45 protein-coding genes (2 of these 45 only partly in view) are annotated in these 57,671 nt (G+C 69.7%); 24 read left to right on the plus strand and 21 right to left on the minus strand.

What is annotated here, in order from left to right; genetic code table 11:
• Positions 1-955: the 5' portion of a quinone-dependent dihydroorotate dehydrogenase gene (locus B7K23_RS11405; RefSeq protein WP_084126696.1), read on the minus strand. The gene continues 65 nt to the left of window position 1, outside the view; only the first 955 of its 1,020 coding nucleotides appear in the window; it begins with the start codon at positions 953-955; its stop codon lies beyond the left edge, outside the window.
• 32 nt (positions 956-987) lie between these two features.
• Here B7K23_RS11405 and B7K23_RS11410 point away from each other — a divergent pair, with 32 nt between their 5' ends.
• Entirely contained in the window at positions 988-2,445 is a 1,458-nt protein-coding gene (locus tag B7K23_RS11410) for a leucyl aminopeptidase (protein ID WP_084126697.1), read from the plus strand.
• A 61-nt stretch (positions 2,446-2,506) separates the two neighbouring features.
• Here the strand turns inward: B7K23_RS11410 and B7K23_RS11415 are convergent, their stop codons facing one another.
• Positions 2,507-5,029, minus strand: a complete 2,523-nt coding sequence (locus B7K23_RS11415; RefSeq protein ID WP_084126698.1) for a bifunctional diguanylate cyclase/phosphodiesterase — start codon at positions 5,027-5,029, stop codon at positions 2,507-2,509.
• A gap of 99 nt (positions 5,030-5,128) precedes the next feature.
• Complete coding sequence (locus B7K23_RS11420) at positions 5,129-5,467, minus strand: oxidoreductase (RefSeq protein ID WP_084126699.1); 339 nt, start codon at positions 5,465-5,467, stop codon at positions 5,129-5,131.
• 93 nt (positions 5,468-5,560) lie between these two features.
• On the opposite strand from B7K23_RS11420, the gene lpdA reads away from it, so the two are divergent.
• From lpdA to B7K23_RS11435, 3 genes are read left to right on the plus strand one after another with little or no spacing between them, the layout of a single operon-like run.
• Positions 5,561-6,946: a dihydrolipoyl dehydrogenase gene (gene lpdA / locus B7K23_RS11425; protein ID WP_084126700.1), complete on the plus strand. Its 1,386-nt coding sequence runs from the start codon at positions 5,561-5,563 to the stop codon at positions 6,944-6,946.
• 24 nt (positions 6,947-6,970) lie between these two features.
• Positions 6,971-8,686: a 2-oxoglutarate dehydrogenase, E2 component, dihydrolipoamide succinyltransferase gene (gene sucB, locus B7K23_RS11430; RefSeq protein ID WP_084126701.1), complete on the plus strand. Its 1,716-nt coding sequence runs from the start codon at positions 6,971-6,973 to the stop codon at positions 8,684-8,686.
• A 6-nt stretch (positions 8,687-8,692) separates the two neighbouring features.
• Complete coding sequence (locus B7K23_RS11435; protein WP_084126702.1) at positions 8,693-9,589, plus strand: TIGR01777 family oxidoreductase; 897 nt, start codon at positions 8,693-8,695, stop codon at positions 9,587-9,589.
• Here the strand turns inward: B7K23_RS11435 and B7K23_RS11440 are convergent.
• Together B7K23_RS11440 and B7K23_RS11445 are read right to left on the minus strand one after the other, a co-directional pair.
• Positions 9,572-10,936, minus strand: a complete 1,365-nt coding sequence (locus B7K23_RS11440) for a hypothetical protein (protein WP_084126703.1) — start codon at positions 10,934-10,936, stop codon at positions 9,572-9,574. The genes B7K23_RS11435 and B7K23_RS11440 overlap by 18 nt on opposite strands.
• A gap of 64 nt (positions 10,937-11,000) precedes the next feature.
• A complete protein-coding gene (locus tag B7K23_RS11445) occupies positions 11,001-13,226 on the minus strand; it encodes an MMPL family transporter (protein ID WP_234996509.1) in 2,226 nt (741 codons plus the stop codon).
• A 127-nt stretch (positions 13,227-13,353) separates the two neighbouring features.
• Here B7K23_RS11445 and lipB point away from each other — a divergent pair, with 127 nt between their 5' ends.
• Genes lipB through B7K23_RS11460 form a run of 3 tightly spaced genes read left to right on the plus strand, consistent with a single transcriptional unit; the run spans position 13,354 to position 15,823 of the window.
• The gene (lipB, locus tag B7K23_RS11450) at positions 13,354-14,037 is read left to right on the plus strand and encodes a lipoyl(octanoyl) transferase LipB (RefSeq protein WP_084126705.1); all 684 of its coding nucleotides are present in this window, start codon (positions 13,354-13,356) and stop codon (positions 14,035-14,037) included.
• Positions 14,038-14,046: 9 nt separating this feature from the next.
• Entirely contained in the window at positions 14,047-15,051 is a 1,005-nt protein-coding gene (gene lipA, locus B7K23_RS11455) for a lipoyl synthase (protein ID WP_084126706.1), read from the plus strand.
• Positions 15,052-15,100: 49 nt separating this feature from the next.
• A complete protein-coding gene (locus tag B7K23_RS11460) occupies positions 15,101-15,823 on the plus strand; it encodes a DUF4191 family protein (protein WP_084126707.1) in 723 nt (240 codons plus the stop codon).
• Positions 15,824-16,235: 412 nt separating this feature from the next.
• On the opposite strand, the gene B7K23_RS11465 is transcribed toward B7K23_RS11460, so the two are convergent.
• On the minus strand, positions 16,236-16,634 hold the full coding sequence (locus tag B7K23_RS11465; RefSeq protein ID WP_234996510.1) for an RDD family protein: 399 nt from the start codon (positions 16,632-16,634) through the stop codon (positions 16,236-16,238).
• Between the two features lie 192 nt (positions 16,635-16,826).
• Here B7K23_RS11465 and glnA point away from each other — a divergent pair, with 192 nt between their 5' ends.
• A complete protein-coding gene (gene glnA / locus B7K23_RS11470) occupies positions 16,827-18,260 on the plus strand; it encodes a type I glutamate--ammonia ligase (protein ID WP_084126709.1) in 1,434 nt (477 codons plus the stop codon).
• Between the two features lie 158 nt (positions 18,261-18,418).
• Positions 18,419-18,760 (plus strand): hypothetical protein, encoded by a 342-nt coding sequence (locus B7K23_RS11475; RefSeq protein ID WP_143338254.1) that lies wholly within the window; start codon positions 18,419-18,421, stop codon positions 18,758-18,760.
• 66 nt (positions 18,761-18,826) lie between these two features.
• Here the strand turns inward: B7K23_RS11475 and B7K23_RS11480 are convergent, their stop codons facing one another.
• From B7K23_RS11480 to B7K23_RS11515, 8 genes are all read right to left on the minus strand, one after another.
• On the minus strand, positions 18,827-20,116 hold the full coding sequence (locus B7K23_RS11480) for an MFS transporter (protein ID WP_084126711.1): 1,290 nt from the start codon (positions 20,114-20,116) through the stop codon (positions 18,827-18,829).
• Positions 20,117-20,338: 222 nt separating this feature from the next.
• Positions 20,339-25,387, minus strand: a complete 5,049-nt coding sequence (locus B7K23_RS11485; RefSeq protein WP_159451396.1) for a PQQ-dependent sugar dehydrogenase — start codon at positions 25,385-25,387, stop codon at positions 20,339-20,341.
• A 193-nt stretch (positions 25,388-25,580) separates the two neighbouring features.
• A complete protein-coding gene (locus B7K23_RS11490; protein ID WP_084126713.1) occupies positions 25,581-26,900 on the minus strand; it encodes an oligosaccharide MFS transporter in 1,320 nt (439 codons plus the stop codon).
• On the minus strand, positions 26,897-27,913 hold the full coding sequence (locus tag B7K23_RS11495) for a family 43 glycosylhydrolase (protein WP_084126714.1): 1,017 nt from the start codon (positions 27,911-27,913) through the stop codon (positions 26,897-26,899). Before B7K23_RS11495 ends, B7K23_RS11490 begins: the two co-directional genes overlap by 4 nt.
• Positions 27,914-28,366: 453 nt before the next feature.
• Positions 28,367-29,560: a Bcr/CflA family efflux MFS transporter gene (locus tag B7K23_RS11500; protein WP_143338255.1), complete on the minus strand. Its 1,194-nt coding sequence runs from the start codon at positions 29,558-29,560 to the stop codon at positions 28,367-28,369.
• The gene (locus B7K23_RS11505; protein WP_084126716.1) at positions 29,557-29,994 is read right to left on the minus strand and encodes a VOC family protein; all 438 of its coding nucleotides are present in this window, start codon (positions 29,992-29,994) and stop codon (positions 29,557-29,559) included. Before B7K23_RS11505 ends, B7K23_RS11500 begins: the two co-directional genes overlap by 4 nt.
• Positions 29,972-31,369, minus strand: coding sequence for an FAD-binding oxidoreductase (locus tag B7K23_RS11510; protein ID WP_200809826.1), 1,398 nt, complete (start codon positions 31,367-31,369; stop codon positions 29,972-29,974). Before B7K23_RS11510 ends, B7K23_RS11505 begins: the two co-directional genes overlap by 23 nt.
• A 5-nt stretch (positions 31,370-31,374) precedes the next feature.
• Positions 31,375-32,145, minus strand: coding sequence for an SDR family NAD(P)-dependent oxidoreductase (locus B7K23_RS11515; RefSeq protein WP_084126718.1), 771 nt, complete (start codon positions 32,143-32,145; stop codon positions 31,375-31,377).
• A 341-nt stretch (positions 32,146-32,486) separates the two neighbouring features.
• On the opposite strand from B7K23_RS11515, the gene B7K23_RS11520 reads away from it, so the two are divergent.
• From B7K23_RS11520 to B7K23_RS11540, 5 genes are all read left to right on the plus strand, one after another.
• Positions 32,487-33,245 carry an SDR family NAD(P)-dependent oxidoreductase gene (locus B7K23_RS11520; RefSeq protein WP_084126719.1) on the plus strand — a complete coding sequence of 253 codons (759 nt, stop codon included), beginning with the start codon at positions 32,487-32,489 and terminating at the stop codon, positions 33,243-33,245.
• Positions 33,246-33,279: 34 nt separating this feature from the next.
• Positions 33,280-34,164 carry a flavodoxin family protein gene (locus B7K23_RS11525; RefSeq protein WP_159451397.1) on the plus strand — a complete coding sequence of 295 codons (885 nt, stop codon included), beginning with the start codon at positions 33,280-33,282 and terminating at the stop codon, positions 34,162-34,164.
• A 161-nt stretch (positions 34,165-34,325) separates the two neighbouring features.
• Positions 34,326-35,366: a sugar ABC transporter substrate-binding protein gene (locus tag B7K23_RS11530; RefSeq protein WP_143338256.1), complete on the plus strand. Its 1,041-nt coding sequence runs from the start codon at positions 34,326-34,328 to the stop codon at positions 35,364-35,366.
• Positions 35,367-35,382: 16 nt separating this feature from the next.
• The gene (locus B7K23_RS11535) at positions 35,383-36,510 is read left to right on the plus strand and encodes an ABC transporter permease (RefSeq protein WP_143338257.1); all 1,128 of its coding nucleotides are present in this window, start codon (positions 35,383-35,385) and stop codon (positions 36,508-36,510) included.
• 5 nt (positions 36,511-36,515) lie between these two features.
• On the plus strand, positions 36,516-37,301 hold the full coding sequence (locus B7K23_RS11540; protein ID WP_143338258.1) for an ATP-binding cassette domain-containing protein: 786 nt from the start codon (positions 36,516-36,518) through the stop codon (positions 37,299-37,301).
• Between the two features lie 10 nt (positions 37,302-37,311).
• On the opposite strand, the gene ribA is transcribed toward B7K23_RS11540, so the two are convergent.
• Positions 37,312-37,950 carry a GTP cyclohydrolase II gene (ribA, locus tag B7K23_RS11545; RefSeq protein WP_084126723.1) on the minus strand — a complete coding sequence of 213 codons (639 nt, stop codon included), beginning with the start codon at positions 37,948-37,950 and terminating at the stop codon, positions 37,312-37,314.
• Positions 37,951-38,106: 156 nt separating this feature from the next.
• Here ribA and B7K23_RS11550 point away from each other — a divergent pair, with 156 nt between their 5' ends.
• Genes B7K23_RS11550 through B7K23_RS11560 form a run of 3 tightly spaced genes read left to right on the plus strand, consistent with a single transcriptional unit; the run spans position 38,107 to position 41,762 of the window.
• Positions 38,107-39,768, plus strand: a complete 1,662-nt coding sequence (locus B7K23_RS11550) for an alpha-amylase family glycosyl hydrolase (RefSeq protein ID WP_084126724.1) — start codon at positions 38,107-38,109, stop codon at positions 39,766-39,768.
• 33 nt (positions 39,769-39,801) lie between these two features.
• Complete coding sequence (locus B7K23_RS11555; protein WP_084126725.1) at positions 39,802-40,854, plus strand: LacI family DNA-binding transcriptional regulator; 1,053 nt, start codon at positions 39,802-39,804, stop codon at positions 40,852-40,854.
• 26 nt (positions 40,855-40,880) lie between these two features.
• A complete protein-coding gene (locus tag B7K23_RS11560; protein WP_159451398.1) occupies positions 40,881-41,762 on the plus strand; it encodes a carbohydrate kinase family protein in 882 nt (293 codons plus the stop codon).
• A 61-nt stretch (positions 41,763-41,823) separates the two neighbouring features.
• On the opposite strand, the gene B7K23_RS11565 is transcribed toward B7K23_RS11560, so the two are convergent.
• The 3 genes from B7K23_RS11565 to B7K23_RS11575 are packed head-to-tail and all read right to left on the minus strand — an operon-like array spanning position 41,824 to position 47,040.
• Positions 41,824-42,696: a hypothetical protein gene (locus B7K23_RS11565; protein WP_084126727.1), complete on the minus strand. Its 873-nt coding sequence runs from the start codon at positions 42,694-42,696 to the stop codon at positions 41,824-41,826.
• The gene (locus tag B7K23_RS11570; RefSeq protein ID WP_084126728.1) at positions 42,693-45,686 is read right to left on the minus strand and encodes a bifunctional [glutamine synthetase] adenylyltransferase/[glutamine synthetase]-adenylyl-L-tyrosine phosphorylase; all 2,994 of its coding nucleotides are present in this window, start codon (positions 45,684-45,686) and stop codon (positions 42,693-42,695) included. Before B7K23_RS11570 ends, B7K23_RS11565 begins: the two co-directional genes overlap by 4 nt.
• Positions 45,687-45,705: 19 nt before the next feature.
• On the minus strand, positions 45,706-47,040 hold the full coding sequence (locus tag B7K23_RS11575; RefSeq protein ID WP_084126729.1) for a glutamine synthetase family protein: 1,335 nt from the start codon (positions 47,038-47,040) through the stop codon (positions 45,706-45,708).
• A gap of 108 nt (positions 47,041-47,148) precedes the next feature.
• Between B7K23_RS11575 and B7K23_RS11580 the strand changes: the two genes are divergently transcribed.
• The 3 genes from B7K23_RS11580 to B7K23_RS11590 all read left to right on the plus strand — a co-directional run bounded on the left by B7K23_RS11580 (position 47,149) and on the right by B7K23_RS11590 (position 50,811).
• Positions 47,149-48,789, plus strand: coding sequence for an NAD+ synthase (locus B7K23_RS11580; RefSeq protein WP_084126730.1), 1,641 nt, complete (start codon positions 47,149-47,151; stop codon positions 48,787-48,789).
• A 284-nt stretch (positions 48,790-49,073) separates the two neighbouring features.
• A complete protein-coding gene (gene panB, locus B7K23_RS11585) occupies positions 49,074-49,877 on the plus strand; it encodes a 3-methyl-2-oxobutanoate hydroxymethyltransferase (RefSeq protein ID WP_084126731.1) in 804 nt (267 codons plus the stop codon).
• Between the two features lie 79 nt (positions 49,878-49,956).
• Positions 49,957-50,811: an NAD(P)-dependent oxidoreductase gene (locus tag B7K23_RS11590; protein ID WP_084126732.1), complete on the plus strand. Its 855-nt coding sequence runs from the start codon at positions 49,957-49,959 to the stop codon at positions 50,809-50,811.
• A gap of 13 nt (positions 50,812-50,824) precedes the next feature.
• On the opposite strand, the gene B7K23_RS11595 is transcribed toward B7K23_RS11590, so the two are convergent.
• Both B7K23_RS11595 and B7K23_RS11600 read right to left on the minus strand, forming a co-directional pair.
• Positions 50,825-51,781: a DUF1254 domain-containing protein gene (locus tag B7K23_RS11595; protein WP_084126733.1), complete on the minus strand. Its 957-nt coding sequence runs from the start codon at positions 51,779-51,781 to the stop codon at positions 50,825-50,827.
• Between the two features lie 101 nt (positions 51,782-51,882).
• A complete protein-coding gene (locus B7K23_RS11600; protein WP_084126964.1) occupies positions 51,883-52,086 on the minus strand; it encodes a hypothetical protein in 204 nt (67 codons plus the stop codon).
• Between the two features lie 31 nt (positions 52,087-52,117).
• Between B7K23_RS11600 and map the strand changes: the two genes are divergently transcribed.
• The 4 genes from map (at position 52,118) to B7K23_RS11620 (ending at position 57,402) form a co-directional block, all read left to right on the plus strand.
• Positions 52,118-52,999 carry a type I methionyl aminopeptidase gene (gene map, locus B7K23_RS11605; RefSeq protein ID WP_084126734.1) on the plus strand — a complete coding sequence of 294 codons (882 nt, stop codon included), beginning with the start codon at positions 52,118-52,120 and terminating at the stop codon, positions 52,997-52,999.
• The gene (ppgK, locus tag B7K23_RS11610) at positions 52,996-53,835 is read left to right on the plus strand and encodes a polyphosphate--glucose phosphotransferase (protein WP_084126735.1); all 840 of its coding nucleotides are present in this window, start codon (positions 52,996-52,998) and stop codon (positions 53,833-53,835) included. Before map ends, ppgK begins: the two co-directional genes overlap by 4 nt.
• Before the next feature lie 57 nt (positions 53,836-53,892).
• The gene (locus B7K23_RS11615) at positions 53,893-55,707 is read left to right on the plus strand and encodes a long-chain fatty acid--CoA ligase (protein WP_084126736.1); all 1,815 of its coding nucleotides are present in this window, start codon (positions 53,893-53,895) and stop codon (positions 55,705-55,707) included.
• Between the two features lie 276 nt (positions 55,708-55,983).
• Positions 55,984-57,402, plus strand: a complete 1,419-nt coding sequence (locus B7K23_RS11620) for an MFS transporter (protein WP_084126737.1) — start codon at positions 55,984-55,986, stop codon at positions 57,400-57,402.
• A gap of 218 nt (positions 57,403-57,620) precedes the next feature.
• On the opposite strand, the gene B7K23_RS15985 is transcribed toward B7K23_RS11620, so the two are convergent.
• Positions 57,621-57,671: the 3' end of a PadR family transcriptional regulator gene (locus tag B7K23_RS15985; protein ID WP_234996511.1), read on the minus strand. It continues 372 nt past the right edge of the window; the window shows 51 of its 423 coding nt (coding positions 373-423); its start codon lies off the right edge, out of view; its stop codon occupies positions 57,621-57,623.

Genomic DNA, 57,671 nt, shown 5'->3' on the forward strand with positions numbered 1-57,671 from the left:
CCGTGTAGCCCTGGAGCAGGGTCGCACCCGCGTCGAGCATCGCCTGCGCATCCTCGACCGAGGTGATGCCGCCGACGCCGATCAGGCACATCCGCTCGCCGACGCGGGCCCGCAGGCGGGCGATCACCTCGAGCGCACGCGGGAGCACGGGCGGGCCCGACAGGCCTCCCGGCCCACGGTCGTGACCGATCGTCGTGTTCGTCGCGACGATGCCGTCGAGCCCCAGCTCGAGCGCGAGGTCTGCGACGGCGTCCACGTCCTCGTCCGCGAGATCCGGAGCGATCTTCACCAGGAGCGGCACGTGCCGGTCGCCCACCGCATCGTCCGCGGCGATGCGCACGTGCTCGAGGATCGGGCGCAGCGCCTCGGTCGACTGAAGATCGCGCAGGCCTGGGGTGTTGGGCGACGACACGTTGACGACGAGGTAGTCCGCGTAGGGCGCGAGCAGGCGCGCGGAGTAGCCGTAGTCGGTCGGCGCCTCCTCGGCCGGCGTCACCTTGGTCTTGCCGATGTTGACGCCCAGGATCACGTCCCGGCCTGACTTGTGCGCGCGCAGCCTCGCAAGACGACGCGCCACCGCGTCGGCGCCCTCGTTGTTGAAGCCCATGCGGTTGCGCAGGCCGCGCACGTCCTTCTCCCGCCACGAGCGGGGCTTCTCGTTGCCCGGCTGCGCGCGCGCCGTGACGGTGCCGATCTCGATGTGCGAGAAGCCCGCTGCGGCGAGGCCCGGGACCGCCTCGGCGTTCTTGTCCATCCCCGCGGCGAGCCCGAGCGGCGCGGGGAACGTGAGGCCGAGGGCGTGCACCGCAGCACCCTCGGAAGGTGCGGGGAAGACGCGTCGTCCGCCCAACAGACGGAGCAGCCGACCCCCGTAGCGGAAGCCCTTCACGGCGAAGCGATGGGCGAACTCCGGATCCATCCGGTAGATGATCTGCGTGAGGACGAGGTCGTACATGGCTCCACGGTAGTCCGGGCTAGGCTCGAGGCATGACATCACTGAACGCCACAAGCGACATCGTCACGTCCGTCCAGGCAGATGCCCTCATCCTGGGCGTCGACGCGAACGGCACGATCCTGTCCCACCCGCAGCTCCCCGCCGAAGCGGTTACGCCCCTCCAGGCCGCCGCCGACCTGCTCGGCGTCAAGGGCAAGTGCTGCGCCACGACCGTGCTGCCCGGCACAGGCACCGCCGCCCGTCGCATCGTCCTGGTGGGCGTCGGCGAGGCCACCGCGCGCGAGCTGCGCGAGGCCGCCGGCACTGCGGCGCGCTGCTGCGGCGACGACCCTGACAGCGTGGTCGTCGCGATTCCCGCCGCGGACGACGCGGGCTACACCGCGCTCGCCGAGGGCGCCGTGCTCGGCGCCTACACGTTCCGCGACTACAAGACCTCCGCGGAGCCCGCCGAGGGCGAGGAGCCGTGGCCCGGCACCGCGTGGCACGTCGCCGGCGCCTCGGACGCCGCGATCGAGCGCGCCTCGATCCTCGTGGCCGCGATCGCGGGGGTGCGCGACCTGGTCAACACACCGCCGCGCGACATGTTCCCCGGCGCCGTCGCCGGGATCGCCCAGGACATCGGGTCGCAGCTCGGCGTCCAGGTCGAGGTGTGGGAGCCGGAGCGCCTCGCGCAGGAGGGCTTCGGAGGCATCCTCGGCGTCGGCATGGGCTCGGCCCGCCTGCCGCGCCTGGTCAAGGTCCAATGGAAGCCCGAGGACTCGAAGGGCCACGTCGCGCTGGTCGGCAAGGGCATCACCTTCGACACCGGAGGCATCTCGCTCAAGCCGCCGAAGGGCATGGAGACCATGAAGTCCGACATGTCGGGCTCGGCGGTCGTCCTGCACACCACCTTCGCCGCCGCGCGGGCCCAGGTTCCGGTGACGGTCACCGCGTGGCTGTGCCTCGCGGAGAACATGCCGTCGGGCACCGCGCAGCGCCCGTCCGACGTCATCAAGATCTACGGCGGCAAGACCGTCGAGGTCATGAACACCGACGCCGAGGGACGCCTCGTGATGGCCGACGGCCTCGCCAAGGCGATCGAGGAGAACCCCGACATCGTCCTCGACGTCGCGACCCTCACGGGCGCGCAGGGCGTCGCGCTCGGCTCGCGCACCTCCGGCGTCATGGGCGACGAGGCCGTGCGCACGTCGGTCGTCGAGGCCGCCGACCGCGCTGGCGAGGACTTCTGGCCGATGCCGCTGCCCGGCCACCTGCGCGCGGGCCTCGACTCGCAGGTCGCCGACCTCAAGAACATCGGCGACCCGATGGGCGGCATGCTCTCCGCCGGCCTGTTCCTCAAGGAGTTCGTGGGCGACACCCCGTGGGCCCACCTCGACATCGCTCGCCCCGCCTTCAACGAGGGCAGCCCCTGGGGCTGGACCGTCAAGGGCGCGACCGGCCACTCGGTCCGCACCCTGCTCGAGCTGATCGAGAACCACGCGCAGGCCTAGCCACACGCCCCAGCGTTCACGACGCCCGCATGCCCCCACGGGGCGTGCGGGCGTCGTTGCGTCAGGATCGCTGCTCTCCCGTGAGGAACTCCTGCGCGAACTGGTCCACGGGCGTCGGTCGGCCGAGCAGGTAGCCCTGCACATGGTCCGCGCCGAAGCGGCTCACGAGCTCCAGCTGCTCCTGGGTCTCGACTCCCTCGGCCACGACCTTCAGGTTGAGCACACGGGCCAGCGCGATGAGCGCCTTCACGACCTCGTCGTGCTCCGTGTCGAGGCCCAGGCCGCTCACGAAGCTACGGTCGATCTTCAGGGCGTCGAGCGGGAACCGCGCCAGATAGTGGAGCGCGGAGTAGCCCGTGCCGAAGTCATCGATCGCGACCCGCACTCCGCGCTCGCGCAGCCGTCGGAGCGCCCCTTGCACCGCGTCGGAGTCCTCCAGCAGGAGGCTCTCGGTGATCTCGAGGATGAGCCAGGATGGCGCGCAGCCGGTGGCGCTGAGCGTCTCCTCGACCGCGAGGTCCACGTCATCGAGCGCGAACTGGCTCGTGGAGACGTTCACGGAGACCGCCATCGCCTCCTGCTCCGACCGCCCCTGGTTCCAGCGCACAACGGCCTCCGCAGCCTGGGACAGCACCCAGCGGCCCATCCGTCCGATCGTGCCCGTCTCCTCGGCGATCGGGATGAACTCGCTCGGCGGGATGTCTCCCAGGCTCGGATGGGTCCAGCGCAGGAGCGCCTCGGCGAACCTCGGCTCCGCGTCCTCTGCGAGCGTGTGGATCGGCTGCATGTGAAGTCGCAGTTGCGTCAGCAACTCGGGGCTGTCGAGGGCCTGCTCGATCGCGGCTCGCCGTCCGAGGGTCTCCGCGAGCTCGGGTCGGAAGTACTCGACCCGCGATCGACCCGTGCGCTTCGCCTGATACATCGCCATGTCGGCGTGCTGGAGCAGCTCGTCGACGGTCTTGCCATCCTCGGGGAACAGCGCGACGCCGATGCTCGCGCGGATCCCGGTCCCATGGTCGGTCACCCTCTCCGAGAGAGCGCGCTGGATCTTCCCGGTGATGGATGCCAGGTCGTACTCGTCGCCGATGTCCTCGATGAGGATCGCGAACTCGTCGCCGCCGATGCGAGCGAAGAGGTCGTAGGGCCTGAGCTTGCGCGAGACGGAATCCGCCACCGCCTGGAGCACGCGGTCGCCCCCAGCGTGGCCCAGGGTGTCGTTGACCGCCTTGAAGCCGTCGAGGTCGAGCAGCATGACCGCGGCGGAATGCGCGGCGCGGCTCGCGGATGCGAGCATGCGAGGGGCGCGCTCGTGGAAGGCCTGGCTGTTCGCGAGCCCCGTGAGGGTGTCGGTGTGCGCAAGGCGGTCCAGGTCCTCGCGCCGCCGCACCGAGTCGGTGATGTCGCGACCGATGCCGAGCACCCCGACGAGCCGGCCCGCATCGTCGTGCTCGGGCACGAAGCGGATCTGATGCACCCGTCGCTCGCGCGTCCGCGGATCGAAGAACGGCGCCTCGATGATCTCCGGAGGGCCACCGTCGAGGATGCTCCTGATCGCCTGCCTGCCGATCACCTCGGCGCCGGTGGTCAGCGTGAAGGCCGGCTGCCCCAGCACCTCCTCGGCGGTCTTCCCCAGCAGGCCGAGCATCCGGGGGTTCGCGTAGGTGTACCGCTCGTTGACGTCCCAGCGCGCGATCTGGTCCTCGGCATTCTCCGCGAGAGTGCGGAACTCCCGCTCGCCCTCGCGCGCCCGCTGACGCGCCTCGATCAGCTCGGTGACATCGCGGCCGACGGCGAGCGCCCCGATGACGGTGCCGGTCTCGTCCCGCTCGGCGGTGAAGAGGATGCTGTGGACGGTCTGCTCGTGGCCGTGCCGGTTGAAGAGCAGCTCCGCGTGGCCGCGCTCGCCCGTCTCGATCGTGCGCATGAGCTCGCGCTCGTACTCCTCGATCCCGGTCATGAAGGAGGCCGCGGACTCGGTGGGCCGCTTGCCGATGATCTCGCGCGCGTCGAGGTCCGTCGACAGGGCGATCTCCTGGTTGCAGTAGATCGCGATGCCGTCCGCGTCGTAACGAACGATGTTGTCGGGGGTGTTCTCGGCGAGCGCCCTGAACTCGGCCTCGCGTCCTCGCAGCGCGCGCTCGGTCGTGCGGTAGCGGGTGATCTCCCTCGCGGTCAGGACGATGCGGCGGATCACCTGGTCGTCGTCCCGCTCGGCGTGCGCTCTCAGGACGAACCAGCGCTCGACGAGCGACGACACGCGCCAGTGGATCTCTCCCTCGGCCAGGTCGCGACCCTCGGCGTCCCGCGCCTGCTCGACGAGTGCGACGACCGCGCCGGTCGCTTCCCCGAACGGACGCAGCTCCGCCAGGCTCCTACCGCCGTGGTCGAGGAACCCGCACCCGGCGACGGACTCGAAAGCGCGGTTCGTGTAGAGGAGGCGCAGGTCGGGGGTCACGGACGCGACGAGGTCCGGCACCGCGTCGAGCCAGGCGAACGAGAAGTCCCCCAGCCCGTCGCGATCCCATCGCTGCTCGCGCGCATCCATGACGAACTCGCTCCGATCACCGGGTGTCGTGTCCGCCATGCTACTCCGCGAACCCTGTGTGTCCTGGTAATCGGCAGTCACACGAGAGTGTGAAGTGTTTCACTCTCAATCCCCGTGCCGCGTCGGGACGAGGGCCGCCTACAAGGGCTTGCGGTGGGTCTCGTTCCACTCGCGCATCCGCGACGGATAGCCCGAGAGGTTGACGTCGAATGCAGGCACGCCGAGCTGCGTGGCGACCTTTCTGCCCGCGACCTCGTCCGGCACCTTGCGCCGCGTCCACTCTCCGGATCCGGCCACCAGGACCATCGTCGTCTGCGTCACCCGCGTGGCGGGTTCGATGAAGGCTTCGCAGCCCTCGCGCGTGGACGCGAACTCCTTGAAGTGGGCGATGGTCTGCGCCTGGGCACTCCGCGACTGCGAACCCGACTCGGGAGCCGTCGCCTTGCGGGAGCCGAAGATCCTGGACAGGAAGGACATGAGCCCAGACTAGGACACGCTCCCCGCGGTTCGCACGAAGCGCGCCAGGTGGCAAGATGGGACGTACCGACTTCCTTACAAGGAGAACGAATAGTGTCCGAGTCCACCCCTCGCTCGTTTGATGTCCTCATCCTCGGAGGCGGTTCCGGCGGTTATGCCGCGGCGCTGCGTTCCGCCCAGCTCGGCCTCACGGTCGGCCTCGTGGAAGAGTCGAAGGTCGGAGGCACGTGCCTCCACAACGGCTGCATCCCGACCAAGGCGCTGCTGCACGCGGCCGAGGTCGCGGAGACCGCCGCGCACGGCCCGTCGATCGGCGTGAGCACCACCTTCGCCGGCGTGGACATGAACGGCGTGAACGCGTACAAGCAAGGCGTCATCGACCGCCTCTACAAGGGCTTGCAGGGCCTCATCAAGTCGCGCAAGGTCACGATGATCGAGGGCCACGGCACTCTCGTCGGACCCGACGCGATCGAGGTACGCGGCGAGCGCTACACCGGCAAGAACATCGTCCTCGCGACCGGCTCCTACGCCCGCTCGCTTCCGGGCCTCGAGATCGGGGGCCGCGTGATGACCTCCGACCAGGCTCTGAACCTCGACTACGTGCCCCGCTCGGCGATCGTGCTCGGCGGAGGCGTCATCGGCGTGGAGTTCGCGTCGGTGTGGAAGAGCTTCGGCTCCGAGGTCCACATCATCGAGGCGCTTCCGCACCTCGCTCCCAACGAGGACGAGTCGCTCAGCAAGGGCCTCGAGCGCGCCTTCCGCAAGCGCAAGATCGGCTTCACCCTCGGCAAGCGCTTCCAGTCCGTCACGCAGGACGACAACGGCGTGACCGTCACCCTTGAGGACGGCACCACGCAGCAGGCCGACATCCTGCTCGTCGCCGTGGGTCGTGGCCCCCGCACCGCCTCGCTCGGGTACGAGCAGCAGGGCCTGAACATGGACCGCGGCTTCGTCCTCACCGACGACCGCCTCCACACCGGCGTCGGCAGCATCTACGCGGTCGGTGACATCGTCCCCGGCCTGCAGCTCGCCCACCGCGGCTTCCAGCAGGGCATCTTCGTCGCCGAGCAGATCGCGGGCCTCAACCCTCAGCCGATCGTCGAGTCGAACATCCCCCGCGTCACATACTGCGAGCCCGAGGTCGCCTCGGTCGGCCTCACCGAGGCCAAGGCAGCCGAGCAGTACGGCGCCGACAAGATCGCGTCGGTCGAGTACAACCTCGGTGGCAACGGCAAGAGCCAGATCCTCGGCACGACCGGCTTCATCAAGCTCATCCGCGTCGTCGACGGTCCGGTCGTCGGCGTCCACATGCTCGGCGCCCGCGTCGGCGAGCAGATCGGCGAGGCCCAGCTCATCGTCAGCTGGGACGCGCACCCGGAGGACGTCGCACCGCTCGTGCACGCCCACCCGACCCAGAACGAGGCGCTCGGCGAGGCCCACCTCGCGCTCGCCGGCAAGCCGCTGCACGCCCACGACTGATCCGAGAGAAGGAACTTCACACTCATGAGCAACGACGTCACGCTCCCTGCGCTCGGCGAATCCGTCACCGAGGGCACCATCACCCGCTGGCTCAAGAACGTCGGCGACACGGTCGAGGTCGACGAGCCTCTGGTCGAGGTGTCGACCGACAAGGTCGACACCGAGATCCCGTCGCCCGTCGCCGGTACCGTCCTCGAGATCCTCGCCGCTGAGGACGACGAGGTCGAGGTCGGCGCGGTCCTGGCCCGCATCGGCGACGCCTCCGAGGCCTCCGCGCCCGCCCCCGCCGCTCCGGCTCCGGCCGCCGAGCCTGCGCCCGCCGCCGCTCCGGCTCCCGTGGCCCCGACTCCTGCGGCCGCACCGGCTCCCGAGGCTCCCGCGCCCGCCGCTCCGGCTCCCGCCGCCGGTGGCCGCGACGTCACGCTTCCCGCGCTCGGCGAGTCCGTCACCGAGGGCACCGTGACCCGCTGGCTCAAGGAGGTCGGCGAGACGGTCGAGGCCGACGAGCCCCTCCTCGAGGTCTCGACCGACAAGGTCGACACCGAGGTGCCCGCGCCGTTCGCAGGCACGCTGCTCGAGATCGTCGTGCCCGAGGACGAGTCCGCCGAGGTCGGCGCCGTCCTCGCCCGCATCGGCGACGCCTCGGCGGCCCCCGCTCCGGCGCCCGCGCCCGCCGCTCCGGCTCCCGTCGCCGCACCTGCTCCTGCTGCCGCCCCTGCTCCGGCACCGGCCCCTGCAGCGGCTCCCGCGCCTGCCGCCCCGGCTCCCGCCGCGGCGCCTGCCGCTCCGGATGCGCCGGTCGGCGGCTCGGGCTACGTCACGCCGATCGTCCGCAAGCTCGCGGCCGAGCGCGGTGTCGACCTGTCGTCCGTCGCTGGCACCGGTGTCGGCGGACGCATCCGCAAGGAGGACGTGATCGCCGCTGCTGAGGCCGCTCCCGCAGCCCCCGCTGCCGCGGCCCCCGCCGCTGCCCCGGCCGCCCCCGCCCCCGCAAGCTCGGCCAACGAGGTCGAGGTCTCGGAGCTGCGCGGCCAGACGGTCAAGATGACCCGCATCCGCAAGATCACGGCCGACAAGATGATGGAGTCGCTGCACGGCATGGCGCAGCTCACGTCCGTCGTCGAGGTGGACTGCACCAAGATCTTCGCGCTGCGCGCCAAGAGCAAGGCAGCCTTCTCCGAGAAGCACGGCGTGAACCTCACGTTCCTGCCGTTCTTCACGCGCGCCGTCGCGATCGCGCTTCAGGAGCACGCGTTCCTCAACGCGTCGGTCGTCGACGACACGATCGTGTACCACCCCACGGTCAACCTGTCGCTCGCGGTCGACACTCCCAAGGGCCTCATGCTCCCGACGCTCAAGGACGCCGACTCGAAGACGATCGTCGACCACGCCAAGGGCATCGTCGACCTCGCCACCAAGGCGCGCGACGGCGGCCTCAGCTCGGACGAGATCTCGGGCGGCACCTTCTCGGTGACCAACACCGGCTCGGGCGGCACGCTGTTCGACACGCCGATCGTGCCCGCGCCGCAGGTCGGCATCCTCGCGACCTGCGCGATCGTCAAGAAGCCGGTCGTCGTGAAGGGCCCGGACGGCGAGGACGTCATCTCGGTGCGTCCGATGGCCTACCTCCCGCTCAGCTACGACCACCGCATCGTCGACGGTGCCGACGCCGCCCGCTTCCTGCAGACGGTCAAGAAGATCGTCGAGGCGGGCGAGTTCGAGGCCGAGCTCGGGCTCTAGCAGCACATGCGCGTCGTCATCTCCGGGGCCTCGGGCCTCATCGGTACGGCGCTCACCTCTGCACTGCACGAGGGCGGCCACGACGTGGTCGCCCTCGTGCGGCGTCAGGCCAGGAACGATCACGAGTCCTCCTGGAGTCCGGCGGGCGGCGCGATCGACCTCGATGTCATCGCCTCCGCCGATGCGGTGGTCAACCTGGCGGGAGCCTCGATCGGCGACCGCCGGCTGACCGCCGCCTACAGACAGGTCGTCCTGCAGTCCCGCGTCGACTCGACGACCACGATTGCGAACGCGATCGCCCAGGCCAATCCGTCCGCGGTGCTGCTGCAGGGGTCCGCGATGGGCTACTACGGCTCGCGAGGCGAGGAGCGGCTCTCGGAGCGCTCGGAGGCCGGGGACAGCTTCCTCTCGGAGATCTGCGAGGCCTGGGAGGCCTCGGCAGCGCCCGCCGTCGACGCCGGGGCCCGCGTCGTCTACCTCCGCACGGGTCTCGTGCTCGCCCCGACCGGCGGGTTCGCACAGCGTCTCCTGCCACTCGTCAGCCGGGGGCTCATCTCCGCGCTCGGATCCGGCACCGCCTGGCACGCGTGGATCTCGCTGGACGATGCGGTGCGAGCCCTGGTCTTCCACCTCGAGTCCGGGCACCATGGGCCGTCCAACATCGTCGCGCCGATACCTGCGCGGGATCGCGATCTCATCGCCGCCCTCACCTCAGCGCTCGGCCACTCCCCTGGGCTGCCCGTCCCCGCGTGGGCGATGCGTCTCGCGGCGGGACCGGCGGCAGAGGACCTGCTGTCCTCGCAGCGAGCGGTACCCGGCGTGCTGTCCCGGCTCGACTTCGAGTGGCACCACCCCCAGGTCGCGGACGCCGCGGCATGGATCGCGTCATCCCTCGACGACTGAGCCGACGTCGGCCACCCGCCAGCTCCCCTTCACCTTCTCCATCCGCAGCTCGACGGTGTCGCGCTGCGCGTCCACCTCGCTGCGCTCGCCCTGCACCACCACGACGTGCGCGGACGCTACGTACGTGAGCGTCACTGTCGCCGACTCCTCGCCCTCCTCCTCGACCTCGACCGTCTCGACCCGCACCTCAAGGTCCTCGTAGGTCAGCACGCCCGCCTCCACGTCGGCCGCCTGGCTCTGCGCTCGCTCTCGCGCGGCGGACCCAGGGACGGTCGTCGCGACCAGCGCCGAGGGGTCGGCCCCGGCGAGCGCCTCGAAGCGCCTCTCGGTGAGCCACGCCGCCGCCTCGGCGGGGTCCTCGATGACGGCGGCCCCCGTGCCATCGGCGAAGGCACGCATCGCACCCGCGCTCTCGGCGTCGGCACTCTCGGACGGCTCGCCGGTGGCGGAACCGGCTCCGTCGGAGGCGGAGGCGACCGTTCCACCCTCCTCGACGACGCTCGTGGCCTCGTCCGCGCCCGCGGCGCCCGACTCCGCGGTCGACGCCCCGGCCCCCATCAGCAGCCAGATCGCCGCGCCGCAGGCGACGACCGCCGAACCGGCCAGCCCCACGAGGCCTGCCAGCCTGCGGGGCGTGGTCTCGAGGCTGCTTGCCCAGCGTGACCACGGACCACCGGCATCGCTCGAGACTCGCCTGGCCGCCGCATCGTCCCTCTTGCGGGTGGGCTCAGGAGCACCCGCTTCGACGCTGTCGCGCATCCGCGAGGCCACCGAGGGGCCTGGCAGCGCGATGGGCCGCTCCTGCGCTGCGCCGGGGAGGGCGCGTGCCACCATCGCCGCCGTAGGCCTGGCGGCCGGGTCCGCCGCGGACATCGGGTTCGTCCACGCGGCCATGACGTCCGCATCCCCGTCCCTGACCGCCCCTCGCAAGAGGCGCCCCAGAGCGGCGACGTCGTCCGACTGCGTCGCCGAGGCGACGCCTGAGCCCGCGTCGAGCAGGACCGCATGGCCGGACTCGATCACGATGTTGTCGGCCTCGACTGCGCCATGCGCCATCCCCGCCCGGTGCAGACGCGCGAGGGCCCGCGCGACGCGCGTGCCCACCCACACGCACCCTCCCGCCGACAGCGGGCCGGTGGCCCGCATGACGTCCGCAAGGGTCTGCCCGTCGGTGAGCGGCATGAGCGCGACCACGGCCTCGCCCTGCATGAGCACCTTGTCGGGCGCCCTCAGTTCGGGCACGGCGAGGGCGCGCACGACCTCGGCGCGCGCGCCGGCAGCGACGTAGACCGCCTCGCCGACCCCGACAATGCGCCTGAGCTGAGTGACCTCGCCCCCGATGTCCATGCGGCCAGGCTGACACCGCGAAGCGGGCCCGCGGAGGTTCTCCACAGGCCCGCTTCGCGAGGCGTCAGTCGGCGATCTTCTTGTGGAAGGGCCACCACGACAGCCGGCCGACGTCAGCGACCAGTCCCGGTACCAGGAGAGATCGAACAACGAACGTGTCGATCAGCACGCCGACCGAGACGATGAAAGCGATCTGCGCGAGGAAGATCAGCGGGATCACGCTCAGCGCCGCGAAGGTCGCCGCGAGCACGATGCCTGCCGAGGTGATCACGCCGCCCGTCACCGCGAGAGCGCGACGCATGCCCTCGCGGTTACCGTGCACGAGCGACTCCTCCCTCGCACGCGACATGAGGAAGATCGAGTAGTCGACTCCCAGCGCGACGAGGAACACGAAGCCGAGCAGCGGCACTGCGGGGTCGGTGCCCGGGAAGTCGAGCACGTGGTTGAAGACGACAGCCGCGAGTCCCATCGTCGCCGCGAAGCTCAGGACGTTCGCGAGGATGATCAGCACCGGAGCGACGACCGCGCGCAGGAGCAGCATCAGCACCACGAGGATCACGAGCAGGATCGTCGGCAGGATGACCCGCAGGTCACGCTCGGAGGTGAGCCGCGTGTCGAGCGTCTCCGCGGCCTGGCCGCCGACGAGCGCAGACTCGTCGATCGCGTGAACGTCGTCGCGGACGTCCTCCACGATCTCGGTCGCCTCGACGGACGACGCGGCCACCTGGGTCACCGCGACGATCTCCACACGGCCGTCGACCTCGAGCGGCTCCTCGTTCGGAACCACTCCGGCCGGCGCGCCCGCGGCGACCGAGGCGGTGAGCAGATAGGCCTCGTCGACGCCCTCGATCTCCGAGACCGCGGCGAGCACCGCGTCGGCCTCGTCGGCATCCGCGATCACCCGGATCGGCGAGGTCGCGCCCGCGTCGAAGTGGGCCTCGAGCACGTCGAAGCCCTCGATCGACTCGACCTCGCCCAGGAACACGTCGCGCTCCCCCAGTCCACCGGACTGGAAGGTCGGAAGCATCGCCGCGAACACTGCGAGCCCGACCGCGGCGGCAGCCCACACGACGCGCGGACGAGCATCGACCATGCGGGAGACCTTGCCCCACACGCCGGCCTTGGTCTCAAGCGCCGCGGTGACCTTCTCTCGCTCCTCGAGAGACAGGTCGGCATGCACCGGATCGGCAGCCGCATCGTCGCCGCGGTAGCGGGGCATGGCGGGCCAGAAGACGCCACGCGCGTGCTTGCCGCCGATGAGCAGCAGCGCGGGGAGCAGCGTGAGCGCGGCCAGGAAGGACGCGACGATGCCGATCGCGCCGGCGGGGCCGAGCGACGAGTTCGACTTGAGGTCGCTCAGCAGCAGCACGAGCAGCCCGAGGACGACGGTGCCCGCGGAGGCCGCGATGGGCTCGAGCGATCGGCGCCAGGCAGTCCCCAACGCCGCGTACGGCGACTGCGTGCGGAGCAGCTCCTCGCGGTAGCGGGCGACGAGCAGCAGCGAGTAGTCCGTCGTGGCTCCCACGACCAGGATGAACATGATGCCCTGGCTCTGGCCGTTGAGCGTGATCACGTCCGCGTCCGCGAGGGCGAAGACGGCGATGATCGCGCCGGTGAGGGCGAGCATCGAGGTCGCCAGCACCAGGAACGGCAGCACGGGGCTGCGGTAGACAATCAGCAGGATCACGAGGACCACGGCCAGTGCGACGAGCAGCAGGATGCCGTCGATGCCGGCGAAGGCCTCCGACAGGTCCGCGACGAGTCCCGCGGGGCCGGTCACATAGCCGTCGAGGCCCAGGTCGGCCTCCTCCCACGAGGCGCGAACGGCGTCGACGAAGACGGTCGCGAACGAGTCCTCGCCGACCTGCTCCGCGAAGACCTCCGCGTCGACGGCGAACGTGACAAGCGACGCCTCACCGTCGTCGGAGGCCGTGGCCTGCGGTCCCATCCCGCCCGGGCCGGTGAGGACCACGTCGCCGACGGTCCTGCCCTCGGGGTCTCCCTCGAGGGGCTCCTCGAGCAGGTCGTCGACGAAGCCCTGCACCGCGGCCAGGTCCTCGGCGGAGCCGCCCTCGACCACGAGGAGCGCGGGGACGGAATCGGACTGCACGAAGTCGGCATGGGCCTCAGCGGCCTCTGTGGACTCCGCGCTCGCGGGCAGGAACGCGGCCGAGTCGTTCTCCTGCACGTCCGACAGCTTTCCGAACGTCTGTCCTCCCATGCCGCCGATCGCCAGCCAGGCGACGATGGCGAGGAGGACCAGGACTGGTCGTATCCAGGTGTGCTTCACAGCGGGGCTCTTCCTTAAGTCTCGGGGGGCACATCGTTGATGTCCCAGGAACGTCGCGCCTGTCAACCTCATTCCCAGTAATTGACACGTCGTGTGAGTGTCGGAGAAACCGGGTTAGCCTTGTGCGGTGGAGATCCTCAATCTGCTGCCCGAGGGACCCCTCGACTATGAGGCGGTCTGGGCGAGGCAGCGCGACCTGCATGGTGGCGTCGTCGCGGGCACGACCCCCGACAGCATCGTCCTTGTGGAGCACGAGAGCGTCTACACGGCCGGCCGCCGCACCGCATCGTGGGACCGACCTCTCGACGGCACCCCGGTCGTCGAGGCGGACCGCGGCGGACGCATCACGTGGCACGGCCCCGGCCAGCTGGTCGGCTATCCGATCGTGCGCCTCGGCGAACCGGTCGACGTGGTCCGCTATGTGCGCGCGCTCGAGCAGGCCATCATCGACACGTGCGCGGCCTTCGGCCTCGAGACGATGCGCGTCGAGGGGCGCTCGGGGGTGTGGCTCCCCGCGACGGATGGTCGCCGGGAGCGCAAGATCTGCGCGATCGGCGTGCGCGTCGCCAAGGGCGTCACGATGCATGGCTTCGCGCTGAACTGCACGCCCGACCTGAGCCAGTTCGATCGCATCGTCCCGTGCGGCATCTCCGACGCGGACGTCACCTCGCTCAGCACCGAGCTGGGCCGCCAGGTCACGATCGACGAGGTCGTCCCGTACGTCCTCCCCGCGCTCGAGTCGGCGCTCGTCGACGTACGATTCCATCCGACCAGCGCCGCCGGCTCCCCCGCCGGCGCCACGCGTACCTAAGGAGACCCTGTGACCCCCGCACCCGAGGGCCGCAAGATGCTGCGCATCGAGGCCCGCAACGCCGAGACCCCGATCGAGCGCAAGCCGGAGTGGATCCGCACCAAGGCCACCATGGGCCCCGAGTACAACGAGCTCAAGTCGCTCGTGAAGGGCGGCGGCCTGCACACCGTGTGCGAGGAGGCGGGCTGTCCCAACATCTTCGAGTGCTGGGAGGACCGCGAGGCGACGTTCCTCATCGGCGGCGCCCAGTGCACGCGCCGCTGCGACTTCTGCCAGATCGACACGGGCAAGCCCTCTCCCCTGGACCGCGCCGAGCCGCTCAAGGTCGCGCAGTCGGTCAAGGAGATGGGTCTCAAGTATTCGACGGTCACCGGCGTCGCCCGAGACGACCTCGAGGACGGCGGCGCGTGGCTGTACGCCGAGACCGTGCGGCAGATCCACGCGCTCAACCCCAGCACGGGCGTCGAGCTGCTCATCCCCGACTTCAACGCGGACCCCGACCAGCTCGCCGAGGTCTTCTCCTCGCGCCCCGAGGTCCTCGCGCACAACGTCGAGACCGTGCCTCGCATCTTCAAGCGTATCCGGCCGGCGTTCAAGTACGAGCGGTCGCTCGAGGTGCTCACGCGTGCGCAGGCCGACGGCTTCGTCACGAAGTCCAACCTCATCCTCGGCATGGGCGAGACCATCGACGAGGTGCTCCAGGCGCTCCAGGACCTGCACGACGCCGGCTGCGACCTGCTGACCATCACGCAGTACCTGCGCCCGAGCCCGCGCCACCACCCCGTCGAGCGGTGGGTGCGCCCCGAGGAGTTCGTCGAGCTGTCCGAGGCGGCTGAGGAGATCGGCTTCCTCGGTGTCATGTCGGGGCCGCTCGTGCGCTCGTCGTATCGCGCGGGCCGGCTGTGGGGTCAGGCGATGACCAGCAAGGGCCGTCCGATCCCCGAGGCGCTGGCTCATCTGGGCGAGCCGGTCGAGGCCCGCCAGGAGGCGTCGTCCCTGCTCGCGAGGAGCTGAGGCGAGGCGGGCCGATTGCCTCCCCGCACCCACTAGACTGGGCGGCATTATGGCGAAGAATGAGCCCGAGAAGAAGCAGCGCTGGTATCAGCTGATCGCGCAGGCGTACAAGTTCACCAAGCCGCAGGACAGCATGCTCCTGCCCGGGATGATCCTCATCCCGGTGGTGATCATCGGCGTCGCAGTCGTGATCGGCCTCGTGATGGACAGCACGATCGTGCTCGTCTACGCGATCATCCTCGGCGTGCTGCTCGGCGTGCTCGGCTCGCTGTTCTTCCTCACGCGCCGATTCGAGAAGGCGGCCTTCTCCCGCATGGAGGGCCAGATCGGCGGCTCGCTCTACGTCGCGCAGTCGATCCGTCGCGGCTGGCAGTTCGAGGAGAACCCCATCGCCGTCGACCAGCGCGGCACGGGCATCGTCTTCTACGGCGTCGGCGTCGGCGGCATCATCCTGCTCGCCGAGGGCCCGGCCGCCCGCAAGCAGGTCGACAAGGTCAAGGCGCGCCTCGCGAAGGTCGCCTCCGGCGTCAAGGTCACCCCGATCTTCGCCGGCAACGGCGAGGGCCAGGTCCCGATCAAGGACCTCCCCAAGGCGATCCGTGGCGTCAAGAAGCAGACCTACGGCCGCGGCATCACCAAGGGCCTCAACAAGGACGAGCAGGCCGCCGTGCAGGCCCGCCTCAAGGCCATGGGCGGCGCGCAACTGCCGATGCCGAAGGGCGTCGACCCCATGCGTGCGCGCGCGGACCGCAAGGGCATGCGCGGCCGCTGAGCCGATCTCATCGTCACGAAGCCGACGCTCCCTCGGGGCGTCGGCTTCGTCGTTCCCCGGGGAAGATCGTCCTGGCGCCCTACCCGCGCGACCACCGCATCGTCCCTGCGCGGGTGACCACGGCGTCGTCCCTGCGCGGGCAACCCCGGCATCGTCCCTGCGCGTGCAACCCCGGCATCGTCCCTGCCGCGCATCGTCCGCACACGCCGGCGGTACAGAATCGTCCACTGGGGCGCGACACGCGCGCCGAAACGACACTGAGCGTCCACTGGGGCGCGGCGCCGACGCCGAGCGCCCCAGTGGACAGTGGTTGTCGCTTCTGAGGCGGCCTCGTCACCCAGTGGACAATTCCGGACGGCGCCCACGCGCCGCGGCAGGACGATGCGGCAGTCGCCGCGCGCGGCGCGGCGGCTCAGCGCGTCGGGATCAGCCGGGTGCCCGCGATCGCGTCGTGATATCCCCGCCCGGTCGGGTCGGTGAACAGCGCCGGCAGCACGAGCACTGTCAGCGCGGTGCGGATCGCCGCGGCCCGGAGCCCCACGATGGCCGCGCCGTCCTCCCTCACCACGCGCAGCCCGACAACGCGGTGCCCGATGGTCGTGCCGAGGGTCGCGACGAGCACGAGGTGCTGCGCTGCCCACACGGCGACCGTCCCCCACTGATTGCCCGCGAAGAACGTGCGCTCGAGCACCGTCAGGTCCGTGGCGTCGACGCCCGGCGCGCGCAGGAATGCCGACGTGACCAGGAGCGATAGCCCCCAGTCCACGGCCAATCCGAGCACGCGACGGCCCATCGGGGCCCGTGCGGGCACCTCAGCAGGCGATTCCGGGGATGGCATGCCACAAGGTTAGGCGATTCTCACGAGTCAGAAATCCCTGGTTGTCGCGAACGTTTCACACGCTTGTAACACGCCGGAAACAACAGGTGAATGCAGGGGCAACAGCGTGGCCCTAGGGTGTGAGTTGCTAGTCCTAGCAACCTGTCTCTCCTAAGGAGCAATCGGATGTTCAAGACCGCCGAAGAGGCGATTGCGTACGTCAAGGAGGAGGGCGTCGAGTTCGTCGACATCCGCTTCTGCGACCTGCCCGGCCAGATGCAGCACTTCAACATTCCTGCATCGCAGTTCACCGAGGACGTCTTCACCGATGGCGCCATGTTCGACGGTTCGTCGATCCGTGGTTTCCAGGCCATCAACGAGTCCGACATGAAGCTGCTGCCGGATGTCGCGACCGCGTTCATCGACCCGTTCCGCATCGCCAAGACCCTGGTGATCAACTTCTCGATCGTGGACCCGTTCACGAACGAGCCGTACTCGCGTGACCCGCGCAACGTCGCGACCAAGGCCATCGAGTACCTGAAGTCCACCGGCATCGGTGACACCGCGTACTTCGCCCCCGAGGCCGAGTTCTTCATCTTCGACTCGGTTCGTTTCGACACGAACCAGCACGAGGGCTACTACCACATCGACTCGTCCGAGGCCTGGTGGAACACCGGCGCCGAGACCGAGATGGACGGCGGCCCGAACCTCGGCTACAAGACCCGCATCAAGGGCGGCTACTTCCCCGTCTCCCCGGGTGACCAGATGGCGGACCTCCGCGACGAGATGGTCCAGGTCCTCGAGCAGGTCGGCCTGTCCGTCGAGCGCGCGCACCACGAGGTGGGCACCGCCGGCCAGCAGGAGATCAACTACCGCTTCAACACCATGCTGCACGCCGGTGACGACCTGATGAAGTTCAAGTACGTCATCAAGAACGTCGCGTGGCAGAACGGCAAGACCGTCACCTTCATGCCGAAGCCGCTCTTCGGCGACAACGGCTCGGGCATGCACGTGCACCAGTCGATCTGGAAGGACGGCGAGCCGCTGTTCTACGACGAGAACGGCTACGGCGGCCTGTCCGACATGGCCCGCTGGTACATCGGCGGCATCCTGAAGCACGCCTCGTCGCTGCTTGCCTTCACCAACCCGACCGTCAACTCGTACCACCGCCTCGTGCCGGGCTACGAGGCCCCGGTGAACCTGGTGTACTCGGCTCGTAACCGTTCGGCTGCCGTTCGTATCCCGATCACCGGTTCGAACCCGAAGGCCAAGCGCATCGAGTTCCGCGCCCCCGACTCGTCCGGTAACCCGTACCTCGCGTTCGCGGCGCTGCTCATGGCGGGCATCGACGGCATCAAGAACAAGATCGAGCCGCCGGCCCCGGTCGACAAGGACCTGTACGAGCTGCCCCCCGAGGAGCACGCTCTCATCCCGCAGGTGCCGGACTCGCTCCCCGCGGTCCTCGACACCCTCGAGGCCGACCACGCCTACCTCACCGAGGGCGGCGTGTTCACCGAGGACCTCATCGAGGAGTGGATCGACTACAAGCGCTCGGCCGAGATCGACCAGCTGCGCTTCCGTCCGCACCCGCACGAGTTCGAGCTCTACTACGACTGCTAAGTCCTAGTTCAGGCTCACGGAGGGCCCCGGCACCGCTAGGTGCCGGGGCCCTTCCGCTTCTCCAGGGACGATGCTGGCCGCTCCGCGAGGACGAGGTACCGCTCACCGCGGTGGCCGGCTTCGTTGCGCGCATCCGCCCGGCGTGCCACGCTCAGCGCATGACGAGGACGAGACTCTCGAGGACGTGGGCGGGCGTGCTGGTCGCCACCGCGGCGGCATGCGTCGGAGCCGTGTCATGGGCGCTGTACCTCTACATGACGTACTTCTGGACCGTGTACTGGAACCTCGGGGCGAACAGCCACCTCTACACCTACCTCCAGCCGGCGCTCTTCGCCGTCACGCTCTCGGCAGCCCTCGCCAGCGGCGCGGTGGCGGTTCGATCCCTGCGCATGCCCGGGACGGCGCGCGGCGCGTCCGCGTCGGTGGTCCTCGTCCTGCTCCTCGCACTCACCCTGTGGTCGGGCGCATCCATCCTGCTGGGCCGCGCATACGCGGACTAGCAGGGCCAACGCGCTCGCGCGGACCACGCGCTAGGGGTCCGATCTCGCGCGACGCTGGTGTCTACCTCATCGACGAGGGCCGCCCCGCCCGTCTCGAGCTCGGGATGGGGGCTTCGACCCTGGCGACGAGTCGAGGGCCGGCGTCGACGATGAAGATGGCCCTCCGTGCGGAGGGCGCGACGCCGGCGCGAGCGTGAAGATCGCGGCAGCGGCGACGCACACGAGCAGCAACGCCTGACGCACCCCCACGGCCTCGGCGATCACCCCGACCAGGAGCGGCGCCACCAGGCCTCCAGCAGTGCCGAAGACGTTGACGGCCGCGACCCTCGATGTCGCGTCGGTCCGCTCGTCTGCGGCCGCCGACAGCGCGACGGGGAACGCGAAGGCCGTACCGACGCCCCATACCAGCAGCGCAGGGATCACCACCGCGAACGAGGGCGACAGCGCGAATGCGGCGGCGCCCACCGCGATGAGGGTCGCGCACACGCGGAGCGTGGCGACTCGGCCCCAGCGCTGCAGCCGGGAGACCCCGAGCACCCGGGTGAGGCTCTGCGCGATGATCACGCTCGCGTAGAGCACGCTCGCAGTGCCCTCGGTACGCGCGAAGTCGTCCACAAGGGCGAGCGGTATCCAGTTGCCCGCCGCCAGCTCTGTGGTGAAGGCGCACAGCAGGATGAACCCGAGGGCGATCGTCCGCGGCTCCCGGACGGCGGCCCGGATACCGGAGAAGAAGTCGCTCCGCCCCGTTCCGTTTGCGCGCGGCGGGGGCCTGCCATCGATGAAGGCGCGGTTCGCAACGGCGAGCCACACCAGGCCCACGAGCGTCGCATTGACGAGGAAGTGCGTGGTCACCGAGGCGCCCACATACGAGTAGCCCGCGCCGAGCGCGAGGCCCGCGAGCATGGACAGGGAGAAGGTGGCGTGGAACTGGGCCATGATCGGGCGCCCCACGAGCCGCTCGATCGTGGCGGCCTCGGCGCTCAAGGTCGCCATGAGGATCTCGAAGTTGCCGAGCGCGACGAACGACCCAGCGCCGTAGAGCAGCGGAGAACCGAGCAGCGCGGCGCCGGCCATCGCCAGGATTCCCGCCACGATGCCCGCGATGCAGGCCCTTCCCACGGCCAGCGACCCCAGGCGCGCGACCAGCCCACCCGTGAACCAGAACGCGACGAGCCCCCCGCACGCGCCGAACAGCAGCACGGCGCCATACTCCGAGGGCGACACGTGGAGGTCGTCGCGCACGCTCGGCACGCGTGACACGAACGTCGCCGCGAGCACCCCCACGCCCGCGAAGAAGACCATGACACTCACCCGAGCCTGCTGGACCCTGGTGGCGCTGGGTGCTGGAACGTCCATGAGATCCCCCTCGATCCTCCTCGGTCAATCGACCGAATGAGACGTACCCGATCCACTCTAGGCGGCGCGGCCGAATCCGGCGCGGCGAGAGGGCCAGGCCGCGGCGCGAAGAACGATGGCGGCGGCGAGACGCACCATGGGCGGGTCAGGTCGGGACGCCGCGCCACTAGACACGCGACGAGGCCCGACCGGTACATACCGGTCGGGCCTTGTCGAATCAGATCAGCCGATGTACGTCGACTCGAGGTAGTCGACGACCGCCTGGTGCTCGCTCGCGCTCAGCGCCCGGTCGAACACGATCACGGCCGCGACGTCCATGTCGATCGACGGGGAGCCGTCGATCTCCACGCCGAGCATGATCTTGTCCGAGCCCGTCTTGAAGGTGTGGGTCGCGGAGTCGATCTCGACCCCGTCCTTGTAGTGCGTGAGCTCACCGGAGCCGTAGACCGCGGACTGCACGAGCCAGCCCGCGCCGTTGCCGTCGACGTTCGAGTCGAAGTCACCGCACCAGCCCTGCACCGCCAGGTCGCCGTCACCCGACACGACCGTGCCGAACGTGTACCCGCAGTATGGGGCGCCCCACGAGAACCCGCCCCAGCCGTTCGACTCGTAGTTCGCGACCGTGAACACGGTCCGATCGGCGGCACCGGTCGGCATCGCCGTGAGCGAGCCCACGCGCTGCAACGAGTCGCTGTCACCGTCGAACGAGATCGCCGCCGCTCCCGCGGGAGTCGTCACCGTCCCGACAGTCGGGTCGCCCGTGACCGTGTCGAGGTCGTTGCCGCTGTCGGACTGGTCCAGCCAGCCCGTCACCGTGCTCGCACCCTGCACGCCCGCGCCGGACACCAGGCACAGCACCGCCTCGGACCCGTACGGCACCGTGCACGCCGACGGCACCGCCTCCGGCAGCCCAGACACCTCCGCGCTCGCCCCAGACTCGTTGTCGGAGTCATCGAACGCAGTCACCACGTAGAAGTACTCCGTGCCATTGACCACCGTGTCATCGATGAACCCCGCCGACGTCACCGTCGCCACCGGATCATCCGACGCCACATCGATCACACCCGACGACTCCGCACGGAACACGTGATAGCCAGCCAGATCCGAGGCCGTCACCTCATCCCACGCCAACGTCACCGATCCCTCACCAGCCGTCGCCGCCAACCCGGTCGGTGCCTCAGGCGCCGTCGTGTCCGGCACGAACACCTCCGGCAGACCCGACACCTCCGCGCTCGCCGCGGACTCGTTGCCCAGGTCATCGAACGCGGTCACCACGTAGAAGTACTCCGTGCCATTGACCACCGCGTCATCGACGAACCCCGCCGACGTCACCGTCGCCACCGGATCATCCGACGCCACATCGATCACACCCGACGACTCCGCACGGAACACGTGATAGCCAGCCAGATCCCCATTCAGATCAGTCGACGCCGACCACGACAGATCCACCTGACCATCACCCGCATCAGCAGCCACCCCAGACGGCACAGACGGCGCCACGTCCTCGACCGCACCTGTGATGTACTTCTGGCTCAGGTACGTATTCGCCTGCGCCAGCTCGCTCGAGGAGAGCACCCGGTTGAAGACCAGCACCGCGGCCACGTCCATGTCGACGTAGGGCGAGCCATCGATCTCGGCGCCCAGCACGATCTTGTCGGTCGCCGTGTCATAGGTCCGGCTGCTCGAGGAGATCTCGACGCCGTCCTTGTACTGCGTGAGCTCACCCGAGCCGTACACCGCGGACTGCACGAGCCAGCCCGCACCGTTGCCGTCGACGTTCGAATCGGCGTCGGTGCACCAGCCCTGGACCGCGAGGTCACCGTCTGCCGAGACGGTCGTCCCGAAGGTCTCCCCGCAGTAGGACGCGCCCCACGAGAAGCCGCCCCAGCCGTTGGATTCATAGTTCACCACCGTGAGCACGGTGCGCGCAGCATTGCCCGAGGGCATGCCGTTGAGTGAGGTGATCCTCTGCAGAGAGTCGCCGTCACCGTCGAAGGAGATCGCGTTCTGGCCGGTCGGGGTGGTCACCTCGCCCTGGGTCGGATCGCCCTCCGGCACATCGAGATCGTTGCCGCGCCCCGACTGGTCGAGCCAGCCGCCGACCGTTCCGTCGGTGCCGCTGATCACGTTGAGGTCGGACTCGACGTGCAGCACGAGACCGCCGAGAGGGAAGTCGCCGGATAGCGGCTCGGTCGAGACGGTGAAGTCCGCGCTGTCCGACGCTCCCGCATTGGAATAGGTCACGTGGTCCATGCTCGCGACCTGCACGGTCACCGTGTGGTCCCCGTCCTCGACACCGGTGAAGGTGTACGAACCCGACTGCTCCATCACCGTGACGTGCTCACCGTCGTCCAATGTCAGGTGGACGTGGTCCCCCGTCGCCAGATCGCCGCCCGACTCCCACGAGACCGTGACGTCCGACGTCTCCAGTACCGCGCCGTCGCTCGGCTCGGTGAGCGTGACGGTGGGCTCAGCGACTGTCTCGCCACCGAGGTACTGCTGCTCGAAGTACGTCTCGATCTGCTCGCGCTCGGTGTCGGTCACCGCGCGGTCGTAGACCAGGATCTCCGCGACGTCCATGTCGATGCGACGCGTGCCGCCGAGCTCTGCGCCCAGGCGGATCCGATCGCTGCCCGTGTCGTACGTGTGCGTCCCCGAGTCGGTCAGGGTCCCATTCAGATACTGGGAGTACTCGTCGCCGGACAGGACGACGGACTGGCTGAGCCATCCGGCGCCGTCCGCATCCGCGTCGGAGTCGAAGTCGTTGCCATTCCCCCAACCCTGGATGCCGAGGTCGCCGTCGCTCGTGCGCACGAGACCGAACACCTCGTTCGTGTAGGGCGCGCCGTAGGTGAAGCCCGCCCAGCCGCCGGAGCTGTTCGCGCCGTCGTACTTGACGAACATGAAGATCGAGCGGTCTTCGCTCTCCGTGGGCAGCTCGAGCACGCTCGACCTTCCCAGCCCGTCATCGACGCCATCGAAGCTGACCACGCTGTGGCCGGACAGAGCCTCCTCCACAAGGGTCGGGGCCGCGGACGTCACGCCCAGGTTGTTGCCGCTTCCGCTCAGGTCGGCCCACCCGCTGACGCTGGTGCCGGATGCCGTCACGCCCTGGTCGCCCTGGAGGCGCATGACGAGTCCGTCGGTGACGGGGGCGGCGCACTTGCCGCTGAGCTCGAACGTCGCCGTGAGAGTGGTGTCGGAGTCCGGCACGGTGACTGTATGAGTCGCGTCGCCGCCGTCCGACCACCCCGTGAACACGTACTGGTCCTCGCCGAGACACTGCGGGGTCACCGCAGAGATCTCGTGCTCAAAGTCGATCAGCGTGTCGTGCACGAAGGGCGCCGTATGGGACGAGCTGTCGAGCTGGAGCACGAGCCCCTCGGGCTCAGTCGCGAACGTGACGTCGACCTTGTCTGGATAGACCTCGACCGTGTCCGTGCCGACGAGGCCGAGCTCGTCCGTGACGGTCAGCGTCACCCGATACCAGGTCTCATTGCTGTAGTCGTGTCCGCTCGTCGGCACCTCGAAGGATCCGGAGGTCCCGTTGTCAATCGCATCACCGGGATGGAAATGGTTGTCGTGACCGAACTGGACGGTCCATTCGTAGTCATCCTCGGAGAGCGCGCCGTCATCGGTCGCGATCCCCTCCACCGTGATGACATCGCCCGCGCGGAACAGGTCCCCGTCCGTCGGCGAGGTGATCGTCACTGTCGGCGCGACGCCCACTTGTATCCTCATCGCGTCCGACACGACGGTATGCCCGTTGTCCGACACGCTCACGTAGGCGTCGTACGGTCCTTCGACGGTGTACGTGTGCTGGACGCTCGCGCCCGTCGCGGTCTCGCCGTCACCGAAGTACCAGGTATACGTAAGGTCGTCACCCTCAACGTCCGTCGCCGCCGCGTCGAAGTTCACCGTGAGGGGCCCAGGGCCGTCGGTGACGTCCGCGGTCGCCGACGAGATCACCGGAGCCTGGTTGCCGCCCTCGTAGACGATGCGGCGGATCTGTCCCAGGTAGATGTTGTTGTAGTACAGCGCGCCATCGGTACCTTCGACGATCGACACGACCGTGGTCGTCGAGCCTGGCATCTCAGTCGACGGCTTGAAGTCGTAGTCTCCGGTGACGACCTCGCCTGTGTCGTCGAAGGTGAGGTAGCGGATGAAGTGGCGCGTGTAGTCGCCGTAGAAGTACACGCCCTGCCACTCGCTCGGGAACTGGTTGCCCCGGTACACGAATCCGCCGGTCAGAGAGGCGTTGCCCGTGCCGCCGTCCTGCACGTGCTGATACGAGAAGATCGGTTCAGCCGCCGAGCCGTCGGTGATGGTGCAGTCCGGGTAGTCGGTATAGGGATACGGCCCCTCACACCCAGGCCAGCCGTAGTCCAGGCCCTTGTACTCGTCGTCGTACTTGGCTATATGGATGTCCTCCCACGACTCCGGGATGTCGTTGCCGCCCACCTCTCCGATGAAGAAGCGGTTGGTCTCGATATCCCAGCTCGCACGGAACGGGTTGCGCAGGCCCCAGGCCCAGATGTACGGGTTGATCCCGCCCGCGCCGTCGGCGAAGGGGTTGTCCGGGGGCACGTCGCCGTCCGGCTCCACACGGATGACGGAGCCGCTCGGGTCGGTCAGGTCGTCGGCGCGCTCGCCGTCGAACTGGTCTCCGATCGTGAGCCACAGGTTGTCGTCGGGACCGAAGTCGAGGCCTGCGCCGTAGTGGCAGCAGCTGGTGTAGCCCGTCGTGTCCTGCCACACGACGAACTCCGAGGCGAGGTCGCCGCGGCTCGTGAGGCCGCCCGTGTTCTCGACGTGCGTGAACCGAGCGATGCGCCCGTGCTCGGGATCGGCAGTCTGGTAGTAGAGGTAGAAGTAGCCGTTGTTCTCGAAGTCAGGGTCGAGCGCGATGTCGAGCAGCCCGCGCTCCTGATCGTTGTCGATGTTCACGATGGTCATGTAGCTCTCCATCGTCATCGGCACGGTCGCGGGGTTGCCGATCTTGATCTCGCCGCCCTTCTGGAGCACGAGCATGCGCCCGTCCGGAAGGAACGCCATCGAAGTCGGCTCGGAGAGCCCGGTGGTCGCCACAGCCTCGTCGCTGAAGCCCTCGAGGGACAGCGGCCCCTCGACCGCCGCGTCCGCCGGCCGCGAGATCGCCACGAGTGGAACGATCAGCAGCGCGATCAGCACTGCGATCAGTGTCCGGATCCCCCATCGGCGTGAGCCCTGCATGTTCCACACGTCCGCGCGCGCGACACCGTCGTTCATCATCAGATTTCCCCCCCAGGTCCCCCACGCTTCCCCTCGCGCGTGACGTACGGCCATATTACCGGTTTGCCCAATTTGCGCCATAGATCCACCTCAGACGCAGGAAACCTGCGCGAGAGGAGGTGTGCCCACGAAGACGCGACGAGGCCCGACCGGCGGTCAGCCGGTCGGGCCTCGTGCGATGGGGTCAGGCTCGCTATGCCTTGGCGGCGACCTGGTCCTCGACGCCGTCCGCGAGCTCGCCCGTAGGCGCATCGCACCCACGATCGTCGCGCATGAGGAAGCTCGCGATGACTGTCACCACGCCGATGACGACGGCCATGATCAGGTAGGCGTTCGAGAAGCCGATCGTCTCGTACGCGTAGCCGAACGGGAGCGAGAAGGCCGCGACTCCGAGCGACTTCGCGACGCCGAAGCCGAGCATGTAGGCGGTCGCCGAGATCCGCACGTCGAAGATGCGCGTGATGTACTTCATGACCGATACCAGCATGAACGGCATCTCGATGGCCGCGAGCAGGCGCCACGCGACCAAAGCCTCCGTGGTGGTCACGAGGGCCGAGCCGAGAACACGCACGATGAGGATCGCGGCGAAGATCTGCAGGCCGCGCTTGGCCCCGATCTTGTTGATGATCCAGGGCGTGACGAGCATGACCGCCGCCTCGGCGAAGATCTGGATCGTCACGACGTAGGAGAACAGCTGCACGGGGTCGCCGTGGTTGACGTGCTCCGCGAAGTAGATCGAGTACTGCTGGTCGAACACGTCGTAGAGCGCGGCGGTGCCCAGCATGAGGATCACGAAGCCGATGAAGCTGCGGTCGGTCAGGAGCTCGACGATGGTGGCCTTGGTCACCTTCGTCGTGTGGTGCTCCTCGCTCGCTCCCTCGGCTGCCTGATGCGGCACCTTCGCGACGAAGAGCAGGGCGCCCAGCACGAGCGCGGCGAACGAGGCCGCCCACCAGATGCTGTCGGGGTTGAGGTGCGACCACATCCATCCCGCGACGAGCGTGATGGTTCCACCCGCGATCGAGCCGAAGAGGCGCGCGTGCCCGTACTCGAACTCGTTGGCGCGCGAGGCGCGCTCGTTGAAGGCCTCGACGACGCTCACACCCGCGAGCAGGACCAGCGCCATGTACATGCCGCCGACGATCGCCGCGCCGGTGATGCTCCAGCCGGCGAGCGCCGGGAAGGCGAAAGCGAAGAAGGGCCCGACCATCGCGGCGCACAGCACCACGAAGTAGAACAGGTACTTGCGCAGGCCCAGCCGGTCCTGGATGTACCCGTACAGCGGCTGCAGGCACAGCGCGGTGATGGCCATCACCGTGTTGATGAGGCCGATGTCACCCTCGCCGACGCCCTTGTCCGCGAACCACAGGCCATGGAACGAGAACCAGATCTGCCAGACGGCGAAGTAGAAGAAGTACAGGCCGCCGTAGTTCCAGACCACGCCTCGCTTGAGCGAGTCGAGGACGGTGGGCGCCGACTTCTCCGGGGCAGGCGTCGACGAGGGGGTGCTCATACGTTCATGCCCTCCGGGGGAAGGACCTCGACCGAGGTGGGCGCGGGACGCGTGATCGGCTGCGGCTTGCCCCACACGGGGTTGCCGTCCTCGTCGAAGGGCAGCACCTGCGCGCACGCCTGACGGTTGGGCTCCCACAGCGGGTCGCCGACGATCTCGGTGTAGGTCCTGGCGTGGTAGACGATCACGGGCTCGCCGTCAGCGGTCTCCGTGAACGAGTTGTGGCCGGGCCCGTAGATGCCGTTCTCGGGCGCCGAGGTGAACACGGGATCCTTGGACTTGGTCCAGCTCGCCGGGTCGAGCAGATCGGCGTCGGCGTCGGCGGTGAGCAGACCCATGGCGTACTCGATGCCGGTGCCGGAGGCCGAGTAGGTCAGGTACACCTTTCCGTTCTTCTGCAGGACGGACGGACCCTCGTTGACCCAGTACACCTGGATCTCCCAGTCGTACTCGGGCTTGGTGAGCATGACGGCCTCCGTCGCAAGGGTCCAGGGGTTCTCCATGCGCGCGATGTACAGGTTGGAGTGCCCCTTGATCGCCGCCTCCTGCTGCGCCCACACCAGGTACTGCACGCCGTCGTTCACGAAGCTCGTGGCGTCGAGCGCGAAGTCGTCCCAGCCGGTGTCGACCTTGCCGCGCTCCACCCAGGTGCCCGTGATCGGGTCCTCGTCGGTGCACTCGAGGCAGTACACCTGGTGGTTGAACGTGTCGTCGACGTCGGGCTCGGGACGCGTGACCGACATGTCGGGCGCGGCCGCGTAGTAGATGTACCACGCGCCGTTGACGCGGTGGATCTCGGGCGCCCAGATGAGCGACGACTGGGGGCCGGAGTCCGGCTTGGTCCAGATCGTCACCTCCTCGGCGGCCTGGAGGTCCTCGAGCCGCTCGGCACGACGCAGGACGATGCGGTCGTACAGCGGATACGAACCCGTGAAGTAGTACTGGCCGTCCTCACGCAGCACGCAGGGATCAGCGCGCTGAAGGACGATCGGGTTCGGGATGTCGTGGACCATCGGTGCTCCTCGTTCAAGACTGTGGATGCGCGGGGACCTTGCCGTCTTGCGCGGTGTTAACGCTAGACAAAATCTACTTCGACTCGGCGGGACCCCTGGACCATCCTCCCAGCCTGAAGGAGTGCTCGCACCTGCGCGAGTCGCTCTCAGTTCTGGGAATGTTGTCCTGCAACAGTACACCTTTAATGAAGCATTTCGCAACAGCCTGGAATGCTCGTGCAGGAACCCTTTCGCTGGCCGCCGAGCGTCCGATGAGGAGACCGACGGCGCCGGACGGCAGGGACTCCTCGGGCGCCGGGCACGGCAAGTCCGCGCACCGCCTTCGCCGACAAGCTCCGTGGGCGTGTGCGTGGCACGCGTCGCCCCCTCTCGTTCTCCCCTCCTGGATCCGAGAGGGGGCCTCGTCGCGCCCGCCGCGACCTGGAGACACCTCGCGAACCACCCCAACCTCTGCTAGCTACGGAGGTCGACACGCCCCGCGAGAGCCCGCACCGCGAGAGGCCCGGACACTGCCCCCACCGCCATGACGGCGACCAGCGACCACGGCGACCCCGCCACGCCTGCGAGGGGCGATGCGATCGCGCCCGCGATGAACTGGCAGATGCCCAGCAGGCCCGAGGCGGCGCCGGCCCGCTCGCGCTCCACCGCCATCCCCAATGCCATGACCGACGGGACGATGAGGCCGACGCTCGCGATGGCGAGGAAGACTCCTGCGAGGACGACGGGGAGCGCGTCCAGGCCCACGCCGACGCCCAGCACGGCCACGCCTGACAGGGTCAGCAGGTGGCCCATCCCGAGCAGCCGTCGTGACCCCACGGTCGCCACGAGCTGCCTCGTGGTGAACGATGCACCGACGATGCCGACGGCATTCGCGGCGAACACGACGCTGTACTGAAGCGCCGACAGGCCGAATCGCTCCTGGAGCACGAACGACGAGGCGCCGATGTACCCGAACAGCACCGCGCCGATCGCCCCGAGCGCGGCGAGATAGGCCACGAAGGTGCGCTGCGCGAGCACGGCGCCCAGCTCGCCCGCGATGGCGCTCGCGCGGGGCGCGATCCTGCGCGCTGGCGGCAGCGTCTCCGGCACAAGCCGGAAGCCCGCCGCGGTGAGCCCCACCGCCGCGAGTGCGAGGACCAGGAACATCCCGCGCCAGTCCATCATGCTCGCGAGCGCACCCCCCGCGAGCGGTGCGAGCACCGGAGCGATCGACACGACCGCGCCGAGGGTCGCGAACGCACGACCCGCCTGGGCGCCGGGGTAGGCGTCAGCCACCACCGCGCGGGACACGACAAGGCATGCGGCGGTCCCGAGACCCGCGACCACGCGCAGCGCGAGCAGCACGCCGAGCGTCGGGGCGAGCGCACCGAGCACGTGTGCGACGGCGTAGGTCAGCCCGCCGAGGAGCAGCGGCAGCCTGCGTCCCACGGCATCGCTCACCGGCCCGAGCACAAGCTGCCCGACGGCGATCCCGACAAGCACCGCGGAGACCGTCGCGGCAGCGCCGGCCTCGGTCGCACCGAGGTCCTCCCCAAGCCCGGGCAGGACCGGAAGATACAGGTCCGTCGTGAGCACCACCAGCGCAGTGAACGCGGCGAGCATCGGCATGAGATGGCGCGGCGTCGCGCGTGGCGCAGCTCGAGTCACTCGGGCTCCGGGCGCTCGACGAGCTCGACGAGGTTGCCCTCCGGGTCGGCGAGGTACGCCATGCGCACCCCCTCCTCCGGCGACGGGCGAGGCGTCATCACCTCGCGCGCCCCGAGCAGGACGAGCCTTGCGAACTCCCCGTCCAGACCCCGGACATCGAAGGCGAGATGCGAGAAGCCCTCGGTCAACGCTGCCTCTGCGGGGTCCGCCGCGCGCGGGCCCGGCGAGGCGCCCGGACGATGAAGCAGCTCGAGCCGAGTCCCGTCGGGATGCCTGAGCATCACGATATCGAGGTCGATCGGATCCACACGCAGCTCGAGCTCGACCTCGTAGCCGAACGCCGCCCCGTACCAGCGCGCGCAGGAGGCGAGGTCGGTGACGTTGAGGCCGACGTGATCGAGCCGCGTCGACTCAGGCGTGTGCGGCGCTGGCATGGACATTCAGCTCCTCCTGGTTGGCGCACAGGTATCCCGCGATCCGGCCGTCGGGGTCGCGGTGCGCGCGGATCTGCTCGAGTCGCTCGTAGTGCGCGGGGCTGAGGAACTGATCCTGGCGCGCGGTGAAGTCGGTGTCTCCGAGGTACACCCCCACTCCCCCGTCCCGCGCGATCGCGGCCGTGCGCGCGTGCACTCGCTCGCGATAGCGCGCATCGTCCGCGGCGTCGCCGTAGATCAGATAGGTGGCGACGTACACGTTGGCCTCGACGGAAAACGCCATGTCGGGAAGCTCTCGCGTGGGCGCCCAGCCGTACCAGATCGAGAACGAGTGCTCGGTGTCGAGCTCACGCCAGATGTCGAGCAGCAGCGGCGCGAGGACGTCCGCGGAGGCGTTCGTCCAGGCGCAGTCGACCGCGTAGCGGTAGCCGTCCGGGTTCTGGCCCATCTGCGCGATGCTCTCTTGCGCCACGGTCGTCGGACCGGTGACCCGCCCGAGCTCGCGCCCTGAGACCGGGCACTCGCCGATCTGCCCGAGCAACGCCGCCGCCTCCTCGGCTGAGTCGGCCATGCAGGTCGCGTGCAGGAGCAGCACCGTGCCGCCCGGATGCTCGACGCCGTCGTAGAGAGGGACATCGGGGAGCCGCGTCGCCGCCATCACCGGCTCCACGCGGCGGTCGAGGCCCGGCAGCACGTCGTGCAGCCAGTGGATGACGGCCTCGGCGTCGTCGAGCGCGAAGGTCCACGTGTCGTGCCACATCGCTCCCGGCAGCGCGTAGGTCTGGAGATCGAAGCGCGTGACGACGCCGGGAAAGCCCGGACCCGCGCCTCGCGCGGCCCAGTAGAGATCGGAGTTGCGCTCAGCGTCTGCGCGAACGTGCCTGCCGTCGGCGGTGACGACGTCCACCGCGACGACGCTCTCGCACGCCCACCCCTTCGCGCGCCCGTTCCAGCCCTGTCCGCCCTGGAGGAGGTATCCCCCGATGCCGACGGTCGCGCAGTGCCCTCCGGGGAACGCCCGGCCGCGTGCGGCAAGGAAGGGCGCAAGCTCGAGGGCCCCCATCGTCGCGGGACCTGCAGAGACGATGCCAGTCTCGTCGTCGTACGCGAGCGACCTCAGGGCGCCAAGATCGAGCAGCAGGGCCTCGTCGCGCACGCTCCAGGCCGCCCACGAGTGACCGCCCGAGCGCACGCTCACGCGCCAGCCCCGCTCGATCGCGAGCCGCATGCCAGCAACCACGTCCTCAGCGTCGGCGACCTCAAGCACCGCGGCCGGGTAGCGCTCGGGCCTGCGTGCGTTGAACACCCGACCCACCCGCGCCTCCTCGTACCCCGGCTCGCCCCTCAGGAAGAGCCGCCCGCGAACGTCGTCCACCGCGCTCATCCGACAACCGCCGCTCCACCGTCCACGGGGATGTTGGCCCCCGACACATGTCGCGACTCAGGGCTCGCGAGGAACAGCACGGCGGCCGCAACATCCTCGGGCTGCCCCCACCGGCGCAGCGGCACGCGGGACAGGATCTGCTCAGCGGGTCCGTCAGGGTCCTCGAGCATCGGCGTCGTGTGCGGCGTCTGGGTCATGGCGGGCGAGACTGCGTTCGCCCGGATCCCGTGGGGACCCCCCTCGATGACGAGCTGGTACGTCAGCGCGAGAACCCCGCCCTTGGCTGCGCCGTGGGCGTTCTGCGGCATGAACCAGGCGCCGCGCGACGCGGAGATCGAGGCGATGTTCACGATCGAGCCGCCGCCCGCCGCCACGAGGTGGGGCCACGCAGCCCTCGTCACGAGGAAGACCAGGTCGAGCTCGTTGCGCATCGTGAAGGACCAGTCCTCATAGGACAGCGCGTCGATAGGCCCGAAGCGGATCGCTGACGCGTTGTTGACGAGCACGTCGACGCGACCGGCGAGCGCGGCCGCCCTCTCGACCCAGTCAGTCGCGCCCTCCGGCGTCGACAGGTCAACGGGCGCGATCGCGTCCATGCGCCCGCCCTCGGCCCGGACCAGCGCGACGGTCTCGTCGGACGGTCCCGGGTTGAGATCGCAGCCGACGACATGGGCGCCCTCGCGAGCGCACAGGAGCGCGGTGGCGCGACCGATGCCGCCTCCCGTGCCCGTCACGAGCACCGTCATGCCCTCGAGACGGCCGTTCATCGCTGCGCTCCCGCGCAGAGGCGGCGCACGCCGAGGCGTGGCCGCGACCCTCCGATGCCTACGCCGAGGCCGACGCGGCGCGAGCAGTTGACGAGGCGGTCCGACATGGACGTGTGGCGCGTTCGAGCAGTCACGGATGCACTCCTTTGTGCGGGGCGCCGCCCGGGGACGCGGGCGACTTTCGTTTCTTGAAAGTGACTTTCATCGAGATGCTAGCCCTTGTCAAGCGAACCCTCCACTCGCCGGGCCGACACGCCGGTCGCCTGGACAGGCGCGCGATCGTCCCCTACCGTTTGTGAAAGTCACTTTCAGCATGTGAGAACTCAAGGAAGAGTGCACTCATGGCAGGTTGGTTGAATCTCGAGGGCAAAGGCGCCCTCGTCGTCGGCGGCGGCGGACTCGGCGGCGCCACCGCGCGGAGCCTCGCGGAAGCGGGCGCCAGGACCGTCGTCGTCGATCGGGACGAAGGCGCCCTCGAGGCCGTCGCACAAGCGGCCGCGGACAGCGGCGCCGAGCTCGCGACGCTGCACGCCGACGTGTCGACACCCGACGCGTGCCGAGCAGTGGTCGCGAGGTGCGTCGACATGGTCGGCACGCCACGCGCCTTCCTCCACGCGGTCGGACGCAACGACCGCCGCCCCGTGCTCGAGCTCGGCGACGACGACTGGGAGGCGATCCTCAGGCTCAACCTGTCGACCGCATGGTGGCTCGGCCAGGAGGTCGGGCGCCGGATGGTCGCCGAAGGCGCGGGACGCATCGTCTTCGTGTCCTCGGTGTCCGCACTCCTCGCGCACCCCGACCACGCGCCCTACGCCGCATCCAAGGGCGGCATCAACCAGATGATGCGCGTCATGGCGCGCGAATGGGCACCGCACGGCGTGACCGTGAACGCCGTCGGCCCCGGCTACATCGAGACCGACCTCACGCGCGCCTATCTGGATCGTGACGGACACCGCGAGGCGCTCGAGTCGCTCGTGCCCGCGGGCAGGCTCGGCGCGCCCGAGGAGATCGCCGATGCCGCCACGTTCCTGCTGTCCGACAGGGCCGGCTTCGTCACGGGCCAGTGCCTCTACGTGGATGGCGGGAGGACCCTCGTATGACGACGCCACGAAACCGCTCGAAGAGAGGAAGGCCATGACACGCAAGGTGCTGGGGCTCGGCTGCGGCAATCCGGGCGGAAGCGCAGAGATCCTGCTGATCGAGGCGCTGCGCGCCGCGCAGGACGACGGTGCCGAGGTCGAGCTGGTCCGACTCGAGGATCTCTGCCTCGACACCGTCGGCGGCGAGGACGACGCGGAGTGGTTCTGGGAACGGCTGATCACGTGCGACGCATGGATCGTCAGCGCGCCGATCATCAGCAGGACGGTGCCCGGCCGGCTCAAGGTGCTGGGCGACAGGCTGCTCGGCCCCAATGCCGACGCGGCGATCATCGAGGGACTGCTCGAGGCCCGCAGGAGAGGCGAGGATCCCGCCGTCCCCTTCCGCGTCGACGAGCGCGTGCTCAAGCCGCGGGTCGCAGGACTCATCGCGTGCGGGGGCGCCCTCACGACCCAGTGGAAGGCCCTCGCGCTTCCCGTGATGCACACGCTCACGTTCTCGATGAGCATCGCGGTCGTCGACCAGATGGTCGTGGAGGGCGCCGGGACGCCGAGGTCGGTGGTGCTCGACGACGACGCCGTCGCCCGCGCAGGCACGCTCGGCCACCGGGTCGCGAGCCAGCTGGGCAGGTCGTTCGACGAGGCCGAGTACCTCGGCGACCCCGGGGCCTGCCCCATGTGCCATCTCGATGTGATCACGCTTCAACCCAAAGGGGTGCAATGCGCCTCGTGCGGCGCTCTCGGGCGGCTCACGGACGGCCGGGTCGAGTGGACCGACCTGGACACGTCGGTCATCTCGATGGCCGAGCGTCGCGCGCACTACCGCGAGATCGTCGAGACCGCGCGCGCCCACGCCGCGCTGTCCGACACGGTCGCGCAGCGCGCGGCCGCCTACTCCGACTTCCCGGCCTCACACCCATGAGTCCAGGAATAGCGTCCATCGCGATTCCCGATACCGGCGGCGTCGCCGTGGACACCCCTCGGTCGCGGTCCTAGCATGGGCCACACCGACGAAAACGGCTTTTGATCATTGAAAGTCACAAGGTAGCAAGTCCCCTGTCGCGGAAATCAAAGGAGATCCCCGTGAGCACCGTTCGTCATTCCCACCCACTCTCTCGCGCCGCTCTCGGTGCTGGCGCAGCGACGATGCTGCTCCTGGTCAGCGCCTGCTCGTCCTCCGAAGGCGACGGCGCAAGCTCATCGTCGGACGGGGCCGAGCCCAGCTCCTCGTCGAGTGCCATGGCTGCGGGTGAGGAGACCACCGACCTCCCCCAGACCCTCGTCTTCTCGCCGTTGAGCCTCGAGATCCCCGCGATGCAGGGCCTCGCCGATGGCGTCACCGGCTATGGCGAGGGCCAGGGCTGGGAGGTCATCGTGCAGGATCCGACCTTCGACCCGAGCACCCAGGTCCAGCAGGTGACCGAGGTCCTCGAGTCCGGACGCGCGGGAGCGATGTGGATCATCGCGATCGCGCCCGAGTCGATGACGGAGGCACTCGCCACCGCACAGGAGAAGGGAGTGCCGATCCTGATCAACGGCGTTCCCGAGGACTACGGCTTCGACGGCGCCCAGGCGGGCATCACCTTCGACACGATCGACTATGCCGCCGCAGGATCCGCGCTCGGAGAGCAGACCGGCATGTGCATCAACGACATGCTCGGCGGCGAGGGCACCGTCCTGTACGGCGAGTCCGCCGCGGGCACCGCGGGCAAGGAGGAGATCGACGCGGCCTTCCTCGAGGCCCTCACGGCCACCGCCCCGAACGCCACCGTCGTCCAGAACTGGGAGGCGGTCGAGCGCGCCGCCTCGCAGACCGACGTCGGCACGATCCTCCAGGGCAACCCCGACATCGACGTGGTCGCCTCGTCGAACGACGAGGGCATCCTGGGTGCGATCGGAGCATTCAAGGCCGCCGGCACCGAGCTGCCGTGCGCTGTCGACTTCGGTGGCAACGACGAGGTCCTCGGCCTCGTGGACGACGGCACGATGTACGCGACCGTCGCCCTCCAGTTCGAGCAGGACATGGTCCAGTCGTTCGACACGCTCGCGCAGATGCAGCTCGACCCGACAGCCGAGGGACCGCTGCTGACCGTTCCGATCGCCGTCACGAGCTCCGCCGGCTGAGACCTTGCGTCGAGACATGAAGATGGCCAGCACCGCTCAGGCCGAAGGCTCCGGGACCCCCGCCACCGCGGGGGCCCCGGACGCCTCCTCGCCCACGCCCTCGCACCACGCCCCCGCCCCCGCAGCCGCAGCTCCCGCAGCAACCACGAAGGACAGTGCGAGCGTGCGCGGGATGATCTTCCTTCGCGACCGCGGGATCTTCGTCCTCTGGGCGCTCGTGATCGTCGCCTTCTCCTTCTGGGCGAACCCGTACTTCGCGACGTTCAACAACGCCGTGCTGATCGCCAACGCGGCCGCGATCAGCGCGATCTTCGCGGCCGGCGTCGCCGTCGGGATCATCTGCGGCGCGCTCGACCTCTCCATCCCGGGAGTAGCCGCGCTGTCGAGCTGCGTCGCCGGCTGGATGCTCGTGAACGGCCTGCCGATCTGGCTCGCGCTGGCGACGGGAATGATCCTCGCCGCCCTCGTGGGACTCGCGAACGGTCTCATCTCGCTGCGAGGCTTCAACCCGATCATCGTCACGATCGCGATGTTGTCCATCACGTCGGGAGCCGCCGCGATCATCGCGGGCGGGTACACGTTCCCCGGCCTGTCCATGCTCGACTTCATGGGCACGCAGAGATACCTCGGCGTCCCGGCTCCGGTCTGGATCTGCGCCGGGGTATTCCTCGTGGGGACAGTGTTCCTCACAAAGACGCGCGACGGGATCCGCCTCATGGCCGTCGGCGGCAACGCGGAGGCGGTCCGACGCTCCGGCATCCACAGCGACCGCTACATCGTCTTCGCCTTCGTGATCAGCAGCACGTGCGCAGGACTCGGCGGACTCGTGACGACCGCGGTCGTGACCGAGGCGAGTCCGAGCGCGAGCCCCGCGCTGATCTTCACCGCGCTCACCGCCGTCGCGCTCGCGGGCGTCTCGCTCGCGGGAGGGCGCGGCAGCCTGCCGCGCGTCCTCGTCGGCGCGCTCGTGCTCGCGACGATCTCCAACGGGCTCACCATCAAGGGAATCCAGCCGTACTGGGCGACTGGCGTGACGGGCGTACTGCTGATCGGCTCGCTCACGCTCGAGCTCTGGGTGACCAAGTCCGTCTCCAAGCGCCTGATGGCCACGGCGCAGGCCTCCGTCCACACGGGAACGAGGTAGGGATCATGAACGAACCGGCACAGACCCCGGTGCTGGCGCTCTCGCGCATCGACATGCACTACGGCTACGTACGCGCGCTCGACGCGATCGATTTCCACGTGGGTCCGGGAGAGGTGGTCGGACTGCTCGGCGACAACGGTGCGGGCAAGTCGACGCTGCTCAAGGTGATGTCCGGCGCCCACCGGCCCACCGGCGGCGAGGTGAGGGTGCACGGCGAGCGGGTGGACTTCGACTCCCCGAGCGATGCGACCGCGGCCGGGATTCAGATGGTCTACCAGGACCTCGCGCTCGTCGATGCCCTCGACATCGCCACCAACCTCAACATCGGGCGCGAGATCCTTCGCAAGGGCATCTTCGGACTTCTGGGCTTCGTGGACCACAAGGCTCAGCGACGCCGCTCGGAGGCCGAGCTCGACAGGCTCGGAGTGCGCACGGCCGCGATGACCCGCCCCGTCGAGATGCTCTCGGGCGGGCAGCGCCAGGTCGTCGCCCTCGCGCGCAGCGCGACGCGGGTCACGGGAGACCGCAACGGCGTGCTCCTGCTTGACGAGCCGACGGCAGCGCTCGGCTACGAGCAGACCCAGCAGGTGCAGGCGCTGATCAGGCGCATGGCCGACCAGGGGATCGCGATCGTGCTCGTCACGCACAACCTCGCGCTCGCAACCGAGGTGTGCGACCGGCTCGCAGTGCTCAATCGCGGCCAGAAGGTCGCGGACATCCCGACGGCGGAGACCGACAACGATCAGATCGTCGGCTGGATCACGGGAGCGAGACCCTCGATGTTCGTGTGAGCCTGGAGGGTCAGGCGACCCCGGGCAGCGCGATGAGGTGGCCGGTGCGCTCGACCTTGGCCGCGAGATAGCGGGCATTCGCGTCGGTCAGGTGCACGCGGGTCGGCACCTGCTCCTCCACCTGCACGCCGAGCGCCTCGAGCTGCGAGGCCTTGTCGGGGTTGTTGCTGAGCAGCCGCACCCGCCCGACGCCGACAGCCTCGAGCATCTGCGCGACCGCCGTGTAGTCCCGCTCGTCCTCGGCGTGCCCGAGGGCAAGGTTCGCCTCATACGTGTCGAGCCCGGAGTCCTGAAGCGCGTACGCATCGAGCTTCGCGTAGAGCCCGATCCCGCGCCCCTCCTGCCTCAGGTAGAGCAGGAACCCTCCCGTCGCGGCGATCCGCTCGACCGCCTCGCGCAGCTGAGGCCCGCAGTCGCATCGCTCCGAGCCGAGCACGTCGCCCGTGAGGCACTCGCTGTGCGGTCGCACGAGGGGAGCCTCGCCCCCCATCTCTGCGCGCACCACCGCGTCCTCCCACTCGCCGAGGGCGAGGAGCAGGTGCTCGGATCCATCGGCGAGCCCGCGGAACGTCATCACCTCGGCCACGGTCGAGTAGCCGTCGGCGAACGTCATCGGGACCCTCACCCGGGAGCGGATCTCTGCGGACATCGTGTCTCTCCTTCGGGGCGCCTGCGGCGCGGATGTGAGGAGAACGCGGGGACGATGCGCGCCATTCCCGGTCTGGAGCGCACGCCTCAGGCCCATCCCGCGACGCGCGGAGCGCTCGACTTGCCAAGAGTCGTGCAAGCGCTTACAAATGTCGCTATGGCATTCCCTTCAGGCGACGACGCCTCGACCGACTGGTGGCGCTCCGCCGTCATCTACCAGATCTACCCCCGTTCGTTCGCGGACAGCGACGGCGACGGGGTGGGCGACCTCCCGGGCATCACGAGCAGGCTCGACGATCTTGAGCACCTCGGCGTCGACGCCGTCTGGCTCTCGCCGTTCTACCGCTCGCCCCAGCACGACGCCGGCTACGACGTCGCCGACTTCTGCGACGTCGACCCGCTGTTCGGCACGCTCGAGGACTTCGACGCGATGGCTACGCGCGCGCACGACCTCGGCATGCGCGTGATCGTCGACATCGTCCCCAACCACTCCAGCAGCGACCACGCCTGGTTCCAGGCCGCGCTCGCAGCCGGCCCCGGATCCCCCGAGCGTGCGCGCTACATCTTCCGCGAGGGCAAGGGTGAGGGCGGCGAGCTGCCGCCGAACGACTGGCGCTCGGTCTTCGGAGGACCCGCGTGGACGCGCGTCGTCGAGCCCGACGGCGCCCTCGGCCAGTGGTACCTGCACCTGTTCGACTCCTCGCAGCCCGACCTGGACTGGACCAGGGAGGAGGTGCGCGCCGACTTCGACGACATCCTGCGCTTCTGGCTCGCCCGCGGCGTCGACGGCTTCCGCGTCGACGTGGCGCACGGGCTCGTCAAGGCCCCCGGGCTGCCCGACTACACCGTCGAGCAGCGCGCCGCTGCCGCCGAGGGAGACCCGGCGGCGCAGAGCCCGCACTTCGCCCAGGAGGGCGTGCATGAGATCTGGCGCCGATGGCACGACGTGGTCGCGGAGTTCGGACCCGACCGCATCCTGGTGGCGGAGGCCTGGGTCCAGCCGCTGACCCGGATGGCTCACTGGGTCCGTCCCGACGAGATGCACCAGGCCTTCAACTTCGCGTACCTCATGACGGCGTGGGACGTCGCCGAGCTGCGCGAGATCATCGACGACTCGCTCAGCTCGTTCGGCTCCGTCGGGGCACCGAGCACCTGGGTGCTGTCCAACCACGACGTGGTCCGTCATGCGACGCGCCTCGCGCTGACCGCGCCCAACCCGCAGGGTCATGGTCTCGGGCCCGACTCCCCCGGGCTCCCGCAGGTGGACCACGGCATCCGGCGGGCGCGCGCGGCCACCCTGCTCATGCTCGCGCTGCCCGGAGGCGCCTACCTGTACCAGGGCGAGGAGCTCGGCCTGCCCGAGGCGCTCGAGATCCCTGGCGATGCGCGGCAGGATCCGACCTGGGCGCGCACGCAGGGCGAGAGGTTCGGCAGGGACGGCTGCCGCGTGCCCATCCCCTGGGAGGCTGACGCCCCCGCCTACGGCTTCAGCCCGAGCGGCGATTCCTGGCTCCCGCAGCCCGCCGACTGGGCACCCTTCGCGAGGGACTCTCAGCGCGGGCGCGAGAGCTCGACGCTCGAGCTCTACCGAGCCGCGCTGGGCCTGCGCAAGGCGCACGGCCTCGGCACCGGCGATCTCACCTGGGTCGATGCCGCCGAGGGCGTGCTCGCGCTCGACAACGGCGACGTCCGCGTCGTCGCGAACGTGTCGGGCGACGACATCCCGCTCGCGGACCTGTCCGGCGAGGTGCTGATCGCCTCGGAGGAGCTCGACGGCGCACTTCCCGCCGACACGACCGTCTGGCTGCGACGTGGCTGACGACGATATCTCCGGGCCCCGCGGCTGCCGCGCATGAACGACGTGAGCATCCAGCAGGTCGCCGAGCGCGCGGGCGTCTCGACCGCGACCGTGTCGCGCGCGCTCGCCGGCAAGCAGAGCGTCTCCGAGTCCACAAGGCAGAAGGTCGCGGTCGCCGCGAAGGAGCTCGGGTACGTGGTCTCGGCGACGGCCTCGAGCCTCGCGAGCGGCCGCACCCGGTCGGTAGGCATCATGATGCCGTTCCTCGACCGCTGGTTCTTCACGACGGTGATGGCGGGCGCCCATCGGGAGCTCACCGACGCGGGCTATGACGTCACTCTGTACCACTGCGAGCCGAATCGGCTCGACGACATCGACGGCACCGCGAACGTGCGCCGGGCGAAGCTCTTCGAGGACTCGCTCCTGCGGCGACGCGTCGACGGGCTCCTGCTCGTCACCCTGTCGCTCACGGCGACGGAGCGCGCGCGGCTCAGCGGGCTGAAGAAGCCCGTGGTCGGTATCGACCGCCCCCAGCCCGGGATCCCCACCTTCGCGGTCGACAACCTCAGCGTCGCCAAGGCGGCCGTCGGACACCTCCTCGACCTCGGGCACCGGGACATCGCCTACATCGGCGGAGTCATCCCCTACGACCTCGACTTCCAGGTCCCCGTGCTTCGCCGCGCGGGATACGACACCGCGATGGCTGAGGCAGGCATCCCGATCCGTCCCCGGTGGATCAGTGAGGCCGAGTACACGAGCGCGGGCGGCTACGACGTCGCGCGCAAGATCCTCGACGACCCCTCCGATCGACCCACCGCAGTGTTCGCGGCCTCCGACGAGATCGCCTACGGAGTCATGGTCGCCGCGCGCGAGCTCGGCCTGCGCGTGCCGGAGGACCTGTCGATCATCGGCATCGACGGCCACCCGACCGGCGCCGTGCTCGGGCTCACGACCATCGACCAGCACCCGGCGCAGCAGGGCGTCGTGGGCGCGAGGGCGCTGCTGCACGAGCTCGAGCCCGACGCCGCGCACGACGCGGTGCCCACGAAGCTGCCGTTCGAGGTGATCCACCGCCAGTCCACCGCAGCCCCCCGCCGCCGCACGTGACCGCGACCGGCGCGCAGAGGATCGCCGTGATCGGGCCGGCCTCGATCGACACGATCGTCGACCTCGACTCGCTGCCCGCCCCCACGCCGCACACCGTGATGGCTCGAGGGTGGTCCACCCAGCTGGGTGGCACCTCGGCGGGCAAGGCCCTCCACCTTGCGGATGCGGGGGCCGACGCATGGCTCATCACGACAGAGGGCGACGACGCGCAGGGGGCGCGCGTCACGCGGATGCTCGCCGACCGCGGCGTCCGCGTCCATCCGGTGCCCACCGACGGGCCTGCCGAGCGCCACCTCAACCTGGTCGCGCCGCCCGGTCAGCGCCTGTCCATCTACCTCCAGCCCGCCGGCGAGCCGTCCCCCGACGCCGTCGCAGCGCTCGCTGACCTCCTGGCCGCTGAACTGCTTCGCGCCGACGCGGTCTTCCTCGACCTCGCGCCCCTGGCCGCCGCGCTCGCCCCCGTCGTGACGCGCGCGGGACGCCCCGTATGGGTCGACGTGCATGACTACGACGGCACCGATCCCTTCCACGCGCCCTTCCTCGCGGCGGCCGACGTGGTCCTCATGAACGGCGATCGAATCGGGGACGCGGAGGCGTTCCTCGCCACGCTCGTGCGCGAAGGCATGCATGCCGCGGTGTGCACGCTCGGACCCGACGGTGCGCTCGGGGTGGCAGGCGACGGAAAGATCGTCAGCGTCGAGGCGGTTCCCACCGACGTGGTCGACACCAACGGGGCAGGCGACGCCTTCGCAGTCGGAATGCTGCTGTGCGCGCTCCACGAGGGCGCCACGGGCCGCCGCATGAGCGCACCGGAGCTGCACCGCGCCATGCAGGCAGGTGCCGCTCAGGCCTCGCAGGCGATCTCCAGCACCGGGATCGCTCCAGGGATGTCCGCGTGGGGCGAGTGAGGCGACAGGTGGGACCGGCGAGGGCGAGCGGCGCGCCGAGGCGACCGCAGCATCGTCCCTGTCAGCGACGGCCGTTCATCGCCCTGGCGAGCAGGCCGAACACGACCGCTCCCGCAAGCGCCCCGAGCCCGACCCAGAGCGTGCGCGCGGTGAGAGTTGGCAGCGAGTCCTCGCTCAGCACGCCGCTGAGAAGCGCCTTGACTGCGCTGTCGTCGCCGCCGGGCACGAGAGCGACGATCGCGTCGACGCCCATGAACGTGAGCGCGGCCCACGCCCCGAGCGACATCACGCCGATCGCGAGCAGGAGCTTGGGGATGAACCAGGCGCGGCGCGGCGAGATCACGAGGCCCGCAACGACGAGGCCCGCGCCGAGCCACAGCCCGTACTGCGCAAGGAACGCGAGGATCTTGTAGGCGGTGCGCGCGTGCTCGAAGGTGTCCGCCTCCATGACGACGACCTCGACCGGCGCGATGTCGAGGCGGCTCGCCGCCGCACCCACGAGCGGCGAGTCCTCGAGCTGCTCGGCGACGAGGCTGTCGACCTCGACGACGACCACGAGCGGCGCCTTCTCGCGGGTCTCGTCCGTGAGCGCATCCGCGATCTGCGCGCGCGCCTCCTCGGCCTGCGAGACGACGACGTCCTGGAAGACCTCGGAGCCGACGAGCGCCGCGAACAGCGACTCGAGCCCGTCCTCGAGTGCGGTGGACCCGAGCGAGATGCCCTGGTCGTCGAGCCACTCCACGACCTCCTCGGTGACCGAGGCCGCGAGGGTCTCCTGAACGGCGTCAGACTCGAGCGCGCGATCCGTGAAGCCGACCACCGCGGTGCCGTCCTCGACCGCCTCGACCGCGATGCCCCCGACGGCCCAGCCGAGGATCGACGCCGCGCCCGCGAGGATGCACAGCGCCGACAGGATCGTGCGCAGCAGCCTCATCGGATCCCCTCGTCCCAGCCGAAGAACAGGCGTTCGAAGACCGCGCGCGCCCGGCGCGCGGTCCGGATGTAGCGGTCCTCGAGCTCGGGGCCGGTGTCGTCCGCCCCCATGATCTCGGCGAGCACCTTGAGCTCCCGCGCATCGGGTGGGAGGACATTCGAGTCGCCCTTGCGACCTCGCAGCGCGATCGCGCCGCGCAGGTCCGTCGCGAGGATCCACGCCTCGCGCAGCGTCAGGGCGTCGTCGAACGAGATCAGGGCCGCGTCCTCCGCGGCGCGCAGGGCCCGCAGCGTCTCCGTCGTGCGCAGCCCCTCGATGCGGTGGGCGTGCTGGAGCTGGAGCAGCTGCACGGTCCACTCGACGTCCGACAGTCCGCCCGGACCGAGCTTGAGGTGGCGATGCGGGTCGACGCCGCGCGGCAGCCGCTCGGACTCCATGCGCGCCTTGAGGCGACGCATCTGCGCGAGCGCGTCGGGCTTCAGCGCCTCGGGGTAGCGCACCGGGGCGACCGCCTCCACGAACCTCTCGCGCAGGTCGGCATCGCCCGCGCAGGGCCTCGCGCGCAGCAGCGCCTGTGCCTCCCAGGGATCGGACCAGCGCGCGTAGTAGCCGACAGTCGAGTCGAACGAGCGCGCGAGCGGTCCGTTGCGGCCCTCGGGCCTCAGATCCGCGTCGATCTCGAGTGACGGCTGAGGCCCGACCTTCTGGAGCAGGTTGCGGATCACGGAGGCGAAGCGCTGCGCATGGGCGGCAGCATGGTCCCCGCCTCCCTCGAACACGAACTGGACGTCCGCATCGGACGCGTAGCTCATCTCTCGCCCGCCGTATCGCCCCATGGCCACGACGAGCAGTCGCGGCGGCTCCTCGCCGATCTCCTCGCGCACCAGATGGACCGCGACCCGCATCGCGCCCTCGAGGAGCACGTCCGCAGCGTCGGAGACCGCGCCCGCGGCCCACGAGGCGTTGATCATGCCGAGCGTGTCCGCCGCCGCGACGCGGGCGTTCTCGCGCCGGCGCAGGCCGCGCATCGCGGTGATCGCCTGGTCCGCGTCGTCTGATCGCCGCAGGATCGCATCCGCCTCGGTCCAGAGGCGGTCGTAGGGCCTGGGCTCGAGCGCCTCGTCGGAGTCGAGCCAGCGCACCTGCTCGGCGCTCGACAGCAGTGCTTTCGTGACGTAGCCGGACGTCGACAGCAGCCGCGCGAGCCGCTCGGCCGCAGTGCCGGAGTCGCGCAGGAGCTTCAGGAACCACTGCGCGGAGCCGAGCTGCTCGGACAGCTGGCGGAATGCCAGCAGTCCCGCATCGGGCTCCGGCCCCTCCGCGAACCACCCGATCATCGCGGGCAGGAGCTGCTGCCGGATCGCGGCGGAGCGTGACACTCCCCCGGTGAGCGCGACGATGTGGCGCAGCGCGGCGTCGGCGTCCTTGAAGCCGACCGCCTTGAGACGGTCGCGCGCCGCGGCGTTGTCGAGGCTCGCCTCACCCGTGCTGAGGCGCGCGACCACGGGCAGGATCGGTCGGTAGAACATGTCCAGGTGCATCGCTCGCACCCGTCGGCGGACGTCGTGCCACACCTCGTCCATGTACTCGACCGTCACGAAGCCCGAGGCGCGCGCAAGGATCCGGCGGTCCTCCTCGCGCTCGGGCATGAGGTGGGTGCGCGAGAGCTTGCGCAGCTGGAGCCGGTGCTCCCACACTCGGAGCTGACGGTAGGCGCGGTCCATCGCGGCGGCCTCCGGGCGCCCGACGTAGCCGGAGTCGCGCAGCGCGGCGAGCGCGGTGAGCGTCGACCGCGTGCGCAGCGACTCGTCCGCCCGGCCGTGGACCAGCTGGAGCAGTTGGATCGTGAACTCGACGTCGCGCAGGCCACCGGGCCCGAGCTTGATCTGCCTGTCCACCTCGCGCGCGGGCACGTGCTGCTCGACGCGCTTGCGCATCGCCTGGGCTGCCTCGACGAACCCCTCGCGCTCGACCGCCGACCACACGAGCGGCTGGAGCATCGTCACGTAGCGCTCGCCGATCTCCATATCGCCGGCGATAGGACGCGCCTTGAGCAGCGCTTGGAACTCCCAGCCCTGCGCCCAGCGCTCGTAGTACGCGAGGTGCGACGCGAGACCGCGCACGAGCGCGCCATCCTTGCCCTCGGGCCGGAGGTTGGCGTCGACCTGCCACAGCGGAGGCTCCGCGGCGAAGCGGTCGCAGGCGCGCGCCGCCGCCGCGGCCAGTCGCGTCGCGACCTTGAGGGAGACGTGCTCGTCCACGCCCTCCGCGGGCTCGGCGGCGTAGATCACGTCGACGTCGGACACGTAGTTCAGCTCGCGCGCGCCGCACTTGCCCATGCCCATGATCGCGAGCCTGGTGATCGCGTGGTCGGGCTCGTCCGCGCGGGCGATCGCGAGGCCCGCCTCGAGCGCCGCCCCGGCGAGGTCGGCGAGCGCGGTCCCGACGGCCGGCATGATCGCGAGCGGGTCGCGCTGGTGCAGGTCGATCGCCGCGACGCGGAGCAGCTCGCGTCGATACGCCACCCGCATGGCGACGACCCCGTCAGCGCCCGTGATCGTCGCGACCGGCGCGGGCGAGGCCGGGTCTCCTCCGACGGCCTCCACGAGCCTGGCTCGCACGTCGACCCCGTCGACCGGCTGATCCTCGGTCAGCGTGGTGAAGTCCCTGAGCAGCTCGGGGTGGCGCACGAGGAAGTCGCCGAGCGCCTCGGAGCCGCCGAGCACAGCGGCGAGGAGCTCGCCCTGCGGAGTGCTGACGAGCGTGTGCAGCGTCTCGAGCTCGCCCCCGTCGCGCGCGGCCTCGCACACGCGCAGCAGCTGCAGCAGGCCCTTGTCGGGGTCCGAGTAGTACGACAGCGCGACGGCGGGGTCGCCGAAGCGGATCCCGGCGACGTCGGCGATCTGCTCGAGCAGCGTCTCCGCTCGGCCGGTGTCCATCACCCCCGCGCGTCGCAGACGGGTGGAGAGGGAGACCTCGCGTGAGCTCATCGGGCCTGCGCGGAGCCGATCAGAGGACCGGCAGGTTCGTCTCGAGCTCGAACGGGGTGACCTGCTCGCGATAGGCCTGCCACTCCGCGCGCTTGTTGCGCAGCACGAAGTCGAAGACGCGCTCGCCCAGGGTCTCAGCGACCAGCTCCGAACGCTCCATGGCACCGATCGCGTCGTTGAGCGACTGCGGAAGCGGCTCGTAGCCCATCGCCTTGCGCTCCTTGTCGGACAGCTCCCACACGTCGTCCTCGACACCGGCGGGGAGCTCGTAGCCCTCCTCGATGCCCTTGAGGCCCGCGGCCAGCAGGACCGAGAACGCGAGGTACGGGTTGGTCGCGGAGTCGAGGCCGCGGTACTCGATGCGCGTCGACTGGCTCTTGCCGGGCTTGTGCACCGGAATGCGCACGAGCGCGGAGCGGTTGTTCGAGCCCCAGCACACGTAGCTGGGTGCCTCGGACCCGCCCCACAGGCGCTTGTACGAGTTGACGTGCTGGTTGGTGATCAGCGTGATCTCGGGCGCGTGCTTGAGCAGGCCCGCGACGAACTGCTTCGCGACCGGCGACAGGTCGTATTCGCTGCCCGCCTCGTAGAACGCGTTGCGGTCGCCCTCGAACAGGCTCAGGTGCGTGTGCATTCCCGAGCCCGGAGCGTCGGCGAGCGGCTTCGGCATGAACGAGGCGTACACGCCCTGCTGGAGCGCGACCTCCTTGATGACCGAGCGGAACGTCATGATGTTGTCGGCCATGGTCAGCGCGTCCGCGTAGCGCAGATCGATCTCGTTCTGGCCGGGGCCGATCTCATGGTGCGAGAACTCGACCGAGATGCCCATGGACTCGAGCATCGTGATCGCGTCGCGGCGGAAGCTGTGCGCCGCGCCTCGCGGGACGTTGTCGAAGTACCCGGCCTGGTCCACCGGTACGGGCGGCTGCCCGGGAACGAGCGACTCGAAGAGGTAGAACTCGATCTCGGGGTGCGTGTAGAAGGTGAAGCCCTTCTCGCTCGCCTTGTCGAGGGTGCGGGTGAGCACGTTGCGCGGATCCGACAGCGCCGCGGCGCCGTCCGGGGTCTGGATGTCGCAGAACATGCGGGCAGCGCCCTGACGCTCGCCGCGCCACGGCAGCACCTGGAAGGTGCTCGGGTCGGGGCGAGCGATCATGTCGGCCTCGTACACGCGAGCCAGTCCCTCGACGGCCGAGCCGTCGAAGCCGATGCCCTCGCTGAAGGCGTTCTCGAGCTCCGCGGGAGCGATCGCGACCGACTTGAGAACACCGAGGACATCGGTGAACCACAGTCGGACGAAACGGATGTCACGCTCCTCGACGGTGCGGAGCACGAATTCCTGCTGCTTGTCCATAGACCTCATCCTGCCTCATCCGCATGACGTTCGTGTTACCTGGAACGTCCGTGCCTACAGCCAGCCAACGCGCGCTGGCACCAACCGGTTCCGTCGTAGGCTGGCCGCATGACGGACCTGCGCATCGCGATGGCACAGATCAACACCTGCGTGGGCGACATCGCAGGTAACGCCGCACTGATCCTCGACGGCTGCCGTGCCGCGGCCGAGCGCGGCGCGAGGCTCGTCGCCTTCCCCGAGATGACGACCACGGGCTACCCGATCGAGGACCTCGCCCTGCGCGCGAGCTTCCAGCGCGCGGCCGAGCAGTCGGTCCACCGGATCGCCGCCGAACTGGACGATGCGGGACTGGGCGACCTCACCGTCGTCCTGGGGACGCTCGGGACGAACGATGAGGGCCGCCCGACGAACGACGCCGTGGTTCTGCGCGGCGGCGCGGTCACGGAGCGCTACAGCAAGCACCACCTGCCGAACTACGGCGTCTTCGACGAGCGCCGCATCTTCGCCGCGGGCCACGAGCCCTGCCTGATCACCGCCGACGAGCGGCGCATCGGCATCGTCGTGTGCGAGGACATCTGGCAGGACGGCGGACCCGTGGCGGCGCTCGCCTCGAAGGACCTCGACCTGCTGCTCGTGCTCAACGGTTCGCCCTTCGAGGAGGGCAAGGGCATGGTGCGCACCGAGCTCGCGCGGCGACGCGCGGCCGAGGTCGGCGCCCCGCTCGTGTACGTGAACATGTGGGGCGGCCAGGACGACCTCGTGTTCGACGGCCACTCGTTCATCGTCGCCGCCGACGGCGAGTGGATGGCGAACTCCCCCGGCTTCGAGGACTCGCTCGTCACGTGGGACGTGCCCGCCCGAGGGACGGCCCCCGCCACGGGCGAGGTCGTCGACTTCGCCTCCGAGGACGAGCAGGCGTATCGCGCCGTCGTGACCGGGCTGCGCGACTATGTGAACAAGAACGGCTTCGGCTCGATCGTGCTCGGCGTCTCGGGCGGCATCGACTCGGCGCTGACCGCCGCCATCGCGGCCGACGCGATCGGCGGCGCGAATGTGGTCGGCGTCTCGATGCCGTCGGAGTTCTCCTCGGAGCACTCCAAGGACGATGCGGCGGATCTGTGCAAGCGGATCGGCGCCGACTACCGGGTCCAGCCGATCGCGCCGCTCGTCGACGCGTTCCAGGCGCAGCTCGCGCTCACCGGGGTCGCCGAGGAGAACCTCCAGGCGCGCGTGCGCGGAGTGATCCTCATGGCCATCTCGAACCGCGAGAACCACCTCGTGATCGCGCCCGGCAACAAGTCCGAGCTCGCGACCGGCTACGCGACCATCTACGACGCGGGCTCGATCGGCGGCTTCGCTCCGCTCAAGGACCTCGACAAGACGCGCGTGTGGGCGCTCGCGCGGTGGCGCAACGCGCTCGCCCGGTCGCGCGGCGAGGTCGAGCCGATCCCCGTGAACTCGATCGAGAAGCCCCCGTCGGCCGAGCTCAGGCCGGGCCAGACGGACCAGGACTCGCTGCCCGACTACGCGCTCCTCGACGAGGTCCTCGACGCGTATGTCGAGCACGCCGAGGGCCGCGAGGAGCTGCTCGCGCGCGGTTTCGACGAGGCCGTCGTCGACAAGGTGCTGTCGCTCGTGGACCGCGCCGAGTGGAAGCGCCGCCAGTACCCTCTCGGACCGAAGGTGACCGCGCTCGCCTTCGGTCGCGACCGCCGTCTCCCCGTCACCTCGCGCTGGCGCGAGAAGTAGGACCTCGGCTTCCGCGCTATCCCGGCCCCGCATTCCTTTCGGTGCGGATCTCGGCGGGCCCTGCACTCCCAGATTCCGCTGAGTGTGGCCGGGCCCGTGAGCGGTGGAGCTGTGGTCAGAACCCTCGGGTCAGCGAGAACGGTCGGCGCCTTCTGGAATGGCGCGACAGGTCGCCACACCTAGAGCCACACCCTGAGGAATCTAGGCGCCTCCGCACGTCCCGCAGCCACACCCAGAGGAATCTGGCGCGAGAAGTAGGTCGCTCCCCGTGAGAAGGTGAAGCCATGAGCAAGAAGGTGCGGATCCACCACTTCAAGGAGATGAAGCAGCGCGGTGAGAAGATCACCATGCTGACGGCGTACGACTATCCGACCGCGAAGGCGTTCGACGCCGCCGGCGTCGACATGCTGCTCGTCGGAGACTCGCTCGGCGACAACATGCTCGGCTACGACTCGACGGTCCCCCTCACGATCGACGAGATGGTCCCGTTCGCGCGCGCCGTGGCGCGCGCCGCCGAGCGCGCGTTCGTCGTCGCGGACCTGCCGTTCGGCTCGTACGAGGTCTCCCCCGAGCAGGCCGTCGAGTCCTCGATCAGGATGATGAAGCTGTCGGGCGCGCAGGCGATCAAGTTCGAGGGCGGACGACGCATCGCACGCCAGGTCAAGGCCGTCACCGACGCGGGCATCCCGTTCTGCGGCCACCTGGGCTTCACGCCGCAGAGCGAGAACGCGCTTGGCGGCCGACGCATCCAGGGGCGCGGTGAGCAGGGCATCCAGGACCTCGTGGACGATGCGCTCGCCCTGCAGGAGGCGGGCGCCTTCGCGGTCGTGCTCGAGATGGTCGTGGCGCCCGCGGCGGAGGCGGTCACCAAGGCCCTCGACATCCCGACGATCGGCATCGGCGCAGGCTCCTCCACCGACGGCCAGGTGCTCGTGTGGCTCGACATGGCGGGCGTCGGCGACTGGCACCCCCGGTTCTCGCGCCAGTTCGGCGCGGTGGGCGCCGAGATGACGAATGCCGCGTCGGGCTACGTGCAGGCCGTCAAGGACGTCGAGTTCCCGGCCGCCGAGCACACGTTCGACAGCTGATCGCGGGCGCGCGGACCGCTCAAACGGGGCTGCGCGACGCACAGAGGGCGCGCGAGGCGCGCCGAGGAAGGAGTGCTCGATGGCGAGCATCGTCGTGACCGGCAGCAAAGGCAAGCTCGGCCGGGTGGTCGTGGACGTCCTCACCGCGGAGGGCCACGCCGTCCATGGCCTGGACACCGTGCCCTCCCCGCCGTCACCAGACTTCACGCGGGTCGATCTCACCGACTACGGCCAGACGGTCGACGCGCTCTTCGGGGTGCAGGACCGGTACGACTGCGTCGACGCGGTCGTGCACCTCGCGGCGATCCCGGCGCCCGGCCAGGCCGCGGACGTGGCGACCTTCGACAACAACATGCTCGCGACCTCGCACGTGTTCCAGGGCGCGCTGCGCGCGGGCGTGCGGAAGATCGTCTACGCGTCCTCGGAGACCGTCCTGGGCCTGCCGTTCGCGACCGATCCGCCGTACATCCCCGTGGACGAGGACTACGACGCTCGCCCCGAGTCGAACTACTCGCTCGTGAAGCATCTCGAGGAGCAGATGGCGATCCAGCTGTGCCGCTGGCATCAGGATCTGTCGGTCACGGCGCTGCGCTTCTCCAACGTGATGTACGAGGAGGAGTACGCGGACTTCCCCGCGTTCGACGCCGACGCGACCCTCCGCCGATGGAACCTGTGGGGATACATCGACGCGCGCGACGGCGCCCAGGCGGTGTCCAGGGCGCTCGCGCACGACGCCCTCGGCTTCGAGCGCTTCGTCATCGCGAACGCGGACACCGTCATGTCCCGTTCGAGCGCCGAGCTGGTGGCCGAGCAGTTCCCCGACGTGCCGGTCACGAAGGAGCTCGGCGAGCACGAGACGCTGCTGTCGATCGACAAGGCGCGCGCGGTGCTCGGGTTCGAGCCCCAGCACTCGTGGCGCGACCACGTGGGCTGAGCGCGACGTCCGGTCAGAGCATCGTCGACGCGACCGGCGACAGCGGAGGCACCCTCCACGCTCCCGTGAGCACGGGGTCGTGCGGCTGGTACAGCCGCGTGACGATGCCCCACCTCTCGGGCACGGGGATGTCGTTCGGCCCCTCGGGCGCCCCGTGCACGAAGCGGACCTCCACGGCGCCCGTCTCGTCTGGCACCGCCGTCACGCTGTTGACCGAGTAGCGGCCGTGCGGGTTCGGCTCGAAGAAGCCCTCGTCGTTGTAGACCGACACCGACCAGAACGCGTCGACGGGCACGTCGACCAGGGTGAGCCGGCTGTCGATCGCGGGATCGTCCGGCACGGCGCTGACGTAGACGGCCTCGGAGGACGGCAGCCCGCCCCAGCCCGTGGCAGTGCCGATGAGGTGGCGGATCGGATCGACCTGTCCCTTGGCACCGAAGGCGCCGTCGTATCCGTCCAGACCCGAGCCGAGCACCTCGAGCGCCGTCCGCGTCGCGTCGAGATCCGCGAGGTTGTAGTCCGGCATCACGAGGTCCTCGCCGCCGTCGGCGACGACGTCGATGCCGTCCTGCAGCGCCTGGACGGCCTCGACATCGGCCGGATCGACCGGGTCCACGAGGATGCGGATCGCGACGAGCGCGTAGCGCGTGCCCGCCTCGGTCACACTCAACCAGTACTTGCCCGCCGAGTGCAGCACGAGCGGCACGTAGTGATCGTTGTTGACGACCATCGCGGACATGTAGCGGTCGCCCGCGTGCGGGAGCACCAGCTCGACCGGCTTGGCGAGGTCGAGCACCGCGAGGCTGTAGAGCGTGTCGCGGTTCATGCGGACGACGGGCTGCGAATCGATCGGCGTCGGCACCCGGTTGTGGTGGAGGCGATTGACGCCTCCCGCGATCCGCTGGTTCGCGACCAGCATGCGATCGGTCTCGGCTCGGACGAAGTTGTCGACGTTGACGTGGATGCTCATGATGCAGCCTCCTCTGTGGCCCTCACTCCATCGTCCGCCCGGAGCGAGCGCATCGCCAACCGAGGAGGCGGCGAACCAGCCGCGGGGCGGGCCCGCTCGGGTCAGGCGCGGTCGCCCCGCCAGTCCGCATCGTCGTCGTCCCACGCCGCCGAGCGCTTGCGCGCCTTGTCGAGCGCGTGCTCCGCCTCCTCGCGCGTCGCGTAGGGACCCATAAGGTCCTCCCACGAGCTGACGCGCCCCTCCTCCACCGCATGCGTGCGGGTGTTGAAGAAGTACTCGACGCGCTCAGGACTCTCGTATGACATGCACATCGCCTCCGTGAATAGACTGCCAGGTATGAGCAAGGCCCGCGAGAGCATCGTCAAGGGGGTCGTGTCGCCTCTGCGCGACGTGCCCCAGACCATCGCCCGTCCCCCGTACGTCGGCCGCAAGAGGGCTCCGCGCTGGAGCGGCGGCGACGTCTACGACGAGGAGACGGTCGCCCACATCCGCGAGAGCGGCCGGATCGCGGCGCAGGCCCTCGTCGAGATCGGCAAGGCCGTCCGCCCCGGCGTCACGACCGACGAGCTCGACCGCATCGGTCACGAGTTCTGCCTCGACCACGGCGCCTACCCCTCGACGCTCGGCTACCCCGGCGCCGCGGGTCGACCGCCGTTCCCCAAGGCGTCGTGCACCTCGATCAACGAGGTCATCTGCCACGGCATCCCGGACTCGACGGTCGTCCAGGAGGGCGACATCGTCAAGGTCGACCTCACCGCGTACAAGAACGGCGTGCACGGCGACAACTGCGCGTCCTTCATCGCCGGCGAGGGGTCCGAGCGCGCGAAGCAGCTCGTCGAGGTGACGCATGAGGCGATGATGCGCGGCATCAAGGCCGCGATGCCCGGCCGTCAGGTCAACGTGATCGGCCGCGTGATCGAGAAGTACGCCGCGCGCTTCGGCTACGAGTCCGTGCGCAGCTACACGGGACACGGCGTCGGGCCTGCGTTCCACACCGGCCTCGTGATCCCGCACTACGACGCGGCGCCGTACCACGACGACGTGATCGAGGTCGGGATGGTCTTCACCGTCGAACCGATGCTGGTGGACGGCTCGGAGGAGAACCACGAGTGGGACGACGGCTGGACGGTCGTCACGGACGACGGCAGCTGGGTGGCACAGTTCGAGAACACGATCCTCATCACCGAGGACGGCCCGGAGGTACTGACAGCACCATGAGCAAGCACATCGCGATCGGCGTCGACATCGGCGGCTCGGGCATCAAGGCCGCGCCCGTGAACCTCAAGACGGGCGAGTTCGCCGACGAGCGCTACCGCATCCCCACCCCGCAGCCCTCGACCCCGGAGGCCGTGGGCAAGACGGTCGCCAAGTGCATCGCGAGATTCGAGCCGTCGCGCAAGACGCCGATCGGCGTCGCGTTCCCCGGCGTGATCCAGCACGGCGTCGTGATGACCGCGGCGAACGTCGAGGACTCGTGGGTCGGGGTCAACCTGCGCGAGCTCATCCGCGACTACGCGGGCCACGACGTCCACGTCCTCAACGACGCGGATGCCGCGGGCTTCGGCGAGTACCGATACGGCGCGGCGCACGGCCGGGACGGGTCGATCTTCATGACGACCCTGGGCACGGGGATCGGCACCGCGATGATCGTCGACGGCGTGCTCGTGCCGAACCTCGAGCTCGGCCACCTCATCATCGACGGGCACGACGCCGAGGAGTACGCCGCAGAGTCGGCGCGCGACCGACACAACCTGGACTGGGACGGCTGGATCGTCGAGCTTCAGAAGTACTACTCGGAGATCGAGCGCCTGTTCTGGCCCGACCTCATCATCGTCGGCGGCGGGGTGTCGAAGAAGCACCACATGTTCCTCCCGAAGCTCACGCTGCGCGCGCCCATCATGCCGGCCGAGCTGCTCAACGGCGCGGGGATCGTCGGCGCCGCGGCCGCGGCTCACGCGGAGGCGGTCAAGGAGAAGGCCCGCGCGAAGGAGCACGCGAAGCAGGCCGAGCGCACCGCGAAGAAGGCGGCAAAGCGCGCGGAGAAGTCCCGCTAGGCGACACCTACGGGCGCGTAGCCTACGGTGGCGTAGGTACGGGTCTAGGATCGATCCATGGCATTGACGGCACCTGGATCGACGACCGTCCCCCTCGCAGTCGACACCCCCACCGACCACACCTTCATCGCACTGCTGCGTACGCGCGCCGCGGAGGCACCGGATCACGTGTACTGCGAGTACAAGGACGATGCCGGGGCCTGGGTGGGCGTCACGATCGCCGACTTCCTCGCGGAGGTCGAGCGCGTCGCCAAGGGCCTCATGGTGCTGGGCGTCGAGAAGGGCGCCACGGTCGCGCTGCAGTGCAACACCCGCTACGAGTGGGTGCTCATCGACTTCGCGATCCAGGCGGCGGGCGCGATCACGGTGCCTGTGTACCCGACGTCGTCCCAGCATCAGGTCCAGGGGATCAACGATGACTCGGAGCTGTCGCTCATGGTGGTCGAGAACGAGGGGCATGCCGAGGTCGCCCGCGCGATCGAGGGCGGTCCTCGCGTCCTCGTCATCGACGACGCGGACTCCCCTGCGATCGCGCTCCTCACGTCCGCGGGCGAGCACGTCTCGGACGCCGAGCTCGCGGCGCGCGCGGAGGGCATCACCAAGAACGACATCGCCACGATCGTCTACACCTCGGGCACGACGGGGCGCCCCAAGGGCGTCGCGCTCCCGCACCGAGCCTTCGTCGAGTGGACCATCAACGGCGCCGCGGACCCCGACTTCGGCACGCTCGCCCACGACGGCGCACGACTGCTGCTCTTCCTGCCGCTCGCGCACGTGCTCGCACGCCACGTCGAGACGCTCGCGCTGCACTGCGGCGCGGTGCTCGGCCTCGCGCCGAGCCCGAAGACCCTCGCGCAGGACCTCAAGACGTTCAAGCCGACCTGGATCATGGCCGTGCCTCGCGTGCTCGAGACGTTCTACAACGTGGTCGACTCGCACGCGGGCGGAAAGATCCGCCAACGGCTCTTCCGCTGGGCCGCGGAGGTCTCGCGCGACATCGACCGCACCCGCCAGACGGGACACCGCACGCTCGGGCTACACGTGCGCGCGTGGGTCGCCAAGCGCCTGGTGCTGAACAAGGTGCAGGCCGCGCTCGGGGGCCAACTCAAGTACATCGTGTGCGGCGGCGCGAAGCTGTCGGAGAAGATCTCCCACTTCTACGGGGGGCTCGCGATCCACGTGATGGAGGGCTACGGCTCGACCGAGCTCGCCGGCCCGATGACGTGCAACCCGCCGTCGCTCGTCAAGGTCGGAACTGTCGGTCGCCCCTATCCCGGCGGCGCCGTCAGCATCGCCGAGGACGGCGAGATCCTCGCGCGGGGCCCGAACATGTTCGTCGGCTACTACCGCAACCCGGAGGCGACCGCCGAGGTCGTGCGCGACGGCTGGTTCCACACCGGGGACCTCGGCTCGCTCGACGAGGACGGCTACCTCACCATCACCGGCCGCAAGAAGGAGATCCTCGTCACCGCCGGCGGCAAGAACGTGCAGCCCGCCGCTCTCGAGGACGCGATCAGGCCGTACCCGCTGGTCCAGGAGGTCGTGGTCGTCGGCGACGGCAAGCCCTTCATCGGTGCGCTCCTCTCGCTCGACGAGACGATGCTCCCCGCGTGGCTCAAGACCAAGGGTCTGCCCTCGATGTCGGTCGCGGAGGCGGCGGAGCACCCGTTCGTCAAGGAGCACCTCCAGCACATCGTCGACCAGGCGAACCTGCTCGTGTCGCGCGCGGAGGCGATCCGGGAATGGCGGGTCCTGCCGCGCGAGCTGAGTGAGAAGCGGGACGAGCTGTCCGCGTCGCTCAAGGTGCGCCGCAAGCAGGTCGAGGCGCACTTCTCCGAGGTCATCTCGAGCATCTACGGCGGGGTCCGCTGACCGAAGCCGGGCCCGCGCCCGGTTCTCTCCCCGCCACGTCCGCGTTCTCCCGGACAAGCAAGGGCCGCATCGTCCCCTGCCCCCCTGCATCGCGCCCACCGAGACGCGACCGCATCGTCCCCGCCGCATCGCCTGCCCTCTCCGCACACTCCTTCACGTCAAGGAATCTCGCATAGTGAGACGCCTGTTCCGGCTGACGGGATGCGCGCTAGGCTATTGAGCATCCGTTCAGCACATTGCCATCGCTGAACCTCCCCACACATGCCTGGAGGACGCATGCCATCGACCCAGCAGACCAACCTCAACAGCCCGGGCCGCGTGATCACCGCGAGCCTCGTGGGCACGACGATCGAGTTCTACGACTTCTACGTCTACGCGACCGCGGCCGTGCTCGTGTTCCCGAAGCTCTTCTTCCCGTCGGACAACGACACCACCGCGCTGCTCGCCTCGTTCGCCGTGTTCGGCGCGGCGATGATCGCGCGACCCGTCGGCGCGCTCGTGTTCGGCCACATGGGTGACCGCCGCGGCCGCAAGGCCACGCTCGTCGTGTCGCTGCTGCCGATGGGCATCGCGACGTTCCTCATCGGTGTCCTGCCGACGTACGACCAGATCGGCGTCGTCGCTCCGTTCCTGCTGCTGATCCTGCGCCTCACGCAGGGCTTCGCTCTCGGCGGGGAGTGGTCCGGCGCCGCCCTCGTCGCCACAGAGAATGCCCCCGCGGGCAAGCGCGCGCTCTACGGCACGTTCCCGCAGCTCGGCGCACCGATCGGCTTCATCATCGCCAACGGCCTGTTCCTCACGATCAACGCCGCACTCCCCCACCCCGACGACTCGCTGCTCGCCTCCGACGCGTTCCTCAGCTGGGGATGGCGCATCCCGTTCCTGTTCTCGGCGATCATGGTCATCATCGGCCTGTGGGTCCGCCTCAAGCTGGTCGAGTCGACCGCCTTCACCGAGGCCGAGAAGCGGGGCAAGATCCGCGCGCTGCCGCTGGGCGACACCTTCCGCTTCCACTGGCGCGAGGTCATCCTGGGCACGTTCATCATGCTCGCCACCTACGTGCTCTTCTACCTGATGACGAGCTTCACGCTGAGCTACGGCACCCACGCCGCGGACGGCTCTCCGTCGGGCCTGGGCATGACCTATCAGCACTTCGTGCTCATGCAGATCATCGCGGTGGTCTTCTTCGGCATCTTCACCGCGGTCGCGGGCCCGCTCGCGGACGCGATCGGCCGCAGGCTCACGCTGCTGTGGACGACGGCCGCGATCATCGCCTTCGCCCTCGTGCTGCCGTTCTTCCTCACCGCGCAGACCGACGCGTCGTTCACCGGCGCGATGGTGCAGTCGGCCCTCATCATCGGCTTCACGCTCATGGGGCTCACCTTCGGCCCGATGGGCGCTCTGCTGCCCGAGCTGTTCCCCACCAACGTCCGGTACACCGGCTCGGCGGTCGCGTACAACCTGTCGTCGATCCTCGGCGCGGCACTCGCACCGATCATCGCCGTCGCGCTGTGGTCCGCCGCGGACAGCACCTGGCCCGTGGGCCTCTACCTCGCGGGCGCAGGCGTGCTGACCTTCATCGCGCTGCTGCTCACGCGGGAGACCAAGGACTCGGACTACGACCGCGCCTCGGCCGACGACGCACGCGACGCCGACGAGCCCGACTCGGCACTCGCGGAGGTCCCCCTGCCGTAGCGGCCCTGCCACGCATCACGAAGGCCGTCGCCCCTGGTTCCCATGGAAGGGGCGACGGCCTTCGTCTGTCTGAGCGGGACGCTTCTCAGCGTGCCGGTGGGGTCGTCTCGCGACGAGCCCGTGCCAGGCGCGGTCCAGACGCCCCGGCATGAAGCAATGCGGTGCCGCTCAGCATCGGCGCCTCTCGGCGCGCGGGCGTCGCCGACGCGGCAGAGCAGTCAGTCCTGATCGGCAAGCAGGCGGTACAAGCGCTTGCGGGCGTCAGCGAG

This window comes from Demequina sp. NBRC 110054, assembly GCF_002090115.1.
In the GTDB taxonomy this organism is placed as follows: domain Bacteria; phylum Actinomycetota; class Actinomycetes; order Actinomycetales; family Demequinaceae; genus Demequina.

Bases quoted from the DNA above. Each gene is read 5' to 3' on its own strand.
- map (WP_084126734.1), top strand. From the start codon at position 52,118: ATGAGCAAGGCCCGCGAGAGCATCGTCAAGGGGGTCGTGTCGCCTCTG.
- B7K23_RS11535 (WP_143338257.1), top strand. From the start codon at position 35,383: ATGAAGATGGCCAGCACCGCTCAGGCCGAAGGCTCCGGGACCCCCGCC.
- B7K23_RS11505 (WP_084126716.1), bottom strand. From the start codon at position 29,994: ATGCCAGCGCCGCACACGCCTGAGTCGACGCGGCTCGATCACGTCGGC.
- B7K23_RS11485 (WP_159451396.1), bottom strand. From the start codon at position 25,387: ATGATGAACGACGGTGTCGCGCGCGCGGACGTGTGGAACATGCAGGGC.
- B7K23_RS11550 (WP_084126724.1), top strand. From the start codon at position 38,107: ATGGCATTCCCTTCAGGCGACGACGCCTCGACCGACTGGTGGCGCTCC.
- ppgK (WP_084126735.1), top strand. From the start codon at position 52,996: ATGAGCAAGCACATCGCGATCGGCGTCGACATCGGCGGCTCGGGCATC.
- B7K23_RS11410 (WP_084126697.1), top strand. From the start codon at position 988: ATGACATCACTGAACGCCACAAGCGACATCGTCACGTCCGTCCAGGCA.
- B7K23_RS11565 (WP_084126727.1), bottom strand. From the start codon at position 42,696: ATGAGGCTGCTGCGCACGATCCTGTCGGCGCTGTGCATCCTCGCGGGC.
- B7K23_RS11420 (WP_084126699.1), bottom strand. From the start codon at position 5,467: ATGTCCTTCCTGTCCAGGATCTTCGGCTCCCGCAAGGCGACGGCTCCC.
- B7K23_RS11600 (WP_084126964.1), bottom strand. From the start codon at position 52,086: ATGTCATACGAGAGTCCTGAGCGCGTCGAGTACTTCTTCAACACCCGC.
- ribA (WP_084126723.1), bottom strand. From the start codon at position 37,950: ATGTCCGCAGAGATCCGCTCCCGGGTGAGGGTCCCGATGACGTTCGCC.
- B7K23_RS11570 (WP_084126728.1), bottom strand. From the start codon at position 45,686: ATGAGCTCACGCGAGGTCTCCCTCTCCACCCGTCTGCGACGCGCGGGG.
- B7K23_RS11595 (WP_084126733.1), bottom strand. From the start codon at position 51,781: ATGAGCATCCACGTCAACGTCGACAACTTCGTCCGAGCCGAGACCGAT.
- glnA (WP_084126709.1), top strand. From the start codon at position 16,827: ATGTTCAAGACCGCCGAAGAGGCGATTGCGTACGTCAAGGAGGAGGGC.
- B7K23_RS11580 (WP_084126730.1), top strand. From the start codon at position 47,149: ATGACGGACCTGCGCATCGCGATGGCACAGATCAACACCTGCGTGGGC.
- panB (WP_084126731.1), top strand. From the start codon at position 49,074: ATGAGCAAGAAGGTGCGGATCCACCACTTCAAGGAGATGAAGCAGCGC.
- B7K23_RS11495 (WP_084126714.1), bottom strand. From the start codon at position 27,913: ATGGTCCACGACATCCCGAACCCGATCGTCCTTCAGCGCGCTGATCCC.
- B7K23_RS11615 (WP_084126736.1), top strand. From the start codon at position 53,893: ATGGCATTGACGGCACCTGGATCGACGACCGTCCCCCTCGCAGTCGAC.
- B7K23_RS11480 (WP_084126711.1), bottom strand. From the start codon at position 20,116: ATGGACGTTCCAGCACCCAGCGCCACCAGGGTCCAGCAGGCTCGGGTG.
- B7K23_RS11490 (WP_084126713.1), bottom strand. From the start codon at position 26,900: ATGAGCACCCCCTCGTCGACGCCTGCCCCGGAGAAGTCGGCGCCCACC.
- B7K23_RS11555 (WP_084126725.1), top strand. From the start codon at position 39,802: ATGAACGACGTGAGCATCCAGCAGGTCGCCGAGCGCGCGGGCGTCTCG.
- B7K23_RS11620 (WP_084126737.1), top strand. From the start codon at position 55,984: ATGCCATCGACCCAGCAGACCAACCTCAACAGCCCGGGCCGCGTGATC.
- B7K23_RS11540 (WP_143338258.1), top strand. From the start codon at position 36,516: ATGAACGAACCGGCACAGACCCCGGTGCTGGCGCTCTCGCGCATCGAC.
- sucB (WP_084126701.1), top strand. From the start codon at position 6,971: ATGAGCAACGACGTCACGCTCCCTGCGCTCGGCGAATCCGTCACCGAG.
- B7K23_RS11435 (WP_084126702.1), top strand. From the start codon at position 8,693: ATGCGCGTCGTCATCTCCGGGGCCTCGGGCCTCATCGGTACGGCGCTC.
- B7K23_RS11475 (WP_143338254.1), top strand. From the start codon at position 18,419: ATGACGAGGACGAGACTCTCGAGGACGTGGGCGGGCGTGCTGGTCGCC.
- B7K23_RS11460 (WP_084126707.1), top strand. From the start codon at position 15,101: ATGGCGAAGAATGAGCCCGAGAAGAAGCAGCGCTGGTATCAGCTGATC.
- B7K23_RS11515 (WP_084126718.1), bottom strand. From the start codon at position 32,145: ATGAACGGCCGTCTCGAGGGCATGACGGTGCTCGTGACGGGCACGGGA.
- B7K23_RS11575 (WP_084126729.1), bottom strand. From the start codon at position 47,040: ATGGACAAGCAGCAGGAATTCGTGCTCCGCACCGTCGAGGAGCGTGAC.
- B7K23_RS11415 (WP_084126698.1), bottom strand. From the start codon at position 5,029: ATGGCGGACACGACACCCGGTGATCGGAGCGAGTTCGTCATGGATGCG.
- B7K23_RS11520 (WP_084126719.1), top strand. From the start codon at position 32,487: ATGGCAGGTTGGTTGAATCTCGAGGGCAAAGGCGCCCTCGTCGTCGGC.
- B7K23_RS11440 (WP_084126703.1), bottom strand. From the start codon at position 10,936: ATGGACATCGGGGGCGAGGTCACTCAGCTCAGGCGCATTGTCGGGGTC.
- B7K23_RS11590 (WP_084126732.1), top strand. From the start codon at position 49,957: ATGGCGAGCATCGTCGTGACCGGCAGCAAAGGCAAGCTCGGCCGGGTG.
- B7K23_RS11525 (WP_159451397.1), top strand. From the start codon at position 33,280: ATGACACGCAAGGTGCTGGGGCTCGGCTGCGGCAATCCGGGCGGAAGC.